General features: G+C 65.0%; 53 protein-coding genes and 2 tRNA genes (1 of these 55 cut by a window edge). 30 read left to right on the forward strand and 25 right to left on the reverse strand.

Going from position 1 to position 57,362, the window contains the following annotated elements; genetic code table 11:
* The 8 genes from G015_RS0103895 to G015_RS0103930 all read left to right on the forward strand — a co-directional run.
* On the forward strand, positions 1–337 hold the final stretch of the coding sequence (locus G015_RS0103895; RefSeq protein WP_020146186.1) for an ABC transporter substrate-binding protein. 947 nt of this gene lie to the left of the window's left edge; 337 of the gene's 1,284 nt are visible here — the last part of the coding sequence; the start codon falls outside the window, past its left edge; its stop codon occupies positions 335–337.
* Positions 334–1,173, forward strand: coding sequence for an ABC transporter permease (locus tag G015_RS0103900; RefSeq protein ID WP_018139107.1), 840 nt, complete (start codon positions 334–336; stop codon positions 1,171–1,173). The genes G015_RS0103895 and G015_RS0103900 overlap by 4 nt, the downstream gene beginning before the upstream one ends.
* 143 nt (positions 1,174–1,316) lie before the next feature.
* The gene (locus G015_RS0103905) at positions 1,317–2,957 is read left to right on the forward strand and encodes a sigma-54-dependent Fis family transcriptional regulator (protein WP_018139108.1); all 1,641 of its coding nucleotides are present in this window, start codon (positions 1,317–1,319) and stop codon (positions 2,955–2,957) included.
* A 190-nt stretch (positions 2,958–3,147) separates the two neighbouring features.
* Positions 3,148–4,608, forward strand: a complete 1,461-nt coding sequence (locus G015_RS0103910; protein WP_020146187.1) for an ABC transporter substrate-binding protein — start codon at positions 3,148–3,150, stop codon at positions 4,606–4,608.
* Between the two features lie 3 nt (positions 4,609–4,611).
* A complete protein-coding gene (gene ntrB / locus G015_RS0103915) occupies positions 4,612–5,457 on the forward strand; it encodes a nitrate ABC transporter permease (protein ID WP_018139110.1) in 846 nt (281 codons plus the stop codon).
* A gap of 30 nt (positions 5,458–5,487) precedes the next feature.
* Positions 5,488–6,402 carry an ABC transporter ATP-binding protein gene (locus G015_RS0103920; protein WP_020146188.1) on the forward strand — a complete coding sequence of 305 codons (915 nt, stop codon included), beginning with the start codon at positions 5,488–5,490 and terminating at the stop codon, positions 6,400–6,402.
* A 39-nt stretch (positions 6,403–6,441) separates the two neighbouring features.
* A complete protein-coding gene (cynS, locus tag G015_RS0103925) occupies positions 6,442–6,888 on the forward strand; it encodes a cyanase (RefSeq protein ID WP_018649366.1) in 447 nt (148 codons plus the stop codon).
* Between the two features lie 106 nt (positions 6,889–6,994).
* Complete coding sequence (locus G015_RS0103930; RefSeq protein ID WP_020146189.1) at positions 6,995–9,412, forward strand: bifunctional diguanylate cyclase/phosphodiesterase; 2,418 nt, start codon at positions 6,995–6,997, stop codon at positions 9,410–9,412.
* A 43-nt stretch (positions 9,413–9,455) separates the two neighbouring features.
* Here G015_RS0103930 and G015_RS0103935 read toward each other — a convergent pair.
* Positions 9,456–9,531 (reverse strand) — tRNA-Ala (locus G015_RS0103935).
* A 357-nt stretch (positions 9,532–9,888) separates the two neighbouring features.
* Here G015_RS0103935 and G015_RS0103940 point away from each other — a divergent pair.
* From G015_RS0103940 to G015_RS0103990, 11 genes are all read left to right on the forward strand, one after another.
* On the forward strand, positions 9,889–10,692 hold the full coding sequence (locus G015_RS0103940) for an MBL fold metallo-hydrolase (RefSeq protein ID WP_038044208.1): 804 nt from the start codon (positions 9,889–9,891) through the stop codon (positions 10,690–10,692).
* Between the two features lie 112 nt (positions 10,693–10,804).
* Complete coding sequence (phoB, locus tag G015_RS0103945; protein WP_018139115.1) at positions 10,805–11,494, forward strand: phosphate regulon transcriptional regulator PhoB; 690 nt, start codon at positions 10,805–10,807, stop codon at positions 11,492–11,494.
* A 45-nt stretch (positions 11,495–11,539) separates the two neighbouring features.
* Entirely contained in the window at positions 11,540–12,862 is a 1,323-nt protein-coding gene (gene phoR, locus G015_RS0103950) for a phosphate regulon sensor histidine kinase PhoR (RefSeq protein ID WP_020146190.1), read from the forward strand.
* A gap of 123 nt (positions 12,863–12,985) precedes the next feature.
* Entirely contained in the window at positions 12,986–13,960 is a 975-nt protein-coding gene (locus G015_RS0103955) for a PstS family phosphate ABC transporter substrate-binding protein (protein ID WP_018139117.1), read from the forward strand.
* 194 nt (positions 13,961–14,154) lie between these two features.
* On the forward strand, positions 14,155–16,425 hold the full coding sequence (locus G015_RS0103960) for an ABC transporter permease subunit (RefSeq protein WP_020146191.1): 2,271 nt from the start codon (positions 14,155–14,157) through the stop codon (positions 16,423–16,425).
* Positions 16,426–16,435: 10 nt separating this feature from the next.
* On the forward strand, positions 16,436–18,103 hold the full coding sequence (gene pstA, locus G015_RS0103965) for a phosphate ABC transporter permease PstA (protein WP_020146192.1): 1,668 nt from the start codon (positions 16,436–16,438) through the stop codon (positions 18,101–18,103).
* A 217-nt stretch (positions 18,104–18,320) separates the two neighbouring features.
* Entirely contained in the window at positions 18,321–19,151 is an 831-nt protein-coding gene (gene pstB, locus G015_RS0103970) for a phosphate ABC transporter ATP-binding protein PstB (RefSeq protein ID WP_018139120.1), read from the forward strand.
* Between the two features lie 26 nt (positions 19,152–19,177).
* On the forward strand, positions 19,178–19,900 hold the full coding sequence (phoU, locus tag G015_RS0103975) for a phosphate signaling complex protein PhoU (protein ID WP_012982363.1): 723 nt from the start codon (positions 19,178–19,180) through the stop codon (positions 19,898–19,900).
* A 92-nt stretch (positions 19,901–19,992) separates the two neighbouring features.
* Complete coding sequence (locus G015_RS0103980; RefSeq protein ID WP_018995262.1) at positions 19,993–20,559, forward strand: DsrE family protein; 567 nt, start codon at positions 19,993–19,995, stop codon at positions 20,557–20,559.
* A gap of 60 nt (positions 20,560–20,619) precedes the next feature.
* A complete protein-coding gene (locus G015_RS0103985) occupies positions 20,620–21,063 on the forward strand; it encodes a glutathione S-transferase N-terminal domain-containing protein (protein ID WP_018139122.1) in 444 nt (147 codons plus the stop codon).
* 80 nt (positions 21,064–21,143) lie between these two features.
* The gene (locus tag G015_RS0103990; protein WP_018139123.1) at positions 21,144–22,013 is read left to right on the forward strand and encodes an amidohydrolase family protein; all 870 of its coding nucleotides are present in this window, start codon (positions 21,144–21,146) and stop codon (positions 22,011–22,013) included.
* Positions 22,014–22,076: 63 nt separating this feature from the next.
* Here G015_RS0103990 and G015_RS0103995 read toward each other — a convergent pair whose 3' ends face one another.
* Both G015_RS0103995 and G015_RS0104000 read right to left on the reverse strand, forming a co-directional pair.
* Positions 22,077–23,987, reverse strand: a complete 1,911-nt coding sequence (locus G015_RS0103995; RefSeq protein ID WP_020146193.1) for a methyl-accepting chemotaxis protein — start codon at positions 23,985–23,987, stop codon at positions 22,077–22,079.
* 131 nt (positions 23,988–24,118) lie between these two features.
* On the reverse strand, positions 24,119–25,648 hold the full coding sequence (locus tag G015_RS0104000) for a DASS family sodium-coupled anion symporter (RefSeq protein ID WP_020146194.1): 1,530 nt from the start codon (positions 25,646–25,648) through the stop codon (positions 24,119–24,121).
* A 167-nt stretch (positions 25,649–25,815) separates the two neighbouring features.
* Here G015_RS0104000 and G015_RS0104005 point away from each other — a divergent pair, with 167 nt between their 5' ends.
* The 4 genes from G015_RS0104005 (at position 25,816) to ppk1 (ending at position 30,750) form a co-directional block, all read left to right on the forward strand.
* The gene (locus G015_RS0104005) at positions 25,816–26,397 is read left to right on the forward strand and encodes a superoxide dismutase (RefSeq protein ID WP_020146195.1); all 582 of its coding nucleotides are present in this window, start codon (positions 25,816–25,818) and stop codon (positions 26,395–26,397) included.
* Positions 26,398–26,493: 96 nt separating this feature from the next.
* Positions 26,494–27,690, forward strand: coding sequence for an acetylornithine transaminase (locus tag G015_RS0104010; protein ID WP_018139127.1), 1,197 nt, complete (start codon positions 26,494–26,496; stop codon positions 27,688–27,690).
* Positions 27,687–28,601, forward strand: coding sequence for an ornithine carbamoyltransferase (gene argF, locus G015_RS0104015; RefSeq protein ID WP_018139128.1), 915 nt, complete (start codon positions 27,687–27,689; stop codon positions 28,599–28,601). Before G015_RS0104010 ends, argF begins: the two co-directional genes overlap by 4 nt.
* 76 nt (positions 28,602–28,677) lie before the next feature.
* Positions 28,678–30,750 (forward strand): polyphosphate kinase 1, encoded by a 2,073-nt coding sequence (gene ppk1 / locus G015_RS0104020; RefSeq protein WP_020146196.1) that lies wholly within the window; start codon positions 28,678–28,680, stop codon positions 30,748–30,750.
* Here the strand turns inward: ppk1 and G015_RS0104025 are convergent.
* The 3 genes from G015_RS0104025 to egtD are packed head-to-tail and all read right to left on the reverse strand — an operon-like array spanning position 30,743 to position 33,777.
* On the reverse strand, positions 30,743–32,242 hold the full coding sequence (locus G015_RS0104025) for an exopolyphosphatase (RefSeq protein ID WP_018139130.1): 1,500 nt from the start codon (positions 32,240–32,242) through the stop codon (positions 30,743–30,745). The genes ppk1 and G015_RS0104025 overlap by 8 nt on opposite strands.
* Positions 32,243–32,734: a histidine phosphatase family protein gene (locus G015_RS0104030; protein WP_018174481.1), complete on the reverse strand. Its 492-nt coding sequence runs from the start codon at positions 32,732–32,734 to the stop codon at positions 32,243–32,245.
* 17 nt (positions 32,735–32,751) lie between these two features.
* Positions 32,752–33,777, reverse strand: a complete 1,026-nt coding sequence (gene egtD / locus G015_RS0104035) for an L-histidine N(alpha)-methyltransferase (RefSeq protein WP_026182218.1) — start codon at positions 33,775–33,777, stop codon at positions 32,752–32,754.
* 74 nt (positions 33,778–33,851) lie between these two features.
* Between egtD and egtC the strand changes: the two genes are divergently transcribed.
* From egtC to G015_RS0104050, 3 genes are all read left to right on the forward strand, one after another.
* Positions 33,852–34,634: an ergothioneine biosynthesis protein EgtC gene (gene egtC / locus G015_RS0104040; RefSeq protein ID WP_018139133.1), complete on the forward strand. Its 783-nt coding sequence runs from the start codon at positions 33,852–33,854 to the stop codon at positions 34,632–34,634.
* 66 nt (positions 34,635–34,700) lie between these two features.
* A complete protein-coding gene (locus G015_RS0104045; protein WP_020146197.1) occupies positions 34,701–35,852 on the forward strand; it encodes an SUMF1/EgtB/PvdO family nonheme iron enzyme in 1,152 nt (383 codons plus the stop codon).
* 19 nt (positions 35,853–35,871) lie between these two features.
* Entirely contained in the window at positions 35,872–36,603 is a 732-nt protein-coding gene (locus G015_RS0104050) for an SIMPL domain-containing protein (RefSeq protein WP_020146198.1), read from the forward strand.
* Between the two features lie 18 nt (positions 36,604–36,621).
* On the opposite strand, the gene G015_RS0104055 is transcribed toward G015_RS0104050, so the two are convergent.
* The 14 genes from G015_RS0104055 to G015_RS0104120 all read right to left on the reverse strand — a co-directional run bounded on the left by G015_RS0104055 (position 36,622) and on the right by G015_RS0104120 (position 50,259).
* Positions 36,622–37,308 (reverse strand): hypothetical protein, encoded by a 687-nt coding sequence (locus tag G015_RS0104055; RefSeq protein ID WP_020146199.1) that lies wholly within the window; start codon positions 37,306–37,308, stop codon positions 36,622–36,624.
* Between the two features lie 84 nt (positions 37,309–37,392).
* A complete protein-coding gene (gene flgL, locus G015_RS0104060) occupies positions 37,393–38,622 on the reverse strand; it encodes a flagellar hook-associated protein FlgL (protein ID WP_020146200.1) in 1,230 nt (409 codons plus the stop codon).
* A 26-nt stretch (positions 38,623–38,648) separates the two neighbouring features.
* The gene (gene flgK / locus G015_RS0104065) at positions 38,649–40,589 is read right to left on the reverse strand and encodes a flagellar hook-associated protein FlgK (RefSeq protein WP_020146201.1); all 1,941 of its coding nucleotides are present in this window, start codon (positions 40,587–40,589) and stop codon (positions 38,649–38,651) included.
* Between the two features lie 56 nt (positions 40,590–40,645).
* Positions 40,646–41,701 (reverse strand): flagellar assembly peptidoglycan hydrolase FlgJ, encoded by a 1,056-nt coding sequence (flgJ, locus tag G015_RS0104070; RefSeq protein WP_020146202.1) that lies wholly within the window; start codon positions 41,699–41,701, stop codon positions 40,646–40,648.
* The gene (locus G015_RS0104075; protein ID WP_369773933.1) at positions 41,701–42,834 is read right to left on the reverse strand and encodes a flagellar basal body P-ring protein FlgI; all 1,134 of its coding nucleotides are present in this window, start codon (positions 42,832–42,834) and stop codon (positions 41,701–41,703) included. Before G015_RS0104075 ends, flgJ begins: the two co-directional genes overlap by 1 nt.
* A gap of 86 nt (positions 42,835–42,920) precedes the next feature.
* Entirely contained in the window at positions 42,921–43,619 is a 699-nt protein-coding gene (flgH, locus tag G015_RS0104080; RefSeq protein ID WP_020146204.1) for a flagellar basal body L-ring protein FlgH, read from the reverse strand.
* A 4-nt stretch (positions 43,620–43,623) separates the two neighbouring features.
* A complete protein-coding gene (flgG, locus tag G015_RS0104085; protein ID WP_018139142.1) occupies positions 43,624–44,412 on the reverse strand; it encodes a flagellar basal-body rod protein FlgG in 789 nt (262 codons plus the stop codon).
* Between the two features lie 35 nt (positions 44,413–44,447).
* A complete protein-coding gene (gene flgF / locus G015_RS0104090; protein ID WP_018139143.1) occupies positions 44,448–45,188 on the reverse strand; it encodes a flagellar basal-body rod protein FlgF in 741 nt (246 codons plus the stop codon).
* Positions 45,189–45,217: 29 nt separating this feature from the next.
* The gene (gene flgE, locus G015_RS0104095) at positions 45,218–46,483 is read right to left on the reverse strand and encodes a flagellar hook protein FlgE (RefSeq protein ID WP_020146205.1); all 1,266 of its coding nucleotides are present in this window, start codon (positions 46,481–46,483) and stop codon (positions 45,218–45,220) included.
* Between the two features lie 25 nt (positions 46,484–46,508).
* Positions 46,509–47,180 carry a flagellar hook assembly protein FlgD gene (locus G015_RS0104100; RefSeq protein ID WP_028490885.1) on the reverse strand — a complete coding sequence of 224 codons (672 nt, stop codon included), beginning with the start codon at positions 47,178–47,180 and terminating at the stop codon, positions 46,509–46,511.
* A gap of 13 nt (positions 47,181–47,193) precedes the next feature.
* Positions 47,194–47,613, reverse strand: a complete 420-nt coding sequence (gene flgC, locus G015_RS0104105; RefSeq protein WP_018139146.1) for a flagellar basal body rod protein FlgC — start codon at positions 47,611–47,613, stop codon at positions 47,194–47,196.
* Between the two features lie 36 nt (positions 47,614–47,649).
* A complete protein-coding gene (flgB, locus tag G015_RS0104110) occupies positions 47,650–48,060 on the reverse strand; it encodes a flagellar basal body rod protein FlgB (RefSeq protein ID WP_012982336.1) in 411 nt (136 codons plus the stop codon).
* 180 nt (positions 48,061–48,240) lie between these two features.
* Positions 48,241–49,056: a protein-glutamate O-methyltransferase CheR gene (locus G015_RS0104115; protein ID WP_018139147.1), complete on the reverse strand. Its 816-nt coding sequence runs from the start codon at positions 49,054–49,056 to the stop codon at positions 48,241–48,243.
* Positions 49,057–49,329: 273 nt separating this feature from the next.
* On the reverse strand, positions 49,330–50,259 hold the full coding sequence (locus tag G015_RS0104120; protein WP_020146207.1) for a chemotaxis protein: 930 nt from the start codon (positions 50,257–50,259) through the stop codon (positions 49,330–49,332).
* 243 nt (positions 50,260–50,502) lie between these two features.
* Here G015_RS0104120 and flgA point away from each other — a divergent pair, with 243 nt between their 5' ends.
* From flgA to G015_RS0104140, 4 genes are all read left to right on the forward strand, one after another.
* On the forward strand, positions 50,503–51,237 hold the full coding sequence (gene flgA, locus G015_RS0104125; RefSeq protein WP_018139149.1) for a flagellar basal body P-ring formation chaperone FlgA: 735 nt from the start codon (positions 50,503–50,505) through the stop codon (positions 51,235–51,237).
* Between the two features lie 131 nt (positions 51,238–51,368).
* Positions 51,369–51,683 (forward strand): flagellar biosynthesis anti-sigma factor FlgM, encoded by a 315-nt coding sequence (gene flgM, locus G015_RS0104130; RefSeq protein WP_018139150.1) that lies wholly within the window; start codon positions 51,369–51,371, stop codon positions 51,681–51,683.
* 13 nt (positions 51,684–51,696) lie between these two features.
* The gene (locus G015_RS0104135; protein ID WP_018139151.1) at positions 51,697–52,182 is read left to right on the forward strand and encodes a flagella synthesis protein FlgN; all 486 of its coding nucleotides are present in this window, start codon (positions 51,697–51,699) and stop codon (positions 52,180–52,182) included.
* A gap of 118 nt (positions 52,183–52,300) precedes the next feature.
* The gene (locus G015_RS0104140; protein ID WP_020146208.1) at positions 52,301–53,017 is read left to right on the forward strand and encodes a flagellar brake protein; all 717 of its coding nucleotides are present in this window, start codon (positions 52,301–52,303) and stop codon (positions 53,015–53,017) included.
* A gap of 98 nt (positions 53,018–53,115) precedes the next feature.
* Here the strand turns inward: G015_RS0104140 and G015_RS0104145 are convergent.
* The 5 genes from G015_RS0104145 to pheS form a co-directional block, all read right to left on the reverse strand.
* Positions 53,116–53,192 (reverse strand) — tRNA-Pro (locus tag G015_RS0104145).
* A gap of 59 nt (positions 53,193–53,251) precedes the next feature.
* Positions 53,252–53,608: a MerR family transcriptional regulator gene (locus G015_RS0104150; RefSeq protein WP_012982329.1), complete on the reverse strand. Its 357-nt coding sequence runs from the start codon at positions 53,606–53,608 to the stop codon at positions 53,252–53,254.
* A complete protein-coding gene (locus G015_RS0104155) occupies positions 53,592–53,891 on the reverse strand; it encodes an integration host factor subunit alpha (protein WP_018139153.1) in 300 nt (99 codons plus the stop codon). Before G015_RS0104155 ends, G015_RS0104150 begins: the two co-directional genes overlap by 17 nt.
* 4 nt (positions 53,892–53,895) lie before the next feature.
* Entirely contained in the window at positions 53,896–56,256 is a 2,361-nt protein-coding gene (gene pheT / locus G015_RS0104160; RefSeq protein ID WP_020146209.1) for a phenylalanine--tRNA ligase subunit beta, read from the reverse strand.
* Entirely contained in the window at positions 56,256–57,284 is a 1,029-nt protein-coding gene (gene pheS, locus G015_RS0104165; RefSeq protein WP_020146210.1) for a phenylalanine--tRNA ligase subunit alpha, read from the reverse strand. The genes pheT and pheS overlap by 1 nt, the downstream gene beginning before the upstream one ends.
* Positions 57,285–57,362 lie beyond the last annotated feature (78 nt).

The following is a 57,362-nucleotide window of genomic DNA, read 5'->3' on the forward strand; positions in this document are numbered from 1 at the left end:
AGCCGGTGTCGTCGAGCGGGCCATGACCAACTACACCAACGACTCCACCTACACCGACAGCGGCGCGATCCGCAACGCCGACTGGGGCAACGGTCGCATCGACTTCTCGCCCTGGCCCTATCCGTCCGCGACCAAGTATCTGGTCAGCGCGATGAACGAGACGCTGGTCGGTGGCGACACCACCTTCCTCCAGGACCTGGATCCCGATTTCGTGACCGAGGACCTGGTGAACTACGAGTTCGTCAAGAAGGCAATGGAGAAGCACACCGCCTGGCACGGCGCGCCCGGCGTAAACCTCGATTCGCCGTTCGAGCGCGAGGAGGTGATCGCGCTATGAACCGCGAAGCCACGATGAACGAGCTGAACCCGGCCCTGGAACGGATGATCCCGTTCCTGCGGCTGGCGGATCAGGTCCGGCGCCGGGTGCAATACCCGGCGGTGGGCATCGCCGGGCTTTTCGCCCTGTGGTGGTGGGGCGGCTGGCTGATCGCCAATAACGAGGACACGATGGCGTTCGCCAGCTTTGCCCCCGGCCCGACTCTCACGGCGTTCTGGGACCTGGTCAGCTCCGGCAACGTCTGGAAACCGATCGAGTCCAGCCTGTACCGCGTGGGCTGGGGCCTGTTCTATGCCATCGCGATCGGCGTGCCGATGGGCGTGATGATCGGCTACTTCCTGACGCTGAAGCAGATCACCCATGTGCCATTCCAGTTCCTGCGCATGATCTCGCCGCTGGCCTGGATGCCGATTGCGGTGCTGGCCTTCGCCACCTGGGACGGGGCGATCATCTTCCTGATCGCGATCGCCGCGATTTGGCCGATCACCTATGCCACGGCCCATGGCGTCCAGCGCATCGACCCGATGTGGCTGAAGGTGGGCTCCAACCTCGGGGCCAACCCGATCCACACCCTGCGCTACATCGTGATGCCCGCGATCGCCCAGGATGTGTTTGCCGGCATCCGCCTGGCGGTAGGTGTGGCCTGGATCGTGCTGGTTCCCGCCGAGTACCTCGGTGTCACCTCCGGGCTGGGCTATGCGATCAACGATGCCCGCGACACGCTGGAGTACGACAAGCTCGCAGCCTTCGTGCTGGTGATCGGCATCATCGGCTACATGCTCGACGCGATCTGCGTGCGCCTGATCAAGCGCAGCAGCTACCACGCCGAGAGCTAGATTTAGCAAGTCGCAAGCCTCGCCGCGGTGCAATACACGCCCCGCGGCGAGGCAGACGGCACCACAACGGACCACAAAACCGCCTCCCAGACCGCCTTATGACAGGAAATACGGGCTGGCAGGCTTTCTGCATATACCCACCCATGGCACTGCACTCGCTTTCCGAACCGGCTGCACCCGACCTGGCCACCCGCGAACAGGAGATCACCCTGTTGCTGGAGGTGGCCAAGCTGATGGGCCGTTCGGGCGATCCCGACGCCGCGATCTACCGCATCCTCGGGATGATGTCGCAATTGCTGGGGCTGAACCGGGGCCGCGTACTGCTGCCGGACCCGGACACCGGCAAGCTCCGTATCCGCCATGCCTACGGGCTCACCGATGCCGAGCGCGAACGGGGTCGCTACAGCCTCGGCGAGGGTGTGACCGGGCGCGTGATGAAGACCAGCCAGATCGCGCTGATCCAGGATATCGACAACGAGCCGGAGTACCTGGCCCGCGCGATCGACCGCGCCACCCTGCCGCAGGAGACGGTCGCCTATATCGCCGTACCCATCGTGCAAGACGAACACGCGATCGGTGTACTCGGCGTGCACCGCCTGCGCCGACGCTCGCGCCAGTTCCAGGACGACCTGAACGTGCTGCGCGTGATCGCCAGCATGATCGGCCAGGTCCTGCGCATTAATCAGCTGATCGCCGAGCGCACCGCCGAACTGGTATCGGAAAACCGTTACCTCAAAAGCGCGCTGGATACCCAGGGCGGGCAGTACGGCATCCTCGGCGAGAGCCCCGCCCTCAAGCATGTGCTCAAGCAGGTCCACCGCATTGCGGATACCCAGGCCACGGTCCTGATCACAGGGGACTCGGGGACGGGGAAGGAGAAGGTCGCGCGCATGATCCACCGGATCAGCCAGCGCAACGCCCGCCCTTTCATATCGCTTAACTGCGCGGCCATCCCGGCCGACCTGCTGGAGTCGGAGCTGTTCGGCCACGAAAAGGGAGCATTCACCGGTGCCAGCAGCGCCAAGACCGGGAAGATCGCGCTGGCCGACGGCGGCACGCTGTTCCTCGACGAAATCGGCGACATGCCGGAGGCGTTGCAGTCGAAGATCCTGCGCGTGCTGCAGGAGCGCGTGGTCCAGCCTATCGGGGGCAATCGTGACATCCCGGTGGACGTGCGCATCGTGGCCGCCACCCACAAGAACCTGCAGGCGGCCGTCAACGCGGGCGAATTCCGGCTCGACCTGTTCTACCGTCTGAACGTGATCCCGCTCCACATGCCCGCCCTGCGCGACCGTGCCAGCGACATCCGCCTGCTGACACGGCACTTCCTCGACCGCTTCACCCATCTGCACGGCTGGAACGTGGTGCTGGACGAACGCGTGCTGGAACGGCTTGAGGCCTTCGACTGGCCGGGCAACATCCGTCAACTGGAGAACGTGCTGGAACGCGCCGTTCTACTCTCCAGCGACGGCCGCATCACGACGGCACTGATCGACGAGATCCTGCACGAGGAATCGCGCATCAGCCCCCACGAGCCCACTCGAACCCCCGCCGAGGCGGCTGCCCCGCCAGCGGTCAATCCCGCACCCCTGGCGCCCAACGATGACGCACAGCGCACCAGCGTGGTGCGTCCCTACCAGCGTGTCCATGCATCCGAGGCCGAGCGTCTGCTGCGCGCCATCGAGGAATCCAGCGGCAACAAGACGCGGGCCGCACTCGGCCTGGGGCTGACCCCGCGCCAGCTACGCTACCGCCTGAAAAAACTCGGCATAGAAGTCACTTAGAAGCGATCAAGCCGTTTAATAGGGACACTTTGTCCACTCTGTCCAGAGTGTCGACCAAGTGTCGCCAGACACCTCCCCGCCGCCTCCCCACAAATCGTCATTTCCCTTCTTGGCATGGCTTCTGCAACCCCTTGGGCATGGGCGGCGCAACCGCCCCGTTTTGAATCCGTCCACCCAGGAGAACATCGCCATGCCGACCAAGAGCCTAAGCGACCCGTTTGACGCCAATTCGGACCTGCGCCACGACAGCGCCTGCCGCCACGGCCACCACGGCCCAGGTCAGTGCAGCTGCTTCGACACGGCCGACCCCAACCTCGAACGCCGAATGGACAACGGCGAATTCGCCACGACCGAGCCGCACCATGCGGAGCACAAGGCCCAGGGCACGCTGGACGAAGAGGCCCTGATCGACCGCGCGGTCGAGAGCGCGGTAGTGCGCGGCATGTTCGGCCACAACGAGATCAATCGTCGGCGTTTCCTGCAGATGCTGGGTGGCGGCACCCTGGCCGCGGCGCTGGGTTCGGTCATGCCGCTGGACAAGGTGAAGGCCGCGATCAAGGACGGCGGGCCGCTGGAGAAGACCAAGCTGCGCATCGGCTTCGTGCCGATCACCTGCGCCACGCCAATCATCATGGCCCACCCGATGGGCTTCTACGAGCGCTACGGCCTGGACGTCGACGTGATCAACACGGCGGGCTGGGCGGTCGCGCGCGACATGTCCCTCTCGGGCGAATACGACGCCTCGCACATGCTCTCGCCAATGCCGCTGTCGATGACGCTGGGCACCAGCTCGTCCAGCCGCGAGCACTTCATCATGCCGGCGATCGAGAACATCAACGGCCAGGCAATCACGCTGCACAACAAGCACAAAGACAAGCGCGATCCCAAGGACTGGAAGGGCTTCCGCTTCGCGGTACCGTTCGAGTATTCGATGCACAACTTCCTGCTGCGCTACCTGGTCGCGGAACACGGCCTGGACCCTGATCAGGACATCAGCATTCGCGTGATCCCGCCGCCGGAGATGGTCGCCAACCTGCGCGCCGAGAACATCGATGGCTACCTGGCCCCCGACCCGTTCAACCAGCGCGCGGTCTGGGACGAGATCGGCTTCATTCACATGCTGACCAAAGAGATTTGGGACGGTCATCCCTGCTGCGCCTTCGCCTGCTCCGCGGCCTGGGCCGAGGAACACCCGAACACCTTCGGGGCACTGTTCCGCTCGCTGATCGATGCCACCCAGTACTCGTCCGACATCGAGAACCGGGCCGAGATCGCCAAGGTCATTTCGCCCCGTGCCTATCTGAACCAGCCGGAGCCGGTGGTGCGCCAGGTCCTGACCGGCCGCTACGCCGACGGCCTGGGCAACGTGCAGGACGACCCGCACCGGATCGACTTCGACCCGTTCCCCTGGCATTCGATGGCCACCTGGATCCTCACGCAGATGAAGCGCTGGGGCTATGTGAGTCGCGACTTCGACTACAACCGGCTCGCCGAGGATGTCTTCCTCGCCAGCGAGTGTGCCGAGGTGATGAAAGAGCTGGGCTACGAACCGCCGAGCGACACTTACAAGAACTTCGAGATCATGGGGAAGGTGTTCGACTACACCGACCCGGAAGGCTATCTCGAAAGCTTCGAAATGCGCAGGAGCTAAGCCATGTTGAGCAATCTCAACTTTCGAGCCGGAGTACTTTCGGTTGTGATCCTGCTGTTCTTCCTGGGCGTGTGGCAGTTGGCCACCGCCCCGGAGGTCCTGATGATCCAGGAGGAGGAACTCAGCGAGTACGAAATGCTGACCGGGGGCGGCGGGCAACGCGGCTCCAGCGGCATCCCCGCACCGTCCGAGGTGATCAGCCACGCCGTTTCCGAGCTGAGCAACCCCTTCTACGATGCCGGCCCGAACGACAAGGGCATCGGCATCCAGCTGGGGTACTCGATCTATCGCGTCCTGCTGGGCTTCTTCCTGGCCGCACTGATCGCCGTTCCGTTCGGCTTCGTGATCGGCATGTCGCCGCTGTTGAACAAGGCCTTTGACCCGTTCATCCAGGTGCTCAAGCCCATATCGCCTCTGGCCTGGATGCCGCTGGCCCTGTTCGTGATCCGTGACTCGAACATCTCGGCGATCTTCGTGATCTTCATCTGTTCGATCTGGCCCATGCTGGTCAACACGGCCTACGGCGTCGCATCGGTGCGCAATGACTGGCTGAACGTGGCCAAGACCCACGAGCTGTCCAAGGTACGCACGGCGTTCACCGTGATCCTGCCCGCCGCGGCCCCGACCATCCTGACCGGGATGCGCATCTCCATCGGCATCGCCTGGCTGGTGATTGTGGCCGCCGAGATGCTCGTGGGCGGCACCGGCATTGGCTACTACATCTGGAACCAGTGGAACAACCTCGACCTGGCCAGCGTGATCTTCGCGATCGTGATGATCGGCATCATCGGCTTCCTGCTGGATCTCAGCCTCGCCCAGGCCACCAAACTCGTGCGCTACGCCGACTAGCGTCGGCGCAGCCCAACCAGGAGTACAACCATGAGCAAGGGCTTCCTCGAAATCGAGAATCTGAGCCAACGCTTCCCGCAGCCCGACTCGGACGACCTGATGACGGTCTTCGAGGGGGTAGATCTGGGGATCCAGAAAGGCGAGTTCGTCTGCCTGATCGGCCACTCCGGCTGCGGCAAATCCACCATCCTGAACGTGCTCGCCGGCCTGGCCTCGCCCACCGACGGCAACGTGATCATGGACAACAAGGAGATCAAGGGTCCGAGCCTCGATCAGGGCGTGATCTTCCAGAACCACAGCCTTCTGCCCTGGCTGTCGGCGCGCGACAACGTAATGTTCGCGGTGCGCGCCCGCTGGCCCAACTGGAGCAAGCAGAAGCGTCTGGAACATGCCGAGCGTTATCTGAAGATGGTCGGGCTGGATCACGCGATGGACCGCAAGCCGTCGCAGCTCTCCGGCGGCATGCGCCAGCGCGTCGGCATCGCCCGCGCCTTTGCGATCGAGCCGAAGCTGCTGCTGATGGACGAGCCGTTCGGGGCACTCGATGCCCTGACCCGCGGCGTGATCCAGGAGGAGCTGCTGAAGATCTGGCAGGAGACCCACCAGACGGTATTCATGATCACGCATGACGTCGACGAGGCCATCCTGCTGGCCGACCGCGTGCTGCTGATGACCAACGGCCCGCACGCCAAGGTCGCGGAGTCGGTGAAGATCGACATCCCGCGTCCCCGCGAGCGCGCCACGCTCCACCAGCACGAGCACTACTACAAGATCCGCAATCACCTGGTGGACTTCCTCGTACACCGCGCGAAGGACATGTCCCTGGAGGCCCAGCAGGAAGCCGCTCAGGGTATGGATCCGCGCCACGAGCCACGCCATGTCAATCCGGCGAAGCCCTCGGAGTCCGCCGCGCCACAGGAGCGGGCCGCGATCCGGGCCGTTTGAACACCCTTATCCACTAACACGACCAAGAGGACTTACCCGATGAGTCTCAGCAAGACCGCCATGACCACCACCATCCTCGAGGCCAAGGAGAACCGCGGTAGCACCTGGGCCGCGATCGCCGAGGCCACCGGCCTGCACGAGGTTTATGTAACCTCCGCCTGCTATGGCATGAACCACCTCGAGGCGGACCAGGCCGAGAAACTGGCGAGCTTCCTCGGCCTCGGGCCCGAGGTTGCCCAGGCACTGCAGGCCTTCCCGCACAAGCACTGGGACAAGACCATCCCGACAGACCCGGTGCTCTACCGCTTCTACGAGGCGATCAACGTCTATGGCGACACCATGAAGGCGCTGATCCACGAGAAGTTCGGCGACGGCATCATGAGCGCGATCGACTTCACCATGGATATCGACAAGGTCGAGGACCCGAAGGGCGACCGCGTCAAGATCACCTGGAACGGAAAATTCCTGCCCTACAAGAGCTGGTAGTCCGCCCGTGCGCCCTGCCGCCGACCCGTGGCGGCGGGGTCCCTCCCCTTGCACCGCACTCGCCCGCCCCCATGCGGCATTCCCCCAGATCGAGTAGGCTCTTGCCATGTTCTGGCCACGACCCCTGCTCTCCTCGCTGCTGGCGCTGCTGACCGCTGTTGCGCCCGCCCTGGCCATCACCGATACGCCCGACGTGCATACGATCGGGGTCCTCGCCTTCGAAGACCTCGAGGCCACCGAGGCGCGCTGGCAACCCACGGCCGACTATCTGAGCGAAAGCATCTCCGACGCCGCGTTCCGGATCCGTGCGCTCGACTACGCTGACCTCAATCGCGCCGTCGAATCGGGGGAGCTGGACTTCGTACTGACCAACACCGGACACTACGTGCGGCTGGAGGCGCAGCAGGGCATTACCCGGCTGGCCACCCTCATCGGGAGCGAGCAGGGCCAACCGGTCCGCCAGTTCGGCGGCGTGGTCCTGGTACCCGCCGGGCGCGAAGACCTGCAGACCCTGCCCGACCTGCGTGGCCAGCGCCTGCTCGCCGTAGACCAGGACTCGCTGGGGGGGTGGCAGGCCGGCCATTTCGAACTGCATCGCGCCGGGATCGACCCGTTCGAGGATCTCGAATCGCTCACCTTCACCGGGATGCCGCACCGCCTGGTGATCGACGCCCTGCTTGCCGGCGAGGCCGACGCCGGGATGGTCCGTACCGGGCTGCTGGAATCGCTGATAGAAGCGGGCGAGATCCCCTCGGATGCCCTTCGAGTACTGCCGCCGCGCGAAACCGCCGAATTCCCGCTGGCCCACACGACCCGGCTGTACCCGGAATGGCCCTTCTCGCGTCTGGACCACACCCCCGATGCAATCGCGGAGGCGGTCACCATCGCCCTGCTGCGCCTGCCGGCCGATCACCTCGCGGCCAGCGCAGGCGGCTACCACGGCTGGTCGGCCCCCCTGTCCTACACCCCGGTGCACCAGTTGTTCGAGACGCTGGGCCTGCCGCCCTACGAACCGACGCTAGTGCTGGATCTCCGCGCGCTCCTGGAGGCCCGCCCGGAGATCCCGCTGGGGTTTCTGCTGGCCCTGCTGCTGCTTTCGACGCTGGCCGTGGTGCATTACCGCCGGCTGAACGCCCAATTGGCCCTGGAAGTTGACCAGCGGCGCGAGGCGGAATCGCGCCTGCGCGCGCACGAGGCGCGCCTGGCCTATCAGGCCGGCCACGACCCGCTGACCGAGCTGCCCAACCGCGTATTGCTGCACCAGCGGCTGGACAGCGCCATGGCCGAGGCCCGGCACCAGAAGGACCGAATAGCAGTGCTGTTCATGGATCTTGACCGCTTCAAGACCATCAACGACAGCCTGGGCCACGCGGTCGGGGACGAGCTGTTGCAAATCCTCGGAGAGCGCCTGAAAGAGCGCTTCCGGGCCCAGACCGTGGCACGCATCGGCGGGGACGAATTCATCGTGGTGCTCGATGACATCCGCGACCGGCCCGATGTCGAGGCACGCGCCCGCGAACTGCTGGAGCTGATCGCGGAGTCCTTCGCGGTCGGGGGCTGGCGCGACCTGCAGGTGGGCGCGAGCATCGGCATCTCGCTTTTCCCCGACCATGCCAGGGATGCCGGAGAGCTGATCACTCAGGCGGATGCGGCGATGTACGAGGCGAAGGATGCCGGCCGCAATACGTTCCGCTTCTACAGCCATTCGATGACCGAGGCGGCGAGCCGCCGCCTGGAGATCGAGAACCGCCTCCGCCGGGCCCTGGCGCAGGACGAGCTCGAGGTCTTCTATCAGCCACAGGTACGGATGGCCACCGGCCGCATCACGGGGGTCGAGGCCCTGGTGCGCTGGCGCGACCCGGAAGAAGGCCTGATCTCTCCGAACGTGTTCATCCCGGTCGCGGAAGAGACCGGCCTGATCGGGGCGGTCGGCGACTTCGTGCTGGAGCAGGCCTGCCGCCAGGTGATCGAGTGGGACCGCTCCGGACACCCTCCGCTCGAGGTCTCGGTCAACCTGTCCGGACACCAGATCGCCGCGCCCGGCCTGCCGCGCCGGATTCGTCAGGTACTGCGCAACACGGGCCTGGAACCACGCCGTCTGACCCTCGAGATTACCGAGAGCACCCTGATGCACCAGGCCGAGGCCACCCGCGGCACACTGGAACAACTGAAATCCCTTGGCGTCTTGCTGGCGATCGACGACTTCGGCACTGGATATTCGTCGCTTGCCTACCTGAAGGAGTTCGCGATCGACATCCTGAAGATCGACCAGACGTTCGTGCGCGACCTGCCGGAGGACCGCAACGACGTGGAACTGACCATGGCGATCATCAGCATGGCCCACAACCTGGGGCTGGACGTGCTGGCGGAAGGCGTGGAGACCGAGGCCCAGCGGAGCTTTCTCGCCTCGCAGGGCTGCGATGCCTGGCAGGGCTACCTGACCACGCCCCCCGTGCCCCCCGAGCGAGTGATCGAGCTGGTGCAGTCCAGCCACCCTTCGAGCGCCCGCCAAACCGGAAGCTGAAACGAAAAAAGGCCTGCGTCTGCAGGCCTTTTCTCTGATGTATTGGTGGAGCGGAGGAGGATCGAACTCCCGACCTTCGCATTGCGAACGCGACGCTCTCCCAGCTGAGCTACCGCCCCAATCAAGGCGCGCATTCTAGCAACTCCCGACGAGCGCGGGAAGAGACAGTCGCGTAATCCCTGCCCGTCGCCCTTGCCCAGGCTGACCAAGCGGCGTTCCTCGCCCCATCCCGGGTGCCAGCACAGGCCCGGAACCGGGTGGAAAACGCGATGCCTAGCACCTTTTTCAGCCGTTGTCCGACCACACGTGCCATTTTCGTGGTGCAGGTCACGTCAGACACGCTTAGACCTGATCTAGTCTTAATGTATGTTAGAAGTACGTCGGAAATCCGTCGTAGCTACCGTCTCTTCAAGGAGGCGTCTCTGCCGCATGGTCTGCCGAGACATTCACAACTTTCAGTTGCAGTCCGATCCGGAATGAGTCTCTCTGTCCGCATATTGGGCGCTAGTGGCGGCATCGGCCCCAACCGTCGCACGACATCGATTCTGATCGACGAAGATATCCTGATCGACGCCGGCAGTGGGGTCGGTGACCTGACTCTGGGCGAATTACAAAAGGTCCGTCACGTATTTCTGACCCATTCGCACCTCGACCACATCGGATTTCTGCCGATGCTCGCGGACATGGTGTATTCACCGGACGCGCCCCCCATCCAGATCCATGCGCTACCGGCCACCCTGCAGGCCCTGCGCGAACATGTGTTCAACTGGGTGATCTGGCCCGACTTCACCTGTCTCCCCTCTCCCGAGCGGCCCCTGCTGCAGTTTCAGTCGATTCAGCCGGGGCAGCAGGTAATGATCGGATCGCGCGAGATTCATATCCTGCCTGCGCTGCATACGGTGCCCGCCGTGGGGTACGGCGTGATGCACAACGACGGCATGGGCTTCGCGTTCACCGGAGACACCTCGTCTTCCGGGGCCCTGTGGGATGCCTTGAATACCCTGCCCTATCTGGACTTGTTGATGATCGAGTCCGGGCTGCCGGACGAAATGGACGGCATGGCCGAGCTGGCCAAGCATTACACCCCGCATCGTCTTGCGGACGACCTGGAGGCGCTCCATCACCAGCCACGGATCGCCATCACACACCTGAAGCCCGGACATGAATCCGCCATCCGCCGGCAGCTCCAGCAGTCGCGGCATGCGAGCCGGATGGTGCTACTGGAAGGCAGCGAGCGGTTCGAACTGCATGCCCAGAACCGGGCCCTCAAGGTCGGATAGGCTCTCAGCCGCAACGCCCGGCCTGCATCAGGCCATTCCCGTTCCCTCACCGTCACACGGCTGTAACATCTCTGTTATCTAATGCAGGGCATCCTGAACTCGGGAATGGGTCATGGCTGTAAAGATACTGCTGGTCGAGGATGACACCGCAATCCGCGAAATGCTCCAGCTGCCGTTGCACAAGGCCGGATACGCGGTGCGCGAGGCGGGCGATGTGCGCACTGCCAAGGCCCTGCTGCTGGAAGATCCCCCCGATCTGATCCTGCTCGACTGGATGCTGCCGGACACGAGCGGCCTCGATTGGGCGCGCACGCTAAAGGCCAGCCCGCTCACCAAGGACATCCCGATCATCATGCTGACGGCCCGCGGCGAAGAAGAAGACCGCGTGCGCGGGCTGGATGTGGGTGCCGACGACTACGTGACCAAACCGTTCTCGCCACGCGAACTGGTTGCCCGTATAAAGGCCGTGCTACGGCGTACCGCGCCGATCACCAGCGAAGAGCCGGTGGAAGTCGAGGGTCTGCGTCTGGACCCGGTCTCGCACCGCGTGAGCGGCAACGGCGAGGCCCTGTCGATGGGCCCGACCGAATACAACCTCCTGCACTTCTTCATGACCCACCAGGACCGCGTGTTCACCCGCGGCCAGTTGCTGGACCAGGTCTGGGGCACCAATGTGTACGTCGAGGAACGCACCGTGGACGTGCATATCCGGCGCCTGCGCAAGGCGCTGGCGCTGACCGGGCATGACCACCTCGTGCAAACCGTACGCGGATCGGGGTACCGTTTCTCCCAGACTCCCTGACCGCGGCCGGCGCCGCGAGCTCCAATCACCCCACTCGGTCGTCCGATGCAATCACGCAACCCCTGGCCCGGTGTCATCGCGGGAACCCTGCTGGTCGGTGTCCCGATCGCGCTGCTCGGCTGGAGCATGGGGCAGTTCTGGGCCACGATCGCGTTCCTGCTGGGGGCGGCGCTGTTCTGGAACCTCTCGCACCTGTTGTTGCTGGAACGCTGGCTGCGTCAGGGCGGCCGCAGCGAACCACCGGATGTGCGCGGGCTTTGGGGGCTGGCCTTCGACCATCTTTACCGCCGACGCCGGCGCCACGAACATCGGGTCCACCGGCTGCGCCAGTACCTCGAGCGCTACCGCGACTCGGCACGGGCGATGCCGGATGCAGTCGTGGTCCTGAATGACGATCTGCGCATCGAGTGGCTGAACGAAATGGCCACGCAGCTGCTGGGACTCAACTGGCCGGAGGACGAGGGCCAGCGCATCACGCACCTGCTGCGCAATCCGGCATTCATCACGTTCATGGAGAGCGCGCGCACCACGCCGGGCAGCGTGACCACACCCTCCCCGATCTACGACGACCAGCAGCTGGAATTCCGCCTGGTGCCCTATGGCGATGCGCAATTCCTGCTGCTGGCGCGGGACACCACGCACCTGCACCGGTTGGAAGTGATGCGGCGCGACTTCATTGCGAATGTCTCGCACGAGCTGCGCACGCCGTTGACCGTACTGTACGGAGTTGTGGAAACGCTGGAAGACGAACTGGCGGACCAGCCGGACAAGGCGCGCTCGGTCCAGCTGCTGCGCGAGCAGTCCGAACGCATGAAGCTGCTGGTCGACGACCTGCTGACCCTCTCCCGCCTGGAGACCGGCAGCCCGCAGGGCCCGCCACAATGGGTCGACGTCGGGGCCATGCTGGACACGCTGAAAGGCGAGGCGGAACTGCTCTCCGGCGACCAGCGCCACCGCATCGAGATCCACGCACAGCACGGGCTCCAGTTACAGGGGGCCGAGAACGAATTGCGCTCGGCCTTCGCCAATCTCATCTTCAATGCGATCAAGTACACCCCGGCCGGGACCCGCATCGAGGTCCGCTGGAAATCCGACCCGGACGGCGCGCGCCTCAGCGTAATCGACGAGGGACCGGGGATCGCCCGCCACCACCTTCACCGCCTGACAGAACGCTTCTACCGCGTGGACGCCGGCCGCGACCAGCGCCGCGGCGGAACCGGGCTCGGACTGGCCATCGTCAAGCATGTGCTCGCACGCCACGGCGGACACCTGGAGATCGACAGCCAGCTCGGTCGCGGCACGCGCTTCACCTGCCTGTTCCCCCTCACGATCACCCGCACCCAGCCCATCGAGTCCGCCAAAAACTGACGCCCTGCGATGTCACACGGCTGTCATGTCCCCGTCACAGGAGCGTCAACGCGGCTCCGCATAATCTCCCTCCAAGGTCGCTTGAAGTGACCTTGCAAGAATTCCATTCAAGGGGAGATTCCCATGTTGTTGAAGCGCAGCATTCTGGCCCTGGCCACCGCCACCGCAATGGCCGTTACGCCGTTTACCGCCTCCGCCGAAGTCGATGCCGACATCCCGGCCTACGAGGCGGTCTCCGGGATTTCCGGCAACCTGTCGAGCATCGGCTCCGACACCCTGAACAACCTGATGACGCTGTGGGCCGAGGAGTTCCAGAACTTCTACCCGAACGTCAACGTCCAGATCCAGGGCGCCGGCACCTCCACCGCGCCGCCGGCCCTGACCGAGGGCACCGCCGACTTCGGCCCGATGTCGCGCATGCCGCGTGACAGCGAGCATGCCGAGTTCGAAGAGCGCCACGGCTACGAAATGACCGCCGTCCCGGTCGCGATCGACACCATCGCCGTGTACGTGAACCGCGACAACCCGATCGAGGGCCTGACCCTCGAACAGACCGATGCGATCTTCTCCTCCACCCGCCGCTGCGGTGGGGCCGAGGATATTACGCGCTGGGGCCAGGTCGGCCTCGACGGTTCCTGGGAAAACCGCGACATCACGCTCTACAGCCGTAACGCGGTCTCCGGCACCTATGGCTTCTTCCGCCAGCACGCCCTGTGCGACGGTGACTTCAAGGATTCGGTCAATGAACAGCCCGGTTCCGCCTCGGTGGTCCAGGGTGTCTCCGAGTCGCTGAACGGCATTGGCTACTCCGGCATCGGCTACATGACCTCCGGTGTTCGCGCCGTCCCGCTGGGCGAGAACGAGGGCGAGTACTACGAGCCGAACGCCGAAAACGCCTCGACCGGAGACTACCCGCTGGCCCGCTTCCTCTACGTGATGGTCAACAAGCACCCGGAAGACGGCCTGACCCCGCGCGCGGCCGAGTTCCTGAAGATGGTGCTGTCGAAGGAAGGCCAGGAAGTCGTGGTGCGTGACGGGTTCATCCCGCTGCCGGCCGCCGTGGCCGAACGCGAGCGCAAGAACCTCGGTCTGGAATAACCCAGGCCTCGCGCCGGCCATCTCCGGATGGCCCGAACCGGGTCCCTCGCGGGGCCCGGTTTTTTTGTGCCCGCCCGCTCGACCCGCAATACAGCGTTCAACGGTCCGTCACATGGCTGTCACGTTTCTGTCATGAAGCGGCCGTAGCATGCCGGCCAGTTGCACCCTACACCCGCCGCATCAGGGGACCCTGAATGTCCAGCCTCTCCGCCACCTCGACGCTCGGCCGCTTCCAGCGCTGGCGCCGCACCAAGGACCGCACCGCCCGTTACACCATCGGCTTTTTCGGTGTGGCCGTGGTTGGTGCACTGACCCTGATGTTCGTGTATCTCGCCAGCGAGACACTGCCCATGTTCCAGGGCGCGACCCTGGAGCCGCGCACGGAATACGCGGCTCCAGGCGGCGCCAACACGCAGACCATCCACCTGGCGGTGAACCGCCATCGCGAGATGGCGGTTCGCCTGACCGAAGACCGACGCGCCCTCTTCTTCCGCCCCTACAGCGGCGACATCGTGAAAGAAGAGTCGCTACCGATCCCGGAGGATGTGCAGGTCACGAGCTTCAGCGCCGCCGAGCCGCGTACGCGCCTGGTGGCCGCAGGCCTCGACAACGGCCAGGTGCTGGCCATCGAGTACGAATACAACGAACGTTTCAGCCCCGAGGGTCGGCTGTACGACCCGGGCCTGGTGTACCCGCTGGGCGACGAGGACTCCGCGCTGCTGGACGTGGACGACGACGGCCGCGCGATCTCGGTGGTCGGCATACAGCGCGGCTCCAGCGGCATACGCGTCGCCGCTGCGACGGAAGATGGCAATCTCAAGCTGGTGCGGTTCGAGAAACGCACCTCGATGATGACAGGCGAGACCGAGGTCCGACGCTCCGCCTACGATCTACCCTCGCTGCCCGACGGCGCTACGCCGACCCGCATCCTGCTGGACATCACCGGCCGCCACATGCTGGTTGGCGACGATCAGGGACAGCTCCACTTCTTCGACATCAACAACCCCTCGCGCGCCAGCCTGGTCGACAGCAAGCGCGTGATCCGAGGCGACGCCGCCGAGGTCACCTCGCTGGAATATCTGCTGGGCACGGTGTCCATCATCGTCGGCGGGTCCGACGGCTCGGTCGCGCAATACATGCTGGTACGCGACGACGACAACGTGAACCGCATCACCCGCGTCCGCGATTTCCCGTCGCATGCCGGCCCGATCCGCAACACCCAGCCGGAATACATCCGCAAGGGATTCCTGACCGCCGACGATCGCGGCGAGGTCAAGATCCACTACTCCACCTCGCAGCGCACCCTGATCGAACGCCAGATCACCGACCAGCCGCTGCATCGGGTGTATGTCGACCCGCGCAACCGCCTGCTGATCGGCATCGACGACAACGAGACCTGGCACCTGCAGGACCTGTCCAATCCGCACCCGGAGGTCTCCTTCCACGTGCTGTGGCAGAAGGTCTGGTACGAGGGCCGTTCCGGGGGTGACTACGTCTGGCAGTCGTCCTCGGCCACCGACGAGTTCGAGCCGAAATTCTCGCTGGTGCCGCTGACCATCGGCACGATCAAGGCTGCGTTCTACGCGATGCTGTTCGCCACCCCGCTGGCGATCATGGGGGCGATCTATAGCGCCTACTTCATGTCGCGGCGCATGCGCAGCATCACCAAGCCCTCGATCGAGCTGATGGAGGCGCTGCCAACGGTCATCCTCGGCTTCCTCGCAGGGCTGTGGCTCGCCCCTTTCATCGAGGCCAATCTGCCGGCTGTCGTCAGCATCCTAGTCCTGATACCGCTGGGAATGCTGGTCGCCGCGTTCCTGTGGACCCGTGTGCTGCCGGAGAATCTGCGCAATCTCGTGCCCGCCGGCTGGGAGGCCGCGATCCTGATCCCGGTGATCCTGGTCATCGGCTGGTTCTCGGTCTCCATGAGCCCGCTGATCGAGGTCTGGATGTTCGGTGGCGATGCCCGCCAGTGGCTGACCGACCAGGGCATCACCTATGACCAGCGCAATGCGCTCGTGATCGGCATCGCGATGGGCTTCGCGGTCATCCCGACCATCTACTCGATCTCCGAGGACGCGGTCTTCAACGTGCCCAGGCACCTGACCCAGGGCTCGCTGGCCCTGGGCGCGACCCCGTGGCAGACCGTGGTGCGCGTGGTGCTGCTGACCGCCAGCCCCGGGATCTTCTCCGCGGTGATGATCGGCTTCGGCCGCGCGGTGGGCGAGACCATGATCGTGCTGATGGCGACCGGCAACTCCCCGGTGGTCAACTTCAACATCTTCGAGGGCATGCGCACGCTCTCCGCGAACATCGCGGTGGAGATGCCGGAGGCCGCAGTCGGCAGTACCCACTTCCGCATCCTGTTCCTGGCCGCCCTGGTCCTGTTCGCGCTGACCTTTGCGGTAAACACGGTCGCCGAGATCGTGCGCCAGCGCCTGCGCCAGAAATACAGCTCCCTTTGAGGCATACCCGATGAATCGTTGGTTCAAATCCGGCACCCCGTGGATCTGGCTGAATGCCGGAGCGGTCGCTGCCTCGCTGGTGATGGTCTTCGGCCTGATCCTGATGATCGCCGTGAACGGCCTGTCCTTCTTCTGGCCCTCGGAGGTCATCGAGTTCGAATACCAGACAGAGCAGGACTCCGAACCCCGGCGCGTCATGGGTGAGCTGCAACGCTCGGAGACCATGACCGCCCAGGCCATGCGCGACGCTGGATTCACCGTGCCGGAAGGCCAGGACATCGTGGTCCGCCACCTGATCAAGCGTGGCAACCGTGACCTCGACAGCCGCGACTTCCAGTGGTACCTGGACGACTTCATGTCCGAATGGGAACGCCCGCGCGACGTGGTGGTGCTGGAGCGTCTGCAGTGGGGCGATTTCTACGGCTACATCCGCGAATACCAGGAAGACGGCGAAACGGTCGCCGAGGGTGGCGAGGCGCGAACCGCGTTCGAGGAACGCATGCCGCAGACCCGCGAGCTGGTTCAACAGATCGAGCGCATCGAGCGTATCGAGATCGGCCGGGTGAACTTCGAGCTCGAGCGCCTGCGCATCGCCCAGCGCGGCGTCGAGCGTGCCGAAGAGCTGTCGCTGGAGGAGCGCGGCCAGCGCCAGGAGGAGCTGGACGCCGAGCGCGAGGAACTCGACGCCCGCTACGCCGAACTCGAGGCCGAGCGCAACGCCCTGCGTGACGAACTGGGCCGCTTTGCGATCGTGCTGGAGACCGCCGACGGGCAGCACGCGACGATCCCGCTTTCGCGCATCGTGAACGCCTGGTGGCCGAACGACATGAGCGTGCCGGCCAAGCTACGCCACTATGTCGTCGCCTTCTGGGACTTCATGACCGGCTACCCGCGCGAGGCGAACACCGAGGGCGGCATCCTGCCGGCGATCTTCGGCACCGTGCTGATGGTCATCCTGATGTCCATCGTGGTGACCCCGTTCGGCGTGCTCGCTGCGATCTACCTGCGCGAGTACGCGAAGCAGGGCCCACTGGTGCGCACCATCCGTATCTCGGTGAACAACCTCGCCGGGGTCCCGTCGATCGTGTTCGGGGTGTTCGGGCTCGGCTTCTTCGTGTACCTGATTGGCGGCAACATCGACCAGATCTTCTTCCGCGATGCCCTGCCCTCGCCGACCTTCGGCTCGCCCGCGATCATCTGGGCCTCGCTCACACTCGCGCTACTGACGCTGCCGGTGGTGATCGTCTCCACCGAGGAAGGCCTGACCCGGATCGGCGCCAGCATCCGCCACGGCTCGCTGGCACTGGGCGCGACCAAGGCCGAGACACTGTGGCGGCTGATCGTGCCGCTGTCGGCCCCGGCGATGATGACCGGGCTGATCCTGGCCGTGGCGCGTGCCGCGGGCGAGGTGGCGCCGCTGATGCTGGTCGGCGTGGTCAAGCTGGCGCCGACCCTGCCGCTGGATGGCAACTTCCCCTATCTGCACCTGGACCGCGCGTTCATGCACCTGGGCTTCCATATCTTCGACGTCGGCTTCCAGAGCCCGAACGTCGAGGCCGGCCGCCCGCTGGTCTACGCCACCGCCCTGGTGCTGGTAATGCTGATCATCGTGCTCAACCTGACCGCGATCTCGATCCGCAACTACCTGCGCGAGAAATACCGCGCCGACAGCGATTGAGTTGCCCGATGCACAACGCCTCCCGCAAACACCGTCATTGCGAGGCCCCGAAGGGGCCGCGGCAACCTCCCGCCGCCACCCCGACGCCTGCCCGGGGTCGCGTCGGGGCCGACCCACGGAGATCGCCACGCGCCTGCGGCGCTCGCGATGACGGTGCTTTTCCGAACCGTCGCGAGGACGGGATGCGTCGAACCCTGTTTCCCATGGAGTACCCAAGATGAGTGACACCGCTACCCACGCCGTCAACGTGACGCAAGGCGACCGACCCGACCGCGGCCTGCGGCTCTCCAGTGAGGAGATCTGCCTGACCGCCGAGGACCTGAAGCTGTTCTATGGTGAGGATCAGGCCCTGAAGGGCATTGACATCCAGATCCCGAAGAACCGGATCACGGCATTCATCGGCCCGTCCGGCTGCGGCAAGTCCACGTTCCTGCGCTGTTTCAACCGCATGAACGACCTGATCGATGCCGCCCGCATCGAAGGCACGATCCGGCTCGACGGCGACGACATCTACGAGAAGGCCGTGGACGTGCCGGAGCTGCGCCGTCGCGTCGGCATGGTGTTCCAGAAGCCCAACCCGTTCCCGAAGTCCATCTACGAGAACGTGGCCTACGGCCTGCGGCTGCAGGGCGTGAAGAATCGCCGACGCCTGGACGAGGTGGTGGAAAAGTCGCTCAAGCGTGCCGCGCTGTGGGACGAGGTCAAGGATCGCCTGCACGAGAACGCCTTTGGCCTGTCCGGCGGTCAGCAGCAGCGTCTGGTGATCGCCCGCGCGATCGCGATCGACCCCGAGGTCCTGCTGCTGGACGAGCCCTGCTCCGCGCTGGACCCGCTGGCCACGCTGAAGATCGAGGAGTTGATGATCGAGCTGAAGAAGGATTACACGCTGGTCATCGTCACCCACAACATGCAGCAGGCCGCACGCGTGTCCGACTACACCGCCTTCATGTACATGGGCGAGCTGATCGAATACGCCGACACCGACACCCTGTTCACCTCGCCTGCCAAGAAGCAGACCGAGGACTACATCACCGGCCGCTTCGGTTAGGCCATTTCGGATCAGGAGTCCGGATCATGGACAAGAGCTTTTTCAAGCAGCACATCTCCCAGCAGTTCAATGCCGAGCTGGAGGACATCATCAAGAAGGTGATGACCATGGGCGGCCTGGTCGAGCAGCAGCTCGGCGATGCGGTGACCGCGATGGTCGAGGGCGACACCGCGCTGGCGGAGACCGTGATGACCTCCGACTACAAGGTCAACGCGCTCGAGGTCGAGATCGACGAGGAATGCACCCACATCCTCGCCCGTCGCCAGCCCACGGCCTCCGACCTGCGTCTGGTGATCGCGGTGATCAAGACCATCACCGACCTGGAACGCATGGGCGACGAGGCCGAGCGTGTGGGCCGCATGGGCTTGCAACTGCTGGACTCCGACCGCCGCGAGGCACCGATGGACGAGATCGCGAAGATGGGCCAGCTCGTGCGCGAGATGACGCGCGGCGTGCTCGATGCGTTCGCGCGCATGGACACCGAGCAGGCGGTGCGGGTCGCACAGCAGGACATCCAGATCGACAGCCTCTACGAGGCCATCACGCACAAGCTGATGAAACAGATGACCGCCTCCCCCGATGCCGTGCCGCGTCTGATGGACATCGTGTGGGCGACCCGATCGCTGGAGCGGATCGGCGACCGAGCGCGGAACATCTGCGAGTACGTGGTGTACTTCGTGAAGGGCAAGAACGTCCGCCACACCAGCTACGACCAGATGGCGGCCGAGGCCACGGGGGATCGCCACTAGGAAAGCGACAAACCCGGGCCGAGTAGACACCGACCCGGCAATCAGGCCCAAAATAGGGTTCAGCACACCCATGCCCTGACCCCTGGTACCCGATGCCGCGTTTCATCCCGACGTTGTTGGCCCTGACCGGCCTGACACTGCTCACAACCGTTGGTAGTCTGGCTGGTGCGGACGCCCCGAAAGAGGCCTCGCCCTCCTCGGAGGTCGAGGCACTGCTCACGCAGGACGAACTCCCCGATGGGGTGGCATTCGAGATCGTCGAGAACGACCGCGCTGCCTTGAGTGCCCTGCTGCCCGAGATTCAAGCGAACATCCGGGTGCTGCGCCAGCGCGACCCGGACCTGCCGATTGCGGTCGTCACCCACGGAGCGGAGCAGTTCACTCTCACCCGCGCCGAGGCCGTGGCGCATGGCTCGCTCCACGCCGAGATCGAGTCTTTGGTGATGGATGACGGCGTCAACGTCGTGGTCTGCGGGACCTTCGCCGGCTGGCGCGATCTCGAGCCCGATGCCTTCCCCGAGCATGTCGAGGTGGCCACGGCCGCACCGGACCGGCTGGATGACCTGGAGGCCGCAGGCTACACCGTGATCCGCCTGCGTCCGTCCCTGCTGGACGCCCCGGCGGAAGACCCCTGGGAGTTCGACTTCGGCCAGCCGTGACGTGCCACGCCCGATGCGGGCTCTGTCACCCGCCAGGGGGCTTGTGGCATCCTTTCGCGCATGCGATTTCTGATCCGATGGTTTTTCCGCGGCGTACGCCTGATCCTCACGCCGTTCATGCTGATTGGCGAGCGCCTGTCGCGCCCGCGCGGCATCGAACGCGACCCCGCCGACCAGGCCCGCGTTGACGAACAGACGCGCCACCTCGCGCTTTACCATTTCCCGGCCTGCCCGTTCTGCATCCGGGCCCGCCGTACCATGCAGCGGCTGTCGCTCGACATCGAGTTGCGCAATGCCCAGGCGGCCGGCCCTCACCGCGAGGAGCTGCAGACCGAGGGCGGCAAGCTGCAGGTGCCCTGCCTGCGCATCGAGGAACCGGACGGCCAGGTACGCTGGCTGTACGAGTCGGATGCGATCGGCGAATACCTGCGCGAGCGCTTTGACCCGAACCGCCCGGACGGTAGCTCCGGAGATGCCGCGGTGTCCGGGGACTCCCGCGCCTGACCGCGACAGGCCACCGACTCGGGGACTGTCGGCACAGCACGGTATAAGATTGGGGTTCCCGTACCCGAGGAACCCGCTGGATGGCTGCCCTGAACCGCCCTCGAAGACTGCCCCGTCTGTTCATTCTTCCGGCTGCGACCCTGCTGCTCGGCTCACTGCTTGGCGGAGCCTCTGCCCAGGCACTTGAACCCCTGTTCGATGCCCACCTGCACTACCGCGACCGGCAGATGGAACACTTCCCGCCGGAGGCCGTCGCGCGCACGCTGCAAGAAAATTCAATCCAGTCCGCGATCATCATGTCCCCGCGCTCGAAACTGATCGAAGCGCTGGAACCGGAGGTGGATGCGCGCATCGTCCCGTTTCTCGAGATCTCCCAGCGCCTGGGGCGCAAGATGGACTGGATGCACGAGGACGGCCTGCGGGAACAGGTCGAGACCATACTCGACCGAAGCCAGGTCCAGTGGCGCGGGATCGGGGAGCTGCACATACAGGCCGATGACCGATTTGCCCGCGGCTTCGAGGACCTGCTGGCACTGGCAGTCGAGCGGGATCTGTGGATCGTGATCCATGGCGACCCTGCCGTGATCGACCATGCCTACGCCGTCCAGCCCGAGGTACGCATCCTCTGGGCGCACGCCGGTTCCTATGCCTACCCGCCACTGGTTCGTGACTACCTGGAGCGGCATCCGAACATGGTCATGGATGTCTCCATGCGCAACCCGCGCATCAATCCCGGCGGCATCATCGACGCCGACTGGTTCGAGCTGTTCCTCGACTATCCGGATCGCTTCCTGATCGGCAATGACACCTTCAGCCTGGCCCGCTGGGAGCACTTTACCGCATTGAAGGACAGCACTCGGGCCTGGCTCGAACAGCTGCCAGCCAACGTCCAGCGCATGATTGCCCTGGAGAACGGCGAGCGCCTGTTTCCGCCCGCCGAGAGCCAGTAACCCGGCCACAAAAAAGCCCGGGACCGTCTCCGGTCCCGGGCTTGGCGTCAGCTGGCTCGGGGCTTATACCTTGAACTGACCCACCCGCTGCTGCTGTTCCGAGGCCAGCTTGGACAGCTCCTCGGAGGCATTGCGGATCTGTTCCGATCCGGCCGCGGTCTGATCCAGCACCTCGGTGACATTGGCCACGTTGCGGTTGATCTCCTCGGCCACCGTCGACTGCTCCTCGGCGGCACTGGCGATCTGCGTGTTCATGTCGCTGATGCGCGTGACCGACTGCGTGATCGCGGTCAGCGATTCGCCCGCGAGATTGACCTGCTCCACGCTCTGGTGCGCCTTGGAACGGCCATCTTCCATCGCCTGCACCGCCTCGCGGGTACCGCTTTGCACCCGCTCGATCATCTGCTGGATCTCGTGGGTCGAGTCCTGCGTGCGGCTGGCCAGGGTACGCACCTCGTCGGCAACCACCGCGAAACCGCGGCCCTGTTCGCCCGCACGCGCCGCCTCGATCGCCGCATTCAGCGCCAGCAGGTTGGTCTGATCGGCGATATCGCCGATCACTTCCAGGACCTTGTTGATCTCCTCGGCATCCTGCGACAAGCGGCTGACCACCTCGGCGGCGCCATCCACCTGCTGCGACAACGCGTTGATCGCAGCCACGGTACGCTGCACCACCTGCTGACCCTCGTTGGCGTCCTGGTCGGTGTTCTGTGCCGCGGCGGCGGCATCCGCTGCATTGCGGGCCACCTCCTGCACCGTTGCCGTCATCTCGTTCATGGCCGTGGCGACCTGATCGATCTCCGACTTCTGTCGCCGCACCTGCTCGTTGGTCTCCTCGCTGGTCGCAGACAGCTCGTTCGCCGCTGCGGCAACCTGATCGCCACCGGCCGCGACCGTGGATACGAGGCCACGGATCTTCTTGACGAAGTTATTGAACGCCTCCGCCAGCTCTCCGAGTTCGTTCTTGCCAGAGACCTCCAGCGAACGGGTCAGGTCGCCCTCGCCTCCCGCGATATCGTTCAGCCGGGCCACCGTGCGATTCAGGGGACGAACGATGCTTCGGGTCAGGAGCCAGGCCAAGAGGGCACCAAGCGCCACGGCAACCACGCCAACCGCAACCACCGTGCCAGTCGCGTTGCGCGCCATCGCGACATACGCGCTGCGGTCCACCATGACCTCAAGCACGCCGACCACGTCACCGGAGAAATCCGTAACGGGACGCGCGACCACGGCCATCGGGGTGCCTTCATAGGTCACGTTTCGCACCAGCTCCTCGCCCTCCATGACCTCGCGCATCTCGGCATCGCTGAAGGTGGACTCGCCACTGATCGTACCGCCAAAGCGGTTGAACGACCGACCATCACGCAGGTAGAGGGCAACCGGCGAATCCGTTTCTTGGGTGAACTCTTCAAAGAAGCTGTCACCAAACGACAGGCCGAATTCCACGGAGCCGACGTGGTCGCCGTTGTGCGCGATCGGCACCACCCCGCGGATCCCGAGACCGGCCACGCCTTCTTCCAGCCCCGAGATCGGGGTACGCCTTTCGTTGGTGTCGACCACCGTCTGGCGGAAGTCGGACAGGTCGTCGCCATAGTTGTCGGGCGAGTGAACGCGCAGGAACGAAGTCGCCGGCGGTGTATGGAACTGGTACTGATGCACGCCGTACTGCTCGCTCAGGGAGTCGAAAGTCGGAACGGTCATCTCGGCCAGACGCTCGCGATCGCCCGTCGCCATCGCCTCTTGCACGTCGGGGATTTTCGCCACGGTCTCTGCCATCGCGGTCGCGCGCGCGGCTTCCTGGTCCAGACGACCGACAAGCTGCGCGGCCAGATCGGTCAGCTCGCGCTGTTCGGCACGATCGGCCATGGTGCCCAGGCTGTTCATCACGACTACGAGTGTCAGGATCACGGCCAGCAGCACCACCGTGATAATCCCGACCATCAGCCGGACCCCGATTCGGATGTTATCGAACATGTTGAAGACTCTCCCCAATAAGGCTTTGCGGGCCAGCGGCGTCCTTGCTGCGGCAGTTCACCGTCGATAGCGGCGGCGAAGCATAAAACTTGAGGGAGATCACAGGAAGCCCGAAAGGCCGGGAGACAGGCCTACCCCTGCATCAGGATGGCCTCCGCCAGGGCGTAGACCGCAAGCGTAATCATGGCAATTGCCACCAGGGAGAGCAGTGCCCCGCCACGGATCATGTCGATCACCCGCAGCCGGTTGCTGGCGAACACGATCGCGTTGGGCGGGGTCGCGACCGGCAACATGAAGGCCACGGAGGCGGCAAAGGCCACGGGGATCGCGAGGAGCACGACAGGAATATCCATGCGCATCGCCAGCGCAGCCACCAGCGGCAGCAGCGTGGCAGCGGTGGCTGTGTTGCTGGTCACATGCGATAGCAACATGGTCACCACCACGGCCCCGGCAATGATCAGCAGCAGCGGCCATGCCTGGGCGGCGCCCAGGCCCTCGGCGGCCAGCTCCGCCAGGCCGCTCGCCTCGATGGCCGAACCCAGGCTGAGACCACCGCCGACCAGCAGCAGCACCCCCCAGGGGAGCTCGCGCGTATTGTCCCAGGCCAGCAGCCGGCGCTGGTCTGCTGCGCCCGAGGGCAGCAGGAACAGCAGCCCGGCCCCCAGGACGGCAATCCCGGCATCCGTCAGATGAATCGGCAGGAGACCTTCCAGAAAGGGGCGCGACAGCCACGCCAGCGCTACCAGCAGGAAGACGCCGGCGACCCGGTATTCGGCCCGAGACCAGACCCCGACCTCGGCGCGCTGCTGGTCCATCATCGCCTGCAACCCCTGCAGGCGTACTCGATGAACCGGGAAGACCCAGCGCGTCAGCAACCACCAGGCCAGCAGCAGCAACGCGGTGGCCAGGGGCAGGCCCAGCATCATCCACTGCACAAAACCGATCTCGATGCCATGCCGGTCGCCCAGATAGGCGGCGGTCAGCGCGTTCGGCGGAGAGCCGATGATCGTCGCCATGCCCCCGATATTGGCGGCAAAGGCGATCCCCAGCAGGAGCGCCAGTGCGGGGCGGCGCGAATCGGCGCCGAGGCCGTTACCCGCGATGTGCGTATCACGATCCATCAGCGCCAGAACGGACAGGGCGATCGGCAACATCAGCGCAGCAGTGGCTGTGTTGCTGACCCACATCGACAGCCCCGCCGTGGCCAGCATGAAGGCCCCGACCAGGCGATGCAGGCGATCCCCCGCCCGGCTGACGATCGCGAGCGCAATCCGCTGGTGGAGTCCCCAGCGCTGTACCGCCAGCGCGATCGCAAAACCGCCCATGAACAGAAAGATGATGGGATTGGCGTATGGCGCGGTGGCCGCGTCCATCGGCATCACGCCGAGCAGCGGCAAAAGGGCAATCGGCAGCAACGCCGTTACGGGTAGTGGCAAGGCCTCGGTAATCCACCAGGTCGCCATAAAAAGGGTCAACCCGAGCACCCACCATGCCTCGCGTGCAACGCCTTCTGGAGCTGGAAGAACCAGGAACGCGAGCATCAGGAGCGGGCCCAGGAAAAGCCCGATGCGCCCGCGCCAGGCGTAGGCACTGCGCGAGGGGTTCGCACCCACCGACGAGGGGGCGCCGTCCGATTGTCGATCGGCATCGTGCGCGGACATGCCGTGGCTCCTTCACACTTCCGCAAACGTTGGCTGAACGATAACCAAGCCGCATCATCGGAAATTGCATCACCCGAGCAACGTGACTATCGTTGACGGGTTTACTGGCGCGGCCACCAATGGTCGGCCAGCCGCAGTCTCGCATGTTTTCTTACAAGGAGTCTTTCATGGCCTACGAACTGCCCGATCTGCCCTATGCCAAGAACGCGCTGGAGCCGCACATCTCCGCCGAGACGCTGGAATACCATCACGACAAGCACCACGCGACTTACGTGACCAAGCTGAACGGCCTGCTGCCCGGCTCCGAGTTCGAGAATGCCTCGCTGGAGGACATCATCAAGAAGGCCCCGGCCGGCGGCATCTTCAACAACGGCGCCCAGGTCTGGAACCACACCTTCTACTTCAACTGCATGGGCCCGGACGCCGGCGGCGAGCCGTCCGGCAAGGTGGCCGACGCGATCAACAGCGCCTTTGGCTCGTTTGATGGCTTCAAGGAGAAGTTCAACGAGGCCGCGGCCGGCAATTTCGGCTCCGGCTGGACCTGGCTGGTGCAGAATAGCGACGGCTCAGTGGAGATCGTCAACACCTCCAACGCGGCCAATCCGATGCGTGATGGCAAGACCCCGCTGCTGACCTGCGATGTCTGGGAACATGCCTACTACATCGACTACCGCAATGCGCGCCCGAAGTATCTGGAGAACTTCTGGAGCGTGGTGAACTGGGATTTTGTCGCCCAGCAGATGAAATAGATCGCGATAACGCGATTGGGGGCCGCCCCAGTGCGGCACCCTGGGCAGAAGCCGGCGGCTCGCTCGCCGGCTTCTTCATTTGGGAGAGCTTTGCTAATGAGTGACGTCCTGCAGAATACCTACAGCCGGCTGCCGGTTGCCTTCGAACGGGGGGAAGGCGCCTGGCTCTGGGATACCGAGGGCAAACGCTATCTCGATGCCCTGTCCGGCATCGCGGTCTGCGGCCTTGGACACGCCCACCCGAAAGTGGCGCATGCGATCTGCGATCAGGCTCAGACGCTGGTACATACATCGAACCTGTTCCGCATCCCCTTGCAGGAACAGCTCGCGCGACGCCTGTGCGCGCTGGCACAGATGGAGCAGGCCTTTTTCTGCAACTCTGGCGCCGAGGCCAACGAAGCGGCCATCAAGCTGGCCCGGCTGCATGCCCGCCGCCGCGGCATCGCGAAGCCGAAGGTCATCGTGATGCACGGCAGCTTCCACGGGCGCACGCTCGCGACGCTGTCGGCCACCGGCAACGAAAAGATCCATGCCGGATTCGAACCCCTTGTCGAGGGCTTCGTGCACGTCCCCCATGGCGATGCCGAGGCCGTCGCGGCCCTGAGCAACGATCCGGACGTGGTCGCCATCCTGGTCGAACCCATCACCGGTGAAGGCGGCATCCACGTACCCCCGCCCGGATACCTGCGGCGCCTGCGCGAACTGGCTGACCAGCACGACTGGCTGCTGATGCTGGACGAGATCCAGGCCGGGATCGGCCGCACCGGACACTGGTTCGCCTTCCAGCATGAAGGCATCACGCCCGATGTGATATCACTCGCAAAAGGCCTGGGCAACGGCATCCCGATCGGGGCAAACCTGGTAGCCGGACGCGCATCCGGCCTGTTCACCCCCGGCACCCACGGCACCACCTTCGGTGGCAATCCCCTGGTCTGCCGGGCGGCCCTGGCCGTGCTGGACGTGATGCAGGACGAGGGCCTGTGCGAGGAAGCGGGGCGACAAGGCGAGATCCTCCGCCGCCGCCTGGCTGACCGGCTCGAGGACAAACCGGGGGTGGTCGCCGTGCGCGGACGCGGGCTGATGATCGGCATCGAGCTGGATCGCCCGGCCGGAACACTGGTTCAGGCCGCCCTCGACGCAGGGCTGATCCTCAACGTGACCGCGCAGCGGGTGATCCGGCTACTGCCACCACTGATCGTGGACGACGCCCAGGTCGACCAGATCGCCAGCACCGTGGCCGATCTGGTCGACACCCTGCTCGTATCCGAAGATTCCCGGGAGGCCCAGGCATGAAGCCCCGCCATTACCTGTCGTTCCACGACCTGTCCGCAGACGAGACACGCGCCCTGCTCGAACGTGCCGTCGAACTGAAGCGCCAGACTCACGCGGGCGAGCACCACGACGACATCCTGCGCGGCAAGACGCTGGGGATGATCTTCGAGAAGTCCTCGACCCGCACGCGTGTCTCGTTCGAGGTCGGCATGCAGCAACTGGGCGGCAACGCCCTGTTCCTGTCCCCGCGCGACACCCAGCTGGGCCGCGGCGAGCCGATCGAGGACACGGCCCGTGTGCTCTCGCGCATGGTGGACTGCGTGATGATCCGCACCTACGAACACGAGAAGATCGAACTATTCGCCCAGCACTCCTCGGTCCCCGTGATCAATGGCCTGACCGACCGGGAGCACCCCGCCCAGCTGCTGGCCGACCTGCAGACCTATCTCGAACACCGGGGCGATATCCGGGGCAAGCGCGTGGCCTGGATTGGCGATGGCAACAACATGTGCCACAGCTACATGTATGCCGCGCACCTGCTGGACTTCCAGCTGGTGGCGGCCTGCCCCGAGGGCTACGACCCGGAAGAGGACGTCGTGGATGCCACACGCGACCATTTCGAACTGACCCGTGATGCGCGCGCGGCGGCCGAGGGTGCCGACCTCGTCGTCACCGACGTCTGGGCCAGCATGGGACAGGAGCAGGAAAAGAGCGCCCGCCGCCGGGCCTTTGCCGGGTTCTTCGTGGACGCCGACCTGATGCGTCTGGCCAACGACGACGCCCTGTTCATGCACTGCCTGCCCGCGCACCGCGAGGAAGAGGTCTCCACCGAGGTCCTCGAAGGCCCGCAAAGCGTGGTCTGGGACGAGGCGGAAAACCGGCTGCACGCGCAGAAGGCCCTGATGGAATTCCTGCTGACCCGCGGCAGTTGACCCCGAACAGGCCCAGTCACGAAACTGACATAATGCACACCTACACTCGGGGCCCCACCCTTGCCCCGAGTCGTGCATGCCGGATGCCGACGTGACCGATACCGAGCTCTTCCTCAACCGCGAGCTGTCACTGCTGGAATTCAACCGGCGCGTGCTGGAACTGGCACGCGACCCGGGCTTTCCCCTGTTGGAGCGGCTGCGCTACCTGAGCATCTCGTCCACTAACCTCGACGAGTTCTTCGAGGTCCGAGTGGGCTCGCTGCGCCAGCAGATCGACCTGAACGTCCAGGCGCCAGGACCGGATGGCCTGTCCGCGGCGGAACAGCTGCGCCAGATCGCGCCCCGGGCCCACGCCCTGGTCGACAATCAGTATCGCGCGCTCAACGACGAACTGATCCCGGCGCTGGCCGAGGAAGGCATTCATTTCGTGCGGCGCTCGCACTGGAGCGAGCAGCAGAAGGCCTGGGTACGCCAGTTTTTTCACGAGCAGCTGCAGCCCGTCCTCAGCCCGATCGGGCTCGACCCCGCGCACCCGTTTCCGCGCATCCTGAACAAGAGCCTGAACTTCATCGTCACACTCAAGGGCAAGGACGCATTCGGGCGGGAATCCGGGCGCGCGGTGGTCCAGGCACCACGGTCGCTCCCGCGCCTGGTGAAGCTCCCCCGCGAGGTGGCCAGCGGCGATTCCGATTTCGTGCTGTTGTCGTCCATCCTGCACGCCCACGTCGACGAGCTGTTCAAGGGCATGAAGGTCACCGGCTGCTACCAGTTCCGGCTGACCCGCAACTCTGATTTGTTCGTTCAGGAAGAGGAGATCGACGACCTGCTGAACGCGCTGGAAGGCGAACTACCCCAGCGCAACTACGGCGCGGGCGTTCGCCTGGAGGTCGCGGACAACTGCCCGGAAGAAGTCGCGCAGTTCCTGCTGCAGGAATTTCATCTGGAGGCGGACGACCTCTACCAGGTCACCGGTCTGGTCAACCTGAACCGGATGATGGCCGTGTACGACCTGGTCGACCGACCCGACCTCAAGTTTCCCCCGTTCATCCCCGCCCTGCCGCGCACGGATGCCAGCGGTGAAAGCATCTTCGCGGCCATCCGCCAGCAGGACCTGCTGCTGCACCACCCCTACCAGTCGTTCATGCCGGTGGTGGATTTCCTGCGCCAGGCCGCCAGCGACCCGCGCGTCCTGGCGATCAAGCAGACGCTTTATCGCACGGGCACCCAGTCGCCACTGGTGGAAACGCTGATCGAGGCCGCGCAATCGGGCAAGGAAGTGACCGTGGTCATCGAGCTGCGCGCCCGCTTCGACGAGGCCGACAACATCGAGCTGGCCAACCGCATGCAGGATGCGGGCGTGCATGTGACCTATGGCGTGGTCGGCTACAAGACCCACGCAAAGCTCGCCCTGGTGGTGCGCCGTAACGGCGACAAGCTCGTGCGCTACGCCCACCTGGGCACGGGCAACTACCACTCGGGCACCGCCAAGGCCTATACCGATTACGGCCTGCTGACGGCCGATCCAGTAGTCACCGAGGACGTCCATCGCGTGTTTCAGCAGCTCACGGGCCTTGGCAAGGTGGAACGCCTGCGCGAGCTGATCCAGGCGCCTTTCCGTCTGCACGATGCGATGTGCGAGAAGATCGAACGCGAGGCCGAGAACGCCCGCGAAGGCCGGCCTGCGCGGATCGTCGCACGCATGAACTCGCTGAACGAGACCGGCATCATCCAGGCGCTTTATCGCGCATCGCAGGCGGGCGTGAAGATTCAGCTGATCGTGCGCGGCATCTGCAGCCTGCGCCCGGGCGTGCCGGGCATCTCCGAGAACATCGAAGTGCGCTCGGTGCTCGGCCGGTTTCTCGAGCACTCGCGGGTGTTCTATTTCGAGAACGGGGGCGAGCCCGAGCTGTATCTGTCCAGCGCCGACTGGATGCCCCGCAATTTCTTCCGACGGGTGGAGGTCGCCTTTCCGATCCGCGATACCGCCATGCGCGACCGTGTCGCGGAGGAGTGTCTGTTCAACTACCTGCGGGATACCGCCAGCGCATGGGCCCTGCAGGTCGACGGGAGTTATCAGCGGGTCCAACCGGTTGCCGACGAGCCGCCCCATTCGGCACAGCAACAGTTGCTCAAGACGCTCGCTAGCTGAAGACCAGCTCCAGGTCGTGGCGCGCCCACTGCCCGGCCTCCTCCTCCAGATCCGCCCGCGTCAGCGGATGCGCATCCAGCCAGCCAGCGGCAAAACCCAGCACCAGCCCGCGCTCGCGCGCCTCGATCCGCTCCAGCGGAGGGGGCTCCGGCGCACGCGAGCGATGCAGCAGCACCGCCAGTCGCAGCAGACTGGCCAGACGCAGTAACGGTTCGACCCGCGCCTGACGGACGTCATTAAGCAGCTTCGGCTTGAACGCGCGGCGGTGCATGCGCACCAGCAGCGCCAGCTCGTGCTGCTCGGGCTGCGAGAAGCCCGGCAGATCGGCCCAGTTGAGGATATATTCGCCGTGCTTGTGGTACTTGCTGTGCGCGAGCGCCAGTCCCACCTCGTGCAGCTCAGCCGCCCAGTCCAGGCGCTCGCCGTCGTTCTCGTCCAGCCCCCAGCGGGCCCGAACCGCCCCCAGCAGGCGCGCGGCCATGGCCTGTACCCGCGCGGCCTGGGCCTCGTCGACGGCAAAACGGCGGCGCAGGTTTTCAATCGTCAGGCCACGGACATCCTCGTGCCGAAAGCGTCCCAGCAGATCGTGGATCACTCCCTCGCGCAACGCGCCATCGGAAGGATGCAGCCGCTCGATCCCCAGCGCCTCGAACGCCCCGATCAGCACCGCCAGCCCGCCCGCAATCACCGGCACCCGGTCCTCGGCCAGCCCTGGCAGCTCCAGCTTGTCCAGACGCCCAACCTCGATCATGCGTTGGCGCAGGGTGCGCAACGCGTCAAGTGTCATGCCCGGTGCCTCGTCGATGCCGGTCTCGCGCACAATACGGTCCAGTGCCAGGATCGTGCCGGAGGCCCCCAGCGCCTGGTCCCACCCGGCCTCGCGATAGATGGAGGCGATCGGCTGCAGCTCCTGGCCGGCATGCAGCTCTGCGGCGGCAAACGCCCGGGGTGTCAGGCGGCCATCGGAGAAGTGCCTCTGGGTGAAGGTCACACAGCCCATCTCCAGGCTCTCGGCGAGGATGGGCCGGAAGCGCTCGCCAATGATGAATTCGGTGCTGCCACCGCCGATGTCCATCACCAGCCGCCGCCCCTCGTCATCCGCGAGCGTGTGGGCCACGCCCAGATAGATCAGCCGGGCCTCCTCGCGCCCGGCAATAATCTCCACTGGATGCCCGAGGGCCCGCTCCGCAGCGGCCAGAAAACGGTGACTGTCGGCCATCTGGCGCAGGGTATTGGTGCCCACGACGCGCACACTGCCCTGGCGTAGCTGGCGCAGGCGCTGGCCGAATCGCTCGAGGCAGTCCAGTGCGCGGCGTTCGACGGTTGCATCCAAGCGACCGCGGGCATCCAGACCACTGGCCAGTCGCACCGTTTCCTTCAGCCGGTCCATCTTCAGGACCTCACCGTCATGACGCCGGGCCACGATCATGTGAAAGCTGTTGGAACCCAGATCGACCGCCGCGACAGTCTCGCCCTGTCCGTCCATCGCCATCTACCCGTATTCTCCCGAGAGACCCTCCAGCACCCGGCGGGGCAACAGCCAGAGCAATTGCATGGGACCGGGCAGACCGCCTCCCAGGGCGCAGACCGAACCCTTGCCCATGTGTACCCCGGAAGCCCCCGCCGGGCAGCCCATCAGGCGCCCGGCCAGCGAAGAGAGGTCCGGCTCATGGCCGACCACCACCAGACTGCCGTCGGCCGGCAGGCGCGCCGCCAGGGCCTCCAGTTCCACGCCGGCCACCTGTCCGGGTGCCAGCCATTTCTTCTGGCGCACCGGGACGCCCAGTCCTTCGGCGATGGGTGACGCCGTTTGACGCGCACGCAGGTAAGGGCTGGTTAGCAGTTCCACATGCCCGGAAAGCAAACCGGTCAGCGAGGCGGCCATGCGCCGAGCGCTCACCTGGCCGGCCTCGCTCAACGGCCGATCCCGATCGGCACCTTCCCACTCCCCTGCGTTGCCCGCCTGGGCGTGGCGGACCAGCACGAGACGCGGGCTCCGGCTCATGCCTGTGCGCCTCCCGGGGCCAGCAGGAACAGGCTGTAGGCCTCATCCGGCGCCGACCACTCCGCCACCTGTGCCAGTCCGGCGCCGGACAGCAGTTGCTGCACCATCGGGCGCGTAAACTTGCGCGAGATCTCGGTGCGAATGGCCTCGCCATCGGCGAACTGCAGGGTGGTCGCGGGTTCGGAGACCTGGACGGTCTGATCACCCTGGGCGACCAGGTGCATCTCGATACGTGAATGCGCCTCGACGAACGGGGCGCGATGGCGGAAACCATCGGGATCAAAATCGGCTCCCAACTCGCGATTGAGGACGGACAGCAGGTTCAGATTGAACGCTGCCGTCACACCGGCCGCGTCGTTGTAGGCCGCCTCCAGCACGGGAATAGCCTTGACCCGGTCCAGCCCGAGCAGGAGCCGATCCTCCGCGCCCATGGCGGCGCGAATCTGCGACAGCAGTGCGATCGCCTCCGCGTCCTCGAAGTTCCCCAGGCTGCCGCCGAGAAAGGTGAACAGGCGCGGGGCTATTGGGACAGGTGTCAGCGTCGGCAGAGCCGAAAGCGCGGCGAGATAGTCACCACACAGGGCCTCGATCACGAGCGTCGGGAATCGTCCCAGCAGTCGCTCGGCCGCCTCGTCGAGGATCTCTCCACAGACATCATTGGCGACGTAATACGGATCGTCGACGCGCTCGTTCAACGCAGCGATCAGGTACTCGGTCTTGCGCGAGGTCCCACTGCCGAGCTCGATCAACGTATGGGCACCCGAGGTCTCGACGATCTCGGTCGCTCGGGACTCCAGCAGGGCCGATTCAAGTCGAGTGGGGTAATACTCGGGCGTGTCGCAAATGGCATCGAAAAGCTGCGAGCCACGGGCATCGTAGAAGTACTTTGGCGGCAGCCAGCGCGGCGCCTCCAGCATGCCCTTGCAAAAGTCCGCTACCAACTCCGCATGGGGATCGCGCACCTGCACCACATGACGGGTATAGCGCTCCGGGAGCGACATGGCAGGACTCTCGGGATTCATGGGCACATCCGTGCTTCGGGGTTCCCGGCACGCTACCATGAAACTCCCGACCTCCCAACCGCGAGTCCGCGCCAATGTGTCGCCATCTTGCCTATCTCGGCCCGCCACTGGCACTCAGGCGGATACTGCTGGACCCACCGCACAATCTGATCGAGCAGGCGATTGCCCCGCAGGAGCTGGTTTACGCCCGCGTCAATGCGGATGGGTTCGGCTTTGGCTGGTTCAGCGAGGACGGCACCGCGCGCTGCTATCGGCGTGCCGACCCCCTGTGGCAGGACCCGAACCTGCAAGCACTCGCCGAAACACTGGAAGAACCGCTGTGGATCTCCGCCATCCGCAGCGCGACCCCCGGGTTCGGGGGCGACACCGTCAATGCCCAGCCGTTCGCCATCGACGGGCTGCTCTACAGCCACAATGGACTCATTGGCGGCTTCCGGCCGCAGATCCGCCGCCAGATCGAGAACCTGCTGACGCCCGAGATCGAGGCGGGCATCCAGGGCACCACGGATTCTGAATACCTGTTTGCCCTGGTCCGCCAGTTCCTGGCGGATGACGAGAACGCCACACTGGAAGGCGCCCTGGGCGAGGCCTTTTCAACACTGGAAACCTGGCTCGGCGACGAAATGGCCCTGCTCAACGTCCTCCTGTCCGACGGGCGCCGTCTGGTCGCCAGCCGCCATGCGATCAACAGCCCCTGCCCCAGCCTGTACTACACGTCCGACGATGACGACTTCCCCGAGGACTCGGTGATCGTCGCCTCCGAGCCGCTGACGGACCGCGAGCGCTGGCGCCCCGTCCCTTCAGGGCACATCCTGATCCTGGATCCTGACGAGCCACCGGAACTCCTTGCGCTCTAGCCTTTCCACTCGGATATGAGCACCCCAGCATTCGACCCTCCAGCAAGCCTCGTCTCTTCTTCGTCCTTGCTGGACGACCTGGCCCGTCAGCACGAGCGCTTGAACACTGCACTGGAAAGCACACCCGCCGAAATCTGGCGTAACCAGTATCACCCGGACCTTAGCCCCATCGGCTGGCACTACGCCCACTGCCACTTCATCGAGGCCGTCTGGCTGCGCGAACGTATTCTCGGGCACCCACCACCCCGCACGCGGGACTGGCATGACCTCTATTTCCCGGAACTCAGCCCCAAATGGCGCCGGGGTGGACGCCTCCCCGCGCTCGATCGACTCACTCGATGGGGACGCGAGCTCCAGTTCCGGCATCGCGATTGGCTTGCGCGTAACGCCGAGATCCTCGACCACCCGCTGATGGCTGACGAGTACCTGACGGGGTTCCTTGCCCAGCACCACGCGATGCACCTGGAGACCCTGGCTCAGGTGCGCTGGTTTGCCCGCCTTCAGGGGCCTGAGCCCGGCTACTCGGAACCCCGCCTGCAGGCGCCCGAGATCACCTCGCAATCCTGGCGCGAATGGGATGCCGTGCACACCACCGTAGGCAGCGACGACGTACTGGTCTTCGACAATGAAAAGGGCGTTCACGGGAAGGAACTCGCGCCCTTTGCCATCCGGCGCGACCCTGTCACCAACGGGGAATGGCAGGCCTTCATGCAGGAGGCCGGCTATCACCGCCCCGAACTATGGAGCCGCGAGGGGTGGAACTGGCGCAACGCCCACGACATCCGGGCCCCACTCGGGTGGCGCGGGTCCGGGACCGACATTGGCCTGCAGGTTCTGCCGGAGGGAACGGTACAGCGCAACGCCGATGCCCCGGTGGTGGGCGTATCCCGCTTCGAGGCCGAGGCCTTCGCCCGCTGGGCCGGCGCCCGGCTGCCCCACGAACACGAATGGGAACATGCTCAGCGCGAGGGATCGCTGCGAGGCACCGGCCGAGTATGGGAGTGGTGCGGAAATCCGTTCGCACCGTATCCCGGATTCCGCCCGTTCCCCTACAACGAATACTCGGCCCCGTGGTTTGACGGCCAGCATTACGTCCTGCGCGGCGGCAGCGACTGGAGCGATCCGCTGCTGAAACGCCCGAGCATGCGCAATTTCTTCACCCCGGAGAAACGCCATGTCTTTGCCGGCGTGCGCGTCGCACGTACGATGGAACCCTGACCCCACCGGATAACATCCCATGAGCCGCACCCTATCCCTGCGTCCCCTTGTTGCATGCCTCTGGCTTAACGCCCTGCTGCTGATCCCGGCCCTGGCCAGCGCCGATGGAAACACCACACTGATGCTCTCCGGCCATGCCGAGCAGCAGGTGGAGAATGACCGCATGACGGTCCAGATGCAGGCCCAGGCCCGTGCCCCGGACGCACGGGACGCCGCGGCCACGGTGAATCGCCGTATGGAACAGGCCCTGGCTCGCGCGGAAGACTACGACGCGGTCGAGGCGTCGACCCGCAGCTACACGACACAGGCCATCCACGACCGCGACAAACCTGGCCAGATCACAGCCTGGCAGGTCCAGCAGACCCTGGAACTCGTCAGTAGCGACTTCGAGACCCTGACCGAGCTGGTCGGGGCCCTCCAGGAAGACGAACTCACCGTGGGCCAGATCCGCTTCTCGCTCAGCCGCGAGACACAGCAGGAGCACCGCAAGGCCTTGCTGGAGGCCGCCATGCACGACTGGAAGGAACAGGCCCGCGCGATGGCACGTTCCCTGGGGGCTACCCATCTGCGCCCCGTGGAAGTCGAGCTCGTCGACAGCGGCTATGACCGCCCGCAGCCGATGATGGCGATGCGCGCGATGGACGAAGCCGCCAGCCAGCCTGCACTGGAGGCCGGGACGTCCACGGTTTCCGTCACCGTGCGCGCCAAAGTCGAAGCGCTGGGGGGCGAGACGCTGCGCGTCGACCCGTAGTCAATCTACAGGAGCTGGCTAGCGTGCGAGATGCAGGGCCAGCTCCCCTTCGCGCACATCGATGCTCTCGATCCCCGCGCGCAGGTGCTGGAAGGGCTCCAGCGCCAGCAGGTCCTCGTCTTTCAGGCCGCCCAGCCACGCATCCGGCAGGGGGATGCCGGCGACGGACACACCGACGAGCCGAGCTCGCAGTTCCTCGCCTTCGGTCTCGAAGCGCACACCGGAGCGCACGTTCAGCACACGCCCGCCCATCAGCGGCACATCCGCCGGCACGTCGATGCGCACGCGCGTGCTCACCTGCCCCGGCGTCAGGCGGACCGCCACCCGGCCGGCCAGGTCCGGATCGCGCGCGATCAGGGCATTCAGCTCGCGTTCGCTGAACTGGACGATCCGCGCCTCGTCGGTCTCTTCGTAGAGTTCGGGGATCAGCGGCTCCGCTTCCGCCTCGAGGTCGATGATCGGCTCACTGGGGGCCTGATCGGGGCGCGGTGCATCGGGTGCAGAGATCGCCTGCAGCTTGGCCTCGAGCTCCACCTGCTCCTGCTCGCTCAAGATCACGGGCTTCGGCTCGCCCGACTGCAGCATCACCACACCCCAGAAGCCCGCCCAAATGACCGCCAGCACCAGCAGGACGATCAGGTAGCGCGGGGGACGCCCGGTGGAGCGGTACTGGATCGGGGCGGAGGGTTCCTGGGATTTGGCCATTGCTAGGTCCCGTCCTTGCTGGACGCATCATGGGGATCGCAATATGGTCGCACAGACACCCACGCATGTGCGCAGGCGGGCTCGCTAGATAAAGTCGAACAGCGAGAGGCGGTTGACCTGCGTATAGGTTTGCTGGGCCGCCTGCAGCGCCACCTGCTGCTGGTTAAAGCGGCTGATGGCCTCGGCATAGTCGAGATCGCGAATCTGCGACACCGCACTTTCCAGATCCAGCAGGCGATCCTCGTTCAGGTCCATTTGCTGGTCGAAGGTCTTCAGCCGCCCACCCAACTCGGCGCGGATATCACTAAAATTGCCAAGCGCTGCGTCCAGGTCCGCCAGGGCGGTGTTGGTAGCCGATGCCAGGTCCGCACGCGCCGTGGAACCGCCTCCACTGTTTTCCAGCGCATTGATGATCCGATCCAGGCTCTCGAAGACGTTCACGTTTTCCGCGGGTCGGGATTCGATCGTGTCACCATCGGCGGGGGTACCAGAAATCACCACGGTACGCCCGGCGAATTCGATCGCGGCCCCGGGGACATACGGCTGATCTCCCAGACCATCGAACACCTCGCCTTCTCCATCCTCGATGGTGTAGGTGATCTCTCCGTCATCTTCACTAAAGACAATCTCGAAGGTCTCGTCGCGGTTCTCATTGAAGGCCGAACGATCGGAAACTTCAGCCTTCTCCAGCACCATGGTGCCGTTGTTCGTGGCGACCGAGGCCCCGACACGCCCGTCATTCTCGGGAATCTCCATGAACACCCGAGCCCCGTCCTCGCCCAGGCGAACCTTGCGCGTGGCGGATACCGCCACCTCGCGCACACTGCCCTCGCCGGACGCCCCGGAATAGCTCACCTCCCCATCCGCATCCTGATGGAACGGCTGGTCCTGGGACTTGGTGCCGGCAAACAGGTACTCGCCATTGGGGTCGCGCGTGTTCGCGATCTCGAACAACCCATCACGGATCTGGCGCAGCTCGCCCGCCAGATACTTGCGAGTCTCCTCGGTCTGGCTGTCGTTGTTGCCGGTGACCACCAGCTCGCGCGCACGTTGCAGGGCATCGGTGCCCTGCTGCAGCAGCGACTCCTGCTGCTGCATGCGTGGCTGGGTGTTCTCCATGTTGCGCTGGAACTGCTTGGTCGCCTTGATAATGCGTTCGAACTGGTTGATCTGGGTCGCGCCGCTCGGGTCGTCCGAAGGCGACAGGATGCGCTTGCCGGAGCCCAGCTGCAGCGAGGTGCGATTGAGCTCGCCCTGGCCCGCCTGGATCTGGTTGATCCCGCTCTGGAAGATCTGGGTTGTGGAGATACGCATCGGGGTTCCCTCGAATCACAAGTCGCCTAACGGCGGAACGCGCCCAGCAGGCTGTCGAACAGCGAGTTGCTGACCTGAATCACCTGGGCGGCGGCCTGATAGGCCTGCTGGTAGCGGATCAGGTCGGCGGCCTCTTCATCCAGATTCACGCCCGAGATCGACTCGCGCTGGGCCTTGGCCTGCTCCAGCTGGGCATTCGCAGAGTCCAGCGCCACATTGGCCTGTCGCGTGCGCGTCCCCACGTTCGCGATCAGGCTGTTGTAGGAATCACCAAAGCCGGGTACACGACGTTCGCCGTCTTCCGTCTGAACCGTGCGAGCCTCGGACAGATCAGCCATCTCGAGCATGTTGCGGTTGTCACCCGGACGGTCGCGGTCCAGCCCGATGGTCAATTGGTCATCCGGACCGGGCTCACCGCTGAGCGTGATCGACCAGCCATGCTCAGTCTCAATTGTGACCGCATCCCCACCATTCACTGCCCCCCGGCCAATCTCGTTGCCATCGGCGTCCTCGACCACGTATTCGTCAGTATCGCTATCGATAACGATAGTGGCCGCGCTGTCCAGCAAGGATGGATCAAACCCGTCGGCAACTTCGAGGGCATCTACCGTACCGCTCCAGTCATCCCCGTCGGCAACAGTCGCCTCTGGGAGAGCTGCAGCTGCGGCGATCCCGGCCGGGTCATCCAAGACGACTTCGAGGTCGCGCGCGCCATTGCGCGTGGGCTGGATCAGCCAGTTGTCGCCCTCCGTCGGGTTACCGGGATTATCGAGCTCGTTTACGTCGATGAGCATGCCGTCCGCCCGGAACACCCCATCGTCGATCTCGTCCATCTCCACCGCCCGATTGCCCGGCAGCCGCAGCAACTCGAAGTCGCCTTCGCTGTTTACACGGAGGCGGTAATCGGATGTGGTCAGCCGGTCAGCATCCTCGATCGCGACGCCCGGGACACCACTCTCGGCGTTACTGGAACGTCCCCATACTGCGGGTTCACCGATCCCGAAGATGTCGCCCCCGATCTGGCCATCGGCATCGAGACCCTGGGCGTTCTGCTCGTTGAAGGCCTGTCCCAACTGAGTGGCGATCTGACCCAGGGTGTTCTGCGCGGGGTCGATGACCGAGTCGCGAATCTCCAGCAGCCCCCCGAGCTCACCGCCCTGCAGGAAGCGAGTCACATTCGCTACCCCGCTGCCCGACTGAATACCGACCTCTAACTTGCCCGGGTCCCCGGAGAAGGATTCGGCCACCAGCGACTGACTGGTTCCGCCCAGCACGAGTGCCTGACCGTTCCCGACAAAGACATTCAACGCGCCGTCGTCCTGCTCGACCGTGGTGACGTCGATCTTCTCTGCCAGCTGGTTCAGCACGCGATCGCGCTGGTCCAGCAGGTCGTTCGGTGTGCCCTGGGTGCTCTTAGCGACGATCTCGCGGTTGAGTCCCGCCAGGGATTCGGCAAGCTGGTTGATCTCCTTGACGTTGGTCTCGATCTGCCCGTTCAGGATGCGCCGCTGCTCCTCCAAGCGCCCGTCGATGGACTTGAAGCGCTCGGCCAGCGACTCGGCCTCGGTTAGGAACACCGTCCGTGCTGCATTGGAGGTCGGATCATTGGCCACGTCGGAGGCGGCATCAAAAAACCCCTGCAGGACCGGCGCCAGGCCACTGGCCTCGTCCGCCAGCAGGTTATCAATCCGTCCGGCGAGATCCGCCTTCGCCTGGGCGTTGGACTGTTCGGAGATACTGGTGCGCAGCTGGGTGTTGACGAAGTCATCCGAGATGCGCCGGATGGCATCCACGCCGACTCCCTGGCCCTGGTAGGAGCCGCCGAGGAACTGCGGATTCAGATTGCCCAATTCCGTACGCTGGCGGCTGTAGCCCTCGGTCGCGGAGTTGGCGATGTTGTTGCTGGTCGTGCCGATCGCGCGCTGAAACGCCAGCAGCGCGGAGGTCCCAATACCGGAGACACTCATACCTCACCCCTCCCGGTCAGGCTCACCCAGCTGGATTTACGTGTCTGCGACATGGTCTACCCCTCGTTTCGGGTAACGGCCGGCTCGGCCAATGCTTGAGTCGGTTCGGGATTCACAAAGCCCGACAGCTGATCGCGTACCCGCAGCACCTTGTCCGCATAGGCGGGGTCGGTGGCGTAACCGGCGGCCTGCAGCTCACGGATGTACTGGACATCGTCGCCGGCCTGCAGGGCGCGGTGATAGCGCGGGTTGTTGCGGATGAAATCGACGTAGTCGGCGAAGGAATCCGCCGGGTCTGCGTACGCGCGAAAGCGTGCCTGCTCGCGCTGGGCCACCCCATCGCGGTACTCCAGAGTGCCCACGGCGACCTGATCCCCCTCCCAGCGAGAATCGGCCTTGATCCCGAACAGGTTGAAGCTCGGCTGGCCGTTGTCGCGCGAGGGCACGTGGCGTCCCCAGCCGGTCTCCAGGGCACTTTGTGCCAGCAGGATGCCGGGCTCCACACCCAGATCGGCGGCCGCTTCCCGTGCCAGGGGTTCCAGTGTCGCAACAAACTCGGACGGATCGCGTGGCGGCCAGTCGATCGCCAGCGGGCTCGGCGCACCGCCCAGGCGCCGGAATTCACCGGCTCCAGCTTCGGTGTCGCCCTGTGCAGGCCGCATGGGCGCGACGGGCTCGAGCTCGCGTTGTTCGTCGGACAGACGCCGGAAATCCAGGTCGCCCCGGCGTTGCGGGAGATCCAGGGCCGCCAGCCGCTCGGGATCCCGCAGACCCTGCCCATCCTGCGGCTGACTCTGCTGCGACAGCTGCTGCATCAGCACCTCGCGCAGCCCAATCCCGTCGCCCTGACTCATGGCCTTGGCGAATTCCTGATCCTGCATCTCGAGGTACATCTTGCTCTGCTCGTTGTCGAACAGTCCGTCGCCCAACGAGGCCTCGCGCATCTGCTTGAGCATCTGGCCAACCAGCATCGCCTCGAACTCGCGTGCTACCGCCTCCAGCGCCTCGTCCCCACCTCCCTGGGCGGCGCGCCCAAGGTCGCGCAGGCCGCTCGGGTCGCTGGCCAGCGCCGAGCGTGCCTGCATGGAGAGATCGTGGCCGGAGGAGATCATCAGATGACCACCAGCTCCGCGCGCAGGGCACCCGCCTCGCGCAGGGCCTCAAGGATGGCCACCAGATCACCCGGAGCCGCCCCCACGTTGTTCACCGCGCGCACGATCTCGTCCAGGGAGGTGCCGGGGTCGAACAGGAACATGGTGCTGTCATCCTGCTGGATGGCAATGTCCGTCTGCGGCTGCACCGCCGTCTCGCCCTCGGCAAAGGGCTGCGGCTGCACCACCTGCGGGGCCTCACTGATGGTGACGGTCAGGCTGCCATGAGACACCGCCGCCGGGGTCACCTGCACGCTCGAGCCGATCACCACGGTCCCGGTGCGCGAGTTCACAATCACCCGTGCCGGGGGCGCGCCTCGCTCGATGGGCAGGTTCTCCAGCTCGGCGACAAAACCCACGCGCTGATCCGGGTTCTGGGGCGCGCGCACACGCACCGAGGAGCCGTCCAGCGCATGGGCCACGCCAGGTCCAAACGTGTCGTTGACGGTCTCCACCAGCCGGTTGGCCGTTGTGAAGTCCGGACGGTTCAGGTTCAGGGTCACGTGGTCGCCCTGGGCAAAGGCGGTCGGCACCTCGCGTTCCACCGTCGCGCCATTCGGGATACGCCCGACACTTGGGACGTTCACGGTGATCCGTGACCCATCCTGTCCCTCGGCCCCGAAGCCGCCCACAATCAGGTTGCCCTGGGCAATGCTGTAGGTCTGACCGTCCGCACCCTTCATCGGCGTCATTAGCAGGGTCCCGCCCCTCAGGCTGGTCGCGTTCCCCATCGAGGAGACGGTCACGTCGATGCGCTGACCGGGCTTGGAGAACGGGGGCAGATCGGCTGTGACCATGACGGCCGCGACATTACGCAGCTGTGGGTTGCCGGCCTCGGGGGTCAGCCCCAGCTGGCCGAGCATGTTGTTCAGGCTCTGGATGGTGAACGGGGTCTGCGTGGTCTGGTCGCCCGTACCGTCCAGGCCCACGACCAGGCCATAGCCCACCAGCTGGTTTTCGCGCACGCCGAAGACACTGGCCACGTCCTTGACCCGTTCGGTGTAGGTGCGTTCCTGCATCGCCGCCTGCTGCTGGATCGCTGTCTGGGCCTGCGCGCCGGCGATTCCGCCCAGCAGTAGCCCCATGGCGACCATCAGACCGAGCAGCACGCGCCCTGCGATGCGGCGCATGCTGCGCTGATGCGACTTGTACCCTGTTCGTTGCATCTCGGATCTCCCGCTCAGAACGGCCACCAAGGGCTATTGAAGAAGCGGGTGATCCACCCGGGCGTGTTGCTGTCGGCCAACACACCCGTGCCGCCGTAGTAGACCCGCGCATTGGCCACCTGCGTCGACAGGACGGTGTTGTTGGTCGTCACGTCCACCGGGCGCACGATGCCGCGAAAGCGCACGTATTCCTCGCCCTGGTTGATGCCCAGCCACTTCTCGCCCTGTACCACGAGATTGCCGTTCGGCAGTACCTCGGCGACGGTCACGGTGATCTCGCCATCCAGCTGGTTACTCTGCGACGAGTCGCCGGAGCCATCGAAGTCACGGCTGCTGGTATTGCTGGCACCGAACAACGGACGGCCACGGTGGGTCGCCTCGCCGCCGAACGCCTGCAGATTGCCGAGATCCAGGTTCGAATCCTTTTGCGTAGAGGTCGAGGCGGACTTCTGCGCCTGGGTGCTCTCGGCCAGGATCACGGTCAGGATGTCGCCCACCTGGCGTGCCTTGTAGTCCTCGAACAGGCCCTGAGACTGCGAGACCTGGTAGATGCCGCCATTGTTCTGGGCCTGCGGCACCGGTTGCGGCGGCATCACGGGGTTGTAGTCCGGGTTGTCCCCGGGCATCGTCGGCTGGGTCGCGGCGCAGGCGGACAGCACCACCACAGCCGCCAGGCCCAGGATCGGTCGCATCAGGGTCTCAAGCCGGTTCATCGCGCTACCCGATCGTCTGGTTGACGAACTGCAGCGACTGGTCGGCCGCGGAGATCGCCTTGGAGTTGACCTCGTAGGCGCGCTGGGTCTCGATCATGTTCACCAGCTCCTCGGCGATGTTCACGTTCGAGGTCTCCAGCGAGCCCTGTACCAGGGTGCCGGTACCGTTCAGCCCGGGCTGGGCCTGCTGGGCGACGCCGGAGGCCGCAGTCTCCTGGAACAGGTTCTCGCCCATCGCCTGCAGACCCGCCGGATTCACGAAGTCCGCCAGCTGGATGTTCCCCAGCTCCACCGGTTCGGCCTGCCCCGGGATCTGCGCGGTCACGGTCCCATCCTTGCCGATCGCCAGCGACTGGGTATCTGGCGGCACGAACAGGCCCGGCTGCAGCGGATAGCCGTTCGACATCACCACCTCGCCATCGGCATTGAGCTGGAAGCTGCCGTCCCGTGTGTAACCAATGTCCCCATTGGGCATCAGGACCTGGAAGAAACCCCGCCCTTCGATCGCGACATCCAGCGAGTTGTCGGTCTGCTGCAGGTTACCCTGGGTAAACATCTTCTCGGTGGACACGGCGCGCACACCGGTACCGATCTGCAGCCCCGAGGGCAGTTGCTGATCCTGGGTGGCCTGGGCGCCCGGCTGGCGTACGGTCTGGTAGATCAGATCCTCGAACACCGCACGGTCCTTCTTGAAGCCGGTGGTATTCACGTTGGCCAGGTTGTTCGAGACCGTCGACATGCGCGTGTGCTGCGCGTCGAGGCCGGTCTTGGCAATCCACAGTGCCTGGTTCATGGTGCTCTCCTGTCAGTCCTGCAATGGGGGCCGCGTCAGCCGAGGCCCAGCAGCCGGTTGCTGCTTTGTTCCAGCGTGTTGGCGCTGTCCATCATCTTTACCTGCATCTCGAAGTGGCGAGACAGCTCGATCATCCGGGTCAGCGCCTCGACGGTATTCACGTTGCTGCCCTCGAGCATGCCCGAGACCACCCGCACCTCGGCATCCGGCGGCGCCTCGCCGCCGTCGGCCATGCGGAACAGGCCGTCATCGCCGCGCTCCAGTTCATTCACGTCCGGGTTCACCAGGCGGATACGCTCGATCGCGGCCAGGGCCTCCGGCCCCACTCCCTGCGGGCGCACGCTGATCGTGCCGTCCGTGCCGATCTCGATCTTCTCCGACGGCGGGATCGCGATCGGGCCGCCATCCCCCAGGACCTGGTGCCCCTGTGCGGTGCGCAAGAGCCCGAACGCATCCACATGCAGGGAACCCGCCCGGGTGTAGCCTTCCTCGCCGTCCGGGCCCTGCACCGCGATAAAACCCTGGTCCTCGATCGCGATGTCCAGATCGCGACCGGTGCTTTGCATCTGGCCCTTGGAGAAGTCCGTGCCGTCGGTGCCCAGCTGTGCGTAGTCGCGCGAATCGAATACCGGACCCCGCACGGGGACGGTGTTCGCGTTGGCCAGTGCCTGGCGAAAGCCGTCGGTATTGGCATTCGCCAGGTTGTGGTTGTTGACCGACTGCGCGTGCATGGTCTCCTTCGCGCCGGACATCGCGATGTAGAGGAATCGATCCATGCCTGTGCCCTCGTGTCCCTGTCCCTGACCTAGCGGATGTTGATGATGGTCTGGGTGACCTGGTCGGCCGTGGAGATCGTCTGCGCGTTCGCCTGGAAGTTGCGTTGCGCGGTGATCAGATTCACCAGCTCCTGGGCAATATCGACGTTCGAGGCCTCCAGAGCGCCGGCCTGGATCTCGCCCAGGTTGCTTGTGCCCGGAGCACCCAACGTGCGATCGCCAGCAGCAAACGTCTCGGCCCAAAGGTTATTGCCCAGTTGCTCAAGCCCCTGAGGGTTATTGAATCTCGCCATCGCCACCTGCCCCAGCACAGCGGACTGGCCATTTGTGAAGCGCGCGAACACGGCTCCACTGGAGTCGATATCCACACCGGTCAGTCGACCCGAGGCAAATCCGTTCTGTCCCAGGTCGTTGACCGAAAAATCACCTCCGTACTGCGTCGTGCCGGCGAAATCGACCGCGATCGACAGGTCATCCGCACCATTACTCAGGCCTTCGAAATTGAAGATTTCTTCCGAATCACTCGTCAACTGACCGCTACCATCAAACACAAGGGGGAATGGATCCGGATTATCGTCAGCATCGAGGATTTCCAGATATCGCGGATCTCCTTGATCGTCCACGCCGTCCGACACTCGGACGTATGAGTTCCACTCACCGTCGGCGGTCTTTACGAAATAGATCTGGGCGTCGCGCGCCGCTCCCAGAGAGTCATAAACGGTCAGTGAAGTGGAATAGTTGTAGCTGTCCGGATCATCAAAATCGAAGGCATCCGGATCCAGGATTGGAGCATCCGACTGGAGATTGACCAGGGCCTCGATGTCGCTGGTGGCCTGCGGCGCAGAAGCCCCGGTCTGCAGACGGATATCGTCTGCCGCAGAACCGAACCCCGTATCGGTGCTACCCGGATCATCTGGCTCGAACCCTTGCAGCCTCTGTCCCTGGTTATTCACCAGATAGCCATCTCGGTCGACCTGGAATTCCCCAGCACGCGTGTAGTAATTGCCGCCTTGGTCGCTGACCATGAAGAAACCCTCGCCATCGATCGCGAGGTCCAGGCCGTTTTCCGTGAACTCGGTGCGTCCCTGGGTAAACTGCTGAGTCACCGCCATCAGGCGAGAGCCACCACCGGTAGCCGTCTGGCTGACGCCACCAAAACTCTGCGCAAAGACATCACCAAACTCGGCGCGCGATCGCTTGAAGCCCGTGGTGCCGGCATTCGAGACGTTGTTGCCGGTGGTCTGCAGATCGGCCTGCGCCGAGTTCAGTCCGCTCAATCCGATATTGAAGGGCATACTGGTCTACCTCCGTTAGAGTCCGTCAGCTGCTGATGCGCCGGACATCCGAGAAATTGATCTCGCCCAGGCCACGGACCATCAGGCCCAGGCTGGAATCGTCACCTACCGAAACGCTCTCGACGCGGGCGTCGAGGAACACATCCACTGCTTCATTGCCGGAACCGCTCTGGGCCGAGGCCCGGAATTCATATACGCCCGGGGCCGCAGGCGTCCCGTCATCGCGCAGACCGTCCCAGGTGAATTCCTGCAGCCCCTCACTGGCCGAACCCAGATTCATGCTTCGGATGCGTTCACCCGTGGGGCTGTACACCTCGACCTGCAACTGCCCGGTCGACTGATCCAGATCCACGGCGCCGCGCACCGTGCCATCCGCACCCAACTCGCTGAAGTCGGTTGGGACAAGGACGTCCTTACCCACCAGGGAGGCCGCTTGCAGGGTCTGGCTCTGGCCCATGGACTGAGCGAGTTTCTCGAAGGACTTCGAAAGCTCTTCGATCCCCGTGACGGTCGAGAACTGAGCCATCTGACCGATAAACTCCCCGTTTTCCATCGGTTCAAACGGGTCCTGATTCTGCAGCTGGGTAGTCATCAGCTTCAGGAAATCGTCCTGACCCAGGCGATCCGTCTCCTTGTCGTCCTGCTTGGGACGTGACAGGCCCAAGCGGTCCAGCATTTCGGGTGATATCTGAGTCATGGGAGGCTCCGGTTTAGCCCTGGCCGATCTGCAGCGTTCGCTGCAACAGCTGGCGCGAGGTCTCCATCACCTCGACGTTCGCTTCGTAGTTGCGCGAGGCCGACATCATGTTGGCCATCTCCTCCACCACGCTGATCGCGGGACGGAAGATGTAGCCGTCTTCGTTGGCCTGCGGATGGTTTGGTTCGTAGTGCGCCTGTGGCGGCGCGCGCGACTCATCAATTCCCGCCACCCGCACGCCATTGGAGGCGCCGTTCGGATCGGCCTGGTTCATCACGGTCTGAAACAGCACCTGCTTCGCCCGGTAGGCCTCGTCGGGGTTGGTCGCCACGGTGTTGGCGTTGGCCAGATTCGACGCGACCGTATTCAGCCGCACCGACTGCGCGGTCAGCGCGGAGGCCGAGGTGTTGAACAGATTAAACAGATCACTCACGACATCACTCTCCTGTTCCCAGCGTTGGCGCTCGCATTAGCGCTCGCCCCGCAGAGCATCACGGATGCCGGAAACCCGGCGGTTCAGGAACTCGAGGCTGCTCTGGTACTGCAGGGAATTCTCGGCAAAGGCAGCCCGCTCCAGCTGCGGGTCCACCGTGTTGCCATCCAGAGACGGCTGCGACGGCACACGATAAAGCGTCTCCATCGACCCGTTGGCACCACCCGCCCCGCCGGCGCCGATATGGCCCTGATGTGTGCTCGCCATCGGCATGTTGCCGCCCTCGCCGGCCGCCGCCTGCAGCACCGAGCGAAAGTCGATATCGCGCGCTTTGTAATTCGGCGTATCGGCATTCGCGATATTCGAGGCCAGCAGCTCCATCCGCTTCGCACGGACGTTCACCGCCTCCGGGAGAATGCCCATCGCCTTGTCGAGAGAGAGACTCATCCGTCGTACCCCGTCCGCCACTGGCGAACTTCAGGTTCCTCGGGACGAAACCGCTTCGCCCCGTATGACAGGGACAAAGCAATTGGTGTGCCACTATGGGCCGAAAGAGGCTGGGAGAGCAGCGCCGAGGGTGGCGCCCGGATCGCGGGAGCGACCGTATGGAAAGGCGGAAAGGGCCGATCAGCCCTTCAGGCGAAGGACGGAGCCGTACTCGGTGCGAACGGTTTCGAAGGCCTGGGTGTAAGGACCCGCTGTCTCGGAAGCGCCAAGAAACAGATAGCCACCGGGATTCATCTGGCGGGCAATTCCGTCAAGAACCTGTCGCTTGGTCTCGGCGGAGAAATAGATCAGCACGTTGCGACAGAACACGATGTCGAACTTGCCCAGCGCCGCATAGCTGTCGATCAGGTTGAGCTTCTGGAAACGGCAGCGGCGCTGGATCTCCGGGCGTACGCGATGGCCCTCCGCCACGGTCTCGAAGAAGCGGGCGCGCCTCGCCTCGCTCAGGCCACGGACGATGCTCAGCCCGTCGTACACCGCGCGCCGGGCATCGTCCAGAATCTTCTCCGAGAGATCCGTACCCAGGATCGATACCGGCACCACACGCTTGGGCCGCGATTCCTCCCACTCGGACGCCACCATCGAGATGCTGTAGGCCTCCTGTCCGCTGGAGCAGCCGGACGACCAGACCTTGATCCCTGCGCCTTTCTCCGCCCGTTCCGGGAGCAGTACATGGCGCAGGATCTCGAACGGGAAGCCATCGCGAAACCAGGAGGTTTCGTTCGTGGTCATCGCGTCGATCACACGCGTGCGCAGGCGCGGGTTGGGTGCCTGGCGCATTGCGTGCAGCAGCTCCGGCACACTCTTGTAGCCGAACTCGTCCAGCAGCCGCGACAGTCGGCTCGACACGAGATACTGACGACTGTCGCCCAGCACCAGGCCACAGCACTCGGAAAGAAAACGCGAGAACTCCTCGTAGTCACGCGAGTCGATCACGAAGTCATCCTTGAAAGTCGACGGTACGGGCGGACGGGCACGTTGATGACGAATCCTTGACAGCGTGTCGGAAAACCCGACTGGGGAACACGCGATCCCCCATGCCGGACGGATGCAGTATACGTGCAACCGCGCGGACGCCGACAGCATCCCAACGGGTGATCGATGCGGCGCGCCATGGCCGCTGATGTTCATGCGGCCGGCAATCCGTTACCGCTTCCATGCCGCCAGGGTCGACTCGGTCGACTAACGCAAACGGCGCAGGCACCGGCATCAGTCCTTGCGGGTCTGGTCAAGCACAGCCTCGGCCAGCTCGTCGGGGTTGAACTTGGACAGGAAGGCGTCGGCCCCGGCACGCTTGACCATATCCGTATTGAACTCCCCACTCAGTGACGAGTGCAGCAGAACCCGGAGGCCTTTCAGGCGATCGTTCGCACGAATTCGAGCGGTGAGGGTATAGCCGTCCATGCGCGGCATCTCGATATCCGAAATCACCAGCTCCACCACCTCGTCCACGGTGCCGGCCTCGGCCTGCTCCTCCAGGAAATCCAGCGCCTCGCGACCATCCTTGAAGACCACGTACTCCCAGCCCAGGCCCTTGATCGCACCCTCGATCTGCTTGCGCGCGACCACGGAGTCATCAACGATCACAATCTTGCGCTGTCCATGCTTGGCGCGTTCTTCCTCGGCCTCCGCGCGCACCGCGTCGGATACCGTGGATGGCAACGGGTTGACGATCGACAGTACCCGTTCGACGTCAATGATCTCGACCAGCTTGTGGTCGATCTCGGTGACCGCCACCAGAAACGACTCGCGCCCGGTCCCACGAGGCGGGGACTTCACGTCTTCCCAGTTAACGTTGACGATCCGGTCGACCGCGGACACCCAGAACCCCTGTACCGACCGGTTGAACTCGGTCACCACCACCTTGTGGTCGCCCGTTTCGCCCACGGCGGTACGCAGCCCCATCGCGCGCGCCAGATCGATGATGGGGACGGTTCCGCCACGCAGGGTAGCCACACCACGCACCACACTCAGCGATCCGGGAATCTGCCGCAGCGGCGGCGACGGGATCACCTCGCGCACCTTGAATACGTTGATACCGAAAGTCTGCGAGCTCCCCAAATGAAACAGGAGCAGCTCCATACGGTTCTGCCCCACCAGCTGGGTGCGCTGATTCACATCGTCAATGAATTGACTCATTGTCCTGCTCTCCCCCTCGCCCAGCGGCCAGCCACCTCGACTCGCCGGCCCCAGTGTGCACCCCGCAGACCGACGCTGTCATGCCACAAACCGCCGTCGCATGCCGATTGCACGCGTTCTAGACCCGATAACGGCCGGCCGCTGTGACTCTTGAGGGTACGCTCCTGATTGCCTGGCATGTTTTCTGCTTGCACGTCTCTGCAAACCTCTCGAGTCCTGACAAGCCGACGCGCATCCAGACCAATGAACCAGTCAGCACGCAAACCTTCCATTCGCTCCTGGTGGCTTTCGGCCGCCATGGGCGTCGTTCTGGCCCTGGTCTCCATTGCGGCACAGGCCGAGATCGAGGCAGTGGAAAACATCCGCCTGGCGGCGGAGCGCTTCATCCAGGAGGAGTTGAACCTCACACCAGGCGACGAAGCGGTAGAGATTCAGATCGGCCGGCTGGACAACCGCCTGCGCCTGGCCCGATGCAGCGAGGCACTGGAGACCCGGTTCCCGCCCGGCGGGCGACGCGATGGCAATACGGCGGTACAGGTTCAGTGCGAGACCCCCGTCAGCTGGTCGATCTATGTGCCAGTCACGGTCGAGCGCTACGCCGAGGTGCTGGTCGCCAGCCGCAGCCTGCGACGCCAGCACACGATCCTCCCCGGCGATCTGCGCACCAAGCGAATTCAGACCTCTCGCCATGCGGGGAGCTATTTCGAGAACAAGGGCGAACTGGTGGGGCTGCAGACCCGGCGCAACATCCGGCCCGGTCAGATCCTGGGCCAGCAGCACGTCACCCAGCGCGAGGTGGTCAGCCGCGGCCAGCGCGTCACCATCCTGGCCGAGAACGGCTCGGTGGTGATCCGCATGCAGGGCGAGGCGCTGGAGAATGGCATCCTGGGCGATCGCATCCGCGTGAAGAACACCTCGTCCGGACGCGTCGTGGAAGGCGAGGTGCTCGAGTCCGGACATGTACGCGTTGCCCTGTAGAATGGCGGTGTGTCTCGTCACCATCCACAAACTGTGAAGCGAATCGAAAATTCACAGCTCAAGGGGCTACAGTTTCAGCCGGTGCTGCCGCTAACCCCTGCAGTAGAATTGCAAAAACAGGAAACCGAATAATGGATATCAAAGGCCCGAACTCCCCCGGCCTGCGCCCGGATGGCAACAGCTCGAGCGTGAAGGGCCGCGATGAGACCTCTCGCCCCGACGCAGGCGCCCAGGGCAATGCATCCTCACCCGTACGTCAGGATGACTCTGTCACCCTGACCGGCGCGGCGCAGGCAATGAACGCCGCCTCCGGGGCCGCCAGCAACGCCCCGTTCGACGAGGCGCGAGTCGCCGAGCTGCGCGAGGCCATCTCCAACGGTCAGTACCCGGTAGACAACGAACAGCTAGCCGATCGCATGATCGAGCTGGAAAGCCTGTTGCGCTAACAGAGACCCGACGATGTCGCCCGAACAACGCCACGCCTTCCTCCGCTCGCTGGAGGCCTCGATTCGGCTGAGCCACCAGATGGAGGACATCCTGCTGCAGGAGACCCGGGCGGTGGAATCACGGGCCGCCGAGACCCTGCGCGAAGTCGTGGCCCAGAAGCAGACGCTACTGCAGGAACTCGAAACCGAAAGCCGGCGACAGCGCGAGACGATCGAGGCCGCCGGCGAAACGTATACGCCCGAGGGACTTGCACGGCTGTTCGGTCGGCTCGAGGGAGGCGCCGAGCTGGACGACCACTGGCAGGCGCTACGCCGCTCGGTGGAGCGCTGCAATACCCTCAACCAGGGGAATGCCCGACTGATCGATCGCGACCGTCGTCGCGTGGAGATGTCCATCCAGATCCTGCGCGGCGAGGAACCCGGCCCGGCTCCCACCTACGACCCCTACGGCCGCACCCAGTCCGGCAGCCGTACCGGTCGGCGCATCACCCGCGCATGACCCGCGCGCGCTCTGCGCGACACCTCTCCGCCCTTCTCCGCCTCACACCCGGGGCTGGCATTCCGGACCGCTCGGCAGTACCGTGCGGCTTGGCCCAATAATTACAACAACGCCACGCATGGAAGAGACCGACTACATCGTCGACAAGCCGGAGCGGATTGCCGGCATCCTCAAGGATCTGGATCACAAGCTCACCCTCGTCAACGTCCGCCTCGACGACGATGGCCCGCTGTACAACTCCGCGCTGGTTCGCCTTGATTCCGGTGCACGCGAGCTCTTCCTCGACGAACTCACGCCCATCGAAGCGAATCGCCACGCCCAGGAAGGCACTGGCATGCGGGTATTCGCCAGCCTGCGCGGGGTGGCCGTACGCTTCTCCACCGCCGTCTCGCGCATCGAACGCGAGGACGCCGGGGCCCTTTACGTCTGCCCCTATCCCGAGACCCTGGAATATCTCCAGCGACGCGAGACCTTTCGCGTCCATATCCCGATCAGCGAGCGCCCGCGCGTCGAATTGCAGTACCGCGAATGGGAAGAGCCCGGTATCGGGGACCTGGCCGATCTTTCGGCCCAGGGGATGTGCGTGGAGGTACCACAAGACTGGGTCGAAACAATCGAGATCGGGACCCCGATGCGTTTCGAGAACCTGCTACTGCCCGAAGTTGGCGAACGCCTGGGCGGCGACCTGCGTCTGGCCAATCGCCGTCGCAGCCCGCGCGACGGATACGTGTATGCCGGCTTCCAGGTCACCGGCATGAACCAGTGGCTGGAGCGGCAGTTCAACATCGCCCTGCTGCACTATCAGCGCGAGGCGCGCCGGCGTTCGATGGAGTAACAGACGAGGCCAGTCTCTTCCCTCACTCCAGACACAAAAAAGGCCGCTCGATGCGGCCTCTTTTTTCACCTGAAGAATATCCTTCAAGTCGTTGAACTTGGTCGGGACGGCAGGATTTGAACCTGCGACCCTCTGCACCCCATGCAGATGCGCTACCAGACTGCGCTACGCCCCGAAGCCGCGAATCATATCCGATTCCCTGCCCCCACGAAAGGACCCGGACCAGAAGACCTCTCAGGCGCGCAATACACGCAACACCGATTCCAGCTCCGAGATCGTATCCTGGATGATCTGGCGTGCCTGCTGGCGATCACCCTTGGCCTCGTCGCCAGACAGCTTCTGTCGCGCGCCATTGATCGTATAGCCCTCTTCGTACAGCAGGGCCCGAATCTGGCGGATCAGGATCACGTCCTGGCGCTGGTAGTAGCGCCGATTGCCCCGCCGCTTGACCGGCTCGAGCATCGGGAACTCCTGTTCCCAGTAGCGCAGCACGTGAGGTTTCACCTGACACAGCTCGGCGACCTCGCCAATGGTGAAGTAGCGCTTGCCCGGGATCGCGGGCAGTTCCTGGTGGTTACTCGCTTCCAGCATAGCTTTCGACCCTCTCGCGCAGCTTCTGCCCCGGGCGGAAGGTGACGACGCGCCGCGCCGAGACCGGGATTTCCTCGCCGGTCTTCGGATTGCGCCCGGGCCGCTGGTTCTTGTCGCGAAGGATGAAGTTGCCGAAGCCGGAGAGCTTCACGCCCTCGCCCTCTTCCAGCGACTGGCGCATCTCCTCGAAGAACATCTCGACGAATTCCTTGGCCTCACGCTTGTTCAGGCCCAGTTCTTCGTTCAGCGTGGCGGCAAGATCCGCCTTCGTCACTGCTGCCATGGAATCACTGCCTCAGGGTTGCCTGGAAGCGAGCGTGCAGATGCTCGACGACCTTGTCGGTGACGCTTGCCACGTCCTGTTCGCCTAGGGTGCGATCAAAAGCCCGCAAAATCAAGCCCAAAGCGAGGCTCTTCTCGTCCGGATTCAAGCCCTTGCCCTGGTAGACATCAAACAGCCGGACATCCTGCACCAGCTCCAGCCCCAGTTCTTCGATCGCGTTCAGCACATCACCGGCCGGAACGGTCGCCTGCACCACCAGGGCAAGATCACGCCGGATCGACGGATATGGCGACAGCGGCGCGAACTGGGCGACCGGTGCGCGCAGGATCGCCCGCGCATCGAGATCGAACAGATACACCGGCTCGACATCGAACTGCCTGCAAAGCGCCGGGTGCAGACGCCCGACCCAACCGATGGGGCGATCACCCGCCATAATCCGCGCGGACTGCCCGTCGTGGAGCGCAGGATGTTTCTCCGAGCGAAAGCCCAGCGGCGCCTCCACGGAGGCACAAAGTGCCTCGACGACACCCTTGGCATCAAAGAAGTCGACGCGGCGCGACGCGGCCTCCCAGTGCTCCGGCTGCGCCCGCCCGCCCAGCAGGCCCGCGAGACGCGGCTCCTGGCGCAGGCCGGAGGCATCCGGCACAAATCGCAGGCCATGCTCGAACAGGCGCAGGTCCGGCTGCTGGCGCGCCTGGTTATAGGCCGCCGTGGCGACCAGACCGGGCCACAGGCCGGGGCGCATTACCGCCAAGTCACTGGAGATCGGGTTGGCCAGGCCCAGCGGCTCCACCGTCGGATAGAAAGACCGCGAGGCCTCGGCATCGATGAAGCTGAAACTGATGACCTCGTGAAACCCCTGACTCGCCAACTGATCGCGCAGACCACGCAAGGCCGGTGGCCGCTCGGCCGGCGCCACCGGGGACGGCAGGCGCTGCGGCAGACGGTCGTAGCCATGCACCCGCGCCAGCTCTTCGATCAGGTCCTCCTCGCGCTCCATATCGAAGCGGGCACGCGGGGCCCGGACTTGCCAGCCGTCATCCGAGGAAGCGACCTGGCAACCCAGGGCGCCCAGGATGCGCTCGACCTCTTCATCCGCGAACGTCGTCCCCAGCAGCCGTTCGATGCGGGGCCGGCGCAGTCGAATCGCTTGGGCGAAATGAGACGACGGCAGCTCGCCGACACGCTCCACCGGCCCGCACTGCCCGCCACAGATCTCCAGCAACAGACGCGTAGCACGCTCCATGGCCCGCTCGACCAGGGTCGGATCCACACCACGTTCAAAGCGATGCGAGGCATCGGTGTGCAGGCCATGGGCCCGCGCGCGCCCGGCCAGTGCCAGCGGGGCAAAGTGGGCACACTCGAGCACCACCCGCGTCGTGTCGTCATCCACGGCGCTGTTGGCGCCGCCCATGATCCCCGCCAGCGCCACCGCAGTGGTGGCCGAGGCGATTACCAGGTCCTGCTCGGCGAGCTCGACTTTCTGGTCCCCGCCCAGCAGGGTCAGCGCCTCGCCGGAGCGCGCCCAGCGCACCTCGATGGTGTCACCCAAACGGCCCGCGTCGAACGCATGCAGGGGCTGCCCGAGTTCCAGCATCACGTAGTTCGTGACATCCACGATTGCGCTGAGCGGACGCACCCCGGCCCGCCGCAGGCGCTCGGTCATCCACAAAGGCGTGGACGCACGCGCATCCAGACCGTCGAGCACGCGCGCCGCGTACAGCGGGCAGGCCTCGGTATCCTCGACCTGGATCGCAACACGTGCGTCCAGTTCCGCCCCGGCCGGCTCGGCCACGTTCTCGTTCAGCGGCCGATCGAGCAGCGCCGAGCATTCACGGGCAATCCCCCGCATCCCGAGACAGTCGGCGCGGTTCGGGGTCAGGTCCACCTCCAGGATGTGATCATCCAGGCCCAGTGCCGCGCGCAGATCCGCGCCGATCTTGAGGTCCGCGGGCAGTGCGAGCAGGCCCTCGGCGTCCTCCGCAAGGCCCAGTTCGCGTGCCGAACACAGCATGCCCGCGGAGGCGACGCCTCGCAGCTTGGACTTCTTGATCTTGAAGTTGTCGGGCAGCACCGCGCCAACCACGGCGACCGGCGCCACCATGCCCTCGTGCACATTGGGCGCGCCGCAGACGATGGTCAGCGGTTCGGCCTCCCCAACATCGACCTGGCAGACACGCAGGCGATCGGCATCCGGATGCGGCTCCACCTTCGCCACCCGGCCCACGCGCACACCACTGAACGCGGGTGCCGCCGCCTCGATCGCGTCCAGCTCCAGCCCCGCCATGGTCAGGCGGTGGCCCAGCTCCTCGGGGGTCTCGTCGATCTGCAGCCAGTCCCGCAGCCACTGAATACTGATGCGCATTAGCCGGTCCGTCCGAATTGGCGAATGAATCGGATGTCGTTGTCGAAGAACAGGCGCAGGTCATTCACGCCGTGGCGCAGCATCGCCATCCGCTCGACCCCGAGGCCGAAGGCAAAGCCGGTGTACTGTTCCGGGTCGATGCCCACATGGCCCAGCACGTTCGGATGCACCATGCCGCAGCCCATCACCTCCAGCCAGCCGGTATGACTGCAAACCCGGCAGCCATCGCCACCGCAGTGCACGCACTGGATATCGACCTCGGCCGAGGGCTCGGTGAACGGGAAATACGACGGACGAAAGCGCGTGGCCAGGTCGTCGCGGTCGAAGAAGCTCTGCAGGAACGCGCTCAAGACGCCACGCAGATCCGCAAAGGTGATGTCCTCGTCCACGCAGAGCCCCTCCACCTGGTGGAACATCGGGCTGTGTGTCAGATCGGAGTCACAGCGATAGACCCGCCCCGGCGCAATGACGCGCAGCGGCGGCTTCTGCTGTTCCATGGTGCGGATCTGCACCGGCGAGGTATGGGTGCGCAGGACGCGGTGGGCGTCGAAGTAGAACGTGTCGTGCATCGCCCGCGCGGGGTGATGTTCGGGGATGTTCAGCGCCTCGAAGTTGTGGAAGTCGTCCTCGACCTCGGGCCCTTCGGCCACGCGGAACCCCAACCCGGCGAAGAATGCCTCGATGCGCTCCAGGGTGTGCGTGATCGGGTGCAGCGAGCCCTCGGGCAGACGACGCCCCGGCAGGGTCACGTCGACCTGCTCGCTGGCCAGCTGTTCGGCCAGGGCGCTGTCCGCCAGGGCCTGCTTGCGAGCCTCGATCAGGCCGGCAACCTCGGTCTTGGCCTCGTTGACCTTCTGGCCGGCGGCCGGGCGTTCCTCCGCCGGCAGCTTGCCGAGCTCCTTCAGCTGGGCGGTAATCGAGCCCTTCTTGCCCAGGTAGTGCACCCGGACATCATCCAGCGCCTTCAGGTCAGTGGCCGCCTCGATGCGGTCGCGGGCCTCGGCGACGAGCTGTTGCAGTTGCTCCACGTGCGTTCCCCGAAAATGATGGGCGACGGCTTGCCCGCCGTCCCGGTGTTCCCTGATCCCGAAACAAAAAAGGGAGGG

Origin of the sequence: Thioalkalivibrio sp. ALJ15 (assembly GCF_000383695.1) — a bacterium.
In the GTDB taxonomy this organism is placed as follows: Bacteria; Pseudomonadota; Gammaproteobacteria; order Ectothiorhodospirales; family Ectothiorhodospiraceae; genus Thioalkalivibrio.

Bases quoted from the DNA above. Each gene is read 5' to 3' on its own strand.
- G015_RS0103900 (WP_018139107.1), top strand. From the start codon at position 334: ATGAACCGCGAAGCCACGATGAACGAGCTGAACCCGGCCCTGGAACGG.
- G015_RS0103905 (WP_018139108.1), top strand. From the start codon at position 1,317: ATGGCACTGCACTCGCTTTCCGAACCGGCTGCACCCGACCTGGCCACC.
- G015_RS0103910 (WP_020146187.1), top strand. From the start codon at position 3,148: ATGCCGACCAAGAGCCTAAGCGACCCGTTTGACGCCAATTCGGACCTG.
- ntrB (WP_018139110.1), top strand. From the start codon at position 4,612: ATGTTGAGCAATCTCAACTTTCGAGCCGGAGTACTTTCGGTTGTGATC.
- G015_RS0103920 (WP_020146188.1), top strand. From the start codon at position 5,488: ATGAGCAAGGGCTTCCTCGAAATCGAGAATCTGAGCCAACGCTTCCCG.
- cynS (WP_018649366.1), top strand. From the start codon at position 6,442: ATGAGTCTCAGCAAGACCGCCATGACCACCACCATCCTCGAGGCCAAG.
- G015_RS0103930 (WP_020146189.1), top strand. From the start codon at position 6,995: ATGTTCTGGCCACGACCCCTGCTCTCCTCGCTGCTGGCGCTGCTGACC.
- G015_RS0103940 (WP_038044208.1), top strand. From the start codon at position 9,889: ATGAGTCTCTCTGTCCGCATATTGGGCGCTAGTGGCGGCATCGGCCCC.
- phoB (WP_018139115.1), top strand. From the start codon at position 10,805: ATGGCTGTAAAGATACTGCTGGTCGAGGATGACACCGCAATCCGCGAA.
- phoR (WP_020146190.1), top strand. From the start codon at position 11,540: ATGCAATCACGCAACCCCTGGCCCGGTGTCATCGCGGGAACCCTGCTG.
- G015_RS0103955 (WP_018139117.1), top strand. From the start codon at position 12,986: ATGTTGTTGAAGCGCAGCATTCTGGCCCTGGCCACCGCCACCGCAATG.
- G015_RS0103960 (WP_020146191.1), top strand. From the start codon at position 14,155: ATGTCCAGCCTCTCCGCCACCTCGACGCTCGGCCGCTTCCAGCGCTGG.
- pstA (WP_020146192.1), top strand. From the start codon at position 16,436: ATGAATCGTTGGTTCAAATCCGGCACCCCGTGGATCTGGCTGAATGCC.
- pstB (WP_018139120.1), top strand. From the start codon at position 18,321: ATGAGTGACACCGCTACCCACGCCGTCAACGTGACGCAAGGCGACCGA.
- phoU (WP_012982363.1), top strand. From the start codon at position 19,178: ATGGACAAGAGCTTTTTCAAGCAGCACATCTCCCAGCAGTTCAATGCC.
- G015_RS0103980 (WP_018995262.1), top strand. From the start codon at position 19,993: ATGCCGCGTTTCATCCCGACGTTGTTGGCCCTGACCGGCCTGACACTG.
- G015_RS0103985 (WP_018139122.1), top strand. From the start codon at position 20,620: ATGCGATTTCTGATCCGATGGTTTTTCCGCGGCGTACGCCTGATCCTC.
- G015_RS0103990 (WP_018139123.1), top strand. From the start codon at position 21,144: ATGGCTGCCCTGAACCGCCCTCGAAGACTGCCCCGTCTGTTCATTCTT.
- G015_RS0103995 (WP_020146193.1), bottom strand. From the start codon at position 23,987: ATGTTCGATAACATCCGAATCGGGGTCCGGCTGATGGTCGGGATTATC.
- G015_RS0104000 (WP_020146194.1), bottom strand. From the start codon at position 25,648: ATGTCCGCGCACGATGCCGATCGACAATCGGACGGCGCCCCCTCGTCG.
- G015_RS0104005 (WP_020146195.1), top strand. From the start codon at position 25,816: ATGGCCTACGAACTGCCCGATCTGCCCTATGCCAAGAACGCGCTGGAG.
- G015_RS0104010 (WP_018139127.1), top strand. From the start codon at position 26,494: ATGAGTGACGTCCTGCAGAATACCTACAGCCGGCTGCCGGTTGCCTTC.
- argF (WP_018139128.1), top strand. From the start codon at position 27,687: ATGAAGCCCCGCCATTACCTGTCGTTCCACGACCTGTCCGCAGACGAG.
- ppk1 (WP_020146196.1), top strand. From the start codon at position 28,678: ATGCCGGATGCCGACGTGACCGATACCGAGCTCTTCCTCAACCGCGAG.
- G015_RS0104025 (WP_018139130.1), bottom strand. From the start codon at position 32,242: ATGGCGATGGACGGACAGGGCGAGACTGTCGCGGCGGTCGATCTGGGT.
- egtD (WP_026182218.1), bottom strand. From the start codon at position 33,777: ATGAATCCCGAGAGTCCTGCCATGTCGCTCCCGGAGCGCTATACCCGT.
- egtC (WP_018139133.1), top strand. From the start codon at position 33,852: ATGTGTCGCCATCTTGCCTATCTCGGCCCGCCACTGGCACTCAGGCGG.
- G015_RS0104050 (WP_020146198.1), top strand. From the start codon at position 35,872: ATGAGCCGCACCCTATCCCTGCGTCCCCTTGTTGCATGCCTCTGGCTT.
- G015_RS0104055 (WP_020146199.1), bottom strand. From the start codon at position 37,308: ATGGCCAAATCCCAGGAACCCTCCGCCCCGATCCAGTACCGCTCCACC.
- flgL (WP_020146200.1), bottom strand. From the start codon at position 38,622: ATGCGTATCTCCACAACCCAGATCTTCCAGAGCGGGATCAACCAGATC.
- flgK (WP_020146201.1), bottom strand. From the start codon at position 40,589: ATGAGTGTCTCCGGTATTGGGACCTCCGCGCTGCTGGCGTTTCAGCGC.
- flgJ (WP_020146202.1), bottom strand. From the start codon at position 41,701: ATGATCTCCTCCGGCCACGATCTCTCCATGCAGGCACGCTCGGCGCTG.
- G015_RS0104075 (WP_369773933.1), bottom strand. From the start codon at position 42,834: ATGGTCGCCATGGGGCTACTGCTGGGCGGAATCGCCGGCGCGCAGGCC.
- flgH (WP_020146204.1), bottom strand. From the start codon at position 43,619: ATGAACCGGCTTGAGACCCTGATGCGACCGATCCTGGGCCTGGCGGCT.
- flgG (WP_018139142.1), bottom strand. From the start codon at position 44,412: ATGAACCAGGCACTGTGGATTGCCAAGACCGGCCTCGACGCGCAGCAC.
- flgF (WP_018139143.1), bottom strand. From the start codon at position 45,188: ATGGATCGATTCCTCTACATCGCGATGTCCGGCGCGAAGGAGACCATG.
- flgE (WP_020146205.1), bottom strand. From the start codon at position 46,483: ATGCCCTTCAATATCGGATTGAGCGGACTGAACTCGGCGCAGGCCGAT.
- G015_RS0104100 (WP_028490885.1), bottom strand. From the start codon at position 47,180: ATGACTCAGATATCACCCGAAATGCTGGACCGCTTGGGCCTGTCACGT.
- flgB (WP_012982336.1), bottom strand. From the start codon at position 48,060: ATGAGTCTCTCTCTCGACAAGGCGATGGGCATTCTCCCGGAGGCGGTG.
- G015_RS0104120 (WP_020146207.1), bottom strand. From the start codon at position 50,259: ATGAGTCAATTCATTGACGATGTGAATCAGCGCACCCAGCTGGTGGGG.
- flgA (WP_018139149.1), top strand. From the start codon at position 50,503: ATGAACCAGTCAGCACGCAAACCTTCCATTCGCTCCTGGTGGCTTTCG.
- flgM (WP_018139150.1), top strand. From the start codon at position 51,369: ATGGATATCAAAGGCCCGAACTCCCCCGGCCTGCGCCCGGATGGCAAC.
- G015_RS0104135 (WP_018139151.1), top strand. From the start codon at position 51,697: ATGTCGCCCGAACAACGCCACGCCTTCCTCCGCTCGCTGGAGGCCTCG.
- G015_RS0104140 (WP_020146208.1), top strand. From the start codon at position 52,301: ATGGAAGAGACCGACTACATCGTCGACAAGCCGGAGCGGATTGCCGGC.
- G015_RS0104150 (WP_012982329.1), bottom strand. From the start codon at position 53,608: ATGCTGGAAGCGAGTAACCACCAGGAACTGCCCGCGATCCCGGGCAAG.
- G015_RS0104155 (WP_018139153.1), bottom strand. From the start codon at position 53,891: ATGGCAGCAGTGACGAAGGCGGATCTTGCCGCCACGCTGAACGAAGAA.
- pheT (WP_020146209.1), bottom strand. From the start codon at position 56,256: ATGCGCATCAGTATTCAGTGGCTGCGGGACTGGCTGCAGATCGACGAG.